Raw genomic sequence first — 55,522 nt, 5'->3', positions numbered from 1 at the left:
TGCAGCCCGAGCAGCAGGGCTTCGGCGTCGAATTCCGCCTGGCCCGACACCGCGGCCGCCAGCCCAGCGAAGCGCAGCAGGCGCTGGTCGGGGACCTGCTGGCGGCCTTTGCCTGAGCTTCACCTGCCCGCGGGATGGCTCGGCGCCCCACTACGCGCCTCACACGCCGCGCTGATCGCGACCGATTCGCCCGCTTAATCGGCACATCTGACGCTTTTCATCGCTAGACCGATTGGTCTACATATAGCGCCATGAACGCACACAATCTCAGCACCCGCGACAAACTGATCGCCGCCATGGCCGACACCCTGCAACGCAAGGGCCTGCATGGCGCCGGTCTCAACGAACTGCTGGCCCAGGCCCAGGCGCCCAAGGGCAGCCTCTACCACCACTTCCCCGGCGGCAAGAACGAGCTGGCGGTGGCGGCCATCGAGCATATCGGCCAGCGCATCGACGGTTTCTTCGCCCAGCTGTTCCGCGAGCACCCGGACCCGCTGCGGGCCATGCAGCGCTGGCTCGACAACACCCTGCAGCAACTGGAAGGCAGCCGCTTCGAGCGCGGTTGCCCGCTGGCCACCGTGGCCCTGGAAAGCGGCCCGGAGGATGTCGAGATCCGCGCCGCCCTGGCCGGTTGTTTCACCCGCCTGCGCCAGGCCCTGACGACCCAGTTGCAGGGCGTCGGCTTCAGCGCCGACAGCGCCGAGAGTTTCGCCAACCTGTTCATCTCTCTGTATGAGGGCGGCTTGCTGCAGGCCCGCGTGGCCGGCAGCAGCGAGCCTTTGCAACGCGCCAGTGCGGCGCTTTTCCAGCTACTGCGTGACTACCCGCGGGAGACCCGCCATGACCAGTGAAACCCCGAATATCCGCCGTGAAGAACTACAGCTCAGCGCCCACGACGGCTACCCGCTGCGCGCAACCCTGTACCACGCACCACAGCCACGCGCGCGCCTGCTGATCGGCGGCGCCACCGGCGTGCCGCAGGGTTTCTACCGGCGTTTCGCCGAGTACGCCGCGCAGCGCGGCTACAGCACCCTGAGCGTCGACTACCGCGGCATCGGCCAGTCCAAGCCGGAGCAATTGCGCGGCTTCGATATGCGCTACCTGGACTGGGCCACCCATGACCTGGCCGCCGCCCTCGACCACCTGCACGGCGACGACCTGCCCACCTACATGATTGGCCACTCCTTCGGCGGCCATGCCTTCGGCCTGCTGCCGGGGCATGAGCGGGTCGCCGGTTTCTACACCTTCGGCACCGGCGCCGGCTGGCATGGCTGGATGCCGCCACTAGAGCGCGCCCGCGTGCAGCTGATGTGGAACCTGGTCGGCCCGCTGATCGTCATGCGCAAGGGCTACCTGGCCTGGAGCAAGCTGGGTATGGGCGAAGACCTGCCGCTGGGCGTGTACCAGCAGTGGAAACGCTGGTGCCGCTACCCGCGCTATTTCTTCGACGACCCCGAGCAGGGCCATTTGGCCGCCCGGTTCGCCAGCGTGCGCACACCGATCGTCGCCGCCAACACCCTCGACGACCTGTGGGCGCCACCCAGCTCGCGCGACGCCTTCATGGCCGCCTACAGCGCCGCGCCCTACCAGGCCCGCACCATCGACTCCCGCGCCGAGGGCCTCGGCAACGTCGGCCACATGGGCTACTTCCGCGCCAGCAGCCAGACGCTGTGGGACGAGGCGCTGGACTGGTTCGAACAGCTGCACACCAATCGCCGCGCCGCCTGAACAGCCGCTCGATGCCGCTGCGGGCAGAACGCTGCCGCCGTCAGAACCCGGACTGACAAGCGGGCGGCGTTCGCTGACGCAGCTGCCCGGCCAGACGCTCGATGGCCTGCAGGGTCAGCTGGATTTCCTCGTGGATCAGCACCCGGTCGGGCACATCCTCCAGTTCCAGCTCATCCAGCGGTTCTTCGGCTTCCAGTTGATATCGCGGATCAAACGGGTTGAACCTGGCCATTGCGGTGTCCTCAGGGTTCGCCGGCAGCGACAGGCCGCCGGCACACTGTGCAGCAACAGGCAACTAAGGGATTCACTGTGTCCCCGGCCAGCATGCGACCCGGGGATGACTGTTGTTCGAGCGGTCGACCTTGCGCCGACTTTCGCTCAATTTCTGCGCAACGGCCACAGAGGTCAAGCCGCCGTTCGTCACCCCCGGACAGGCCGCCATAGAGCGGGCACCGGGCAGAATCGGACAGCCGCACTATAGTTCCAGCTCAGCCCTTTCTTGACCTATCCGGGAGTCAGCATGAGCAAAGTCCACCGCGTCGCCGTTCTCGTCGGCAGCCTGCGCAAGGCCTCGATCAACCGCAAACTGGCCATGGTCCTGATCGAACTGGCCCCGCCTTCGCTGCAGCTGAACATCGTCGAGATCGGCGACTTGCCGCTGTACAACGAGGACATCGACATCAGCCCCGCGCCGTTGCCCTACACCAGCTTCCGCCAGCAGGTGAAAAGCGCCGACGCCCTGCTGTTCGTCACCCCGGAATACAACCGCTCGGTGCCGGCGCCGATGAAGAACGCCATCGATGTCGGCTCGCGGCCCTACGGCCAGAGCGTGTTCAGCGGCAAGCCGGGGGCGGTGCTCAGCGCCTCGCCGGGGGCGGTCGGCGGCTTCGGCGCCAACCACCACCTGCGCCAGTCCCTGGTGTTCCTCGACGTGCCGGTGCTGCAGCAACCGGAAGCCTACTTGGGCGGCGCCGGCAGCTTCTTCGACGAGCAGGGCAAGCTCAATGACGGCGTGCGCGGCTTCCTGCAGAAGTTCATCGACGCCTATGCGCTGTGGGTGGAAAAGCACGTGCAGAGCTGATGCCAGCGCCCGCGCAGTCAGCGCTGGCGGCTGGGCCAGCGCGGCCCATAAGCGCCAGGGCTATGGCTTGCGCGCAGCAGCATCCACGGCGCCAGCACGGGCGCCGTGGATGCCGCAACAGGCGTTCAGCCGATCAGGATTTTTCCAGCATCGCCCGATGCGCACGCAGCTGCTCGATCATCTGCTCCATGTGCTTGATGCGCTGATCCACCTGCTCCACCGTGTCCAGCTGCATCATGCCCATGCCCTGCCCCATTCCCATGCCGGGCATGTTGCCGTGCATCGGGCAGCCACCCATCATCTGCATGCCGCTGCCCATGGCCTTCTGATGTTCCTGCATCAGTTTCTGCCGTTCCTCCGGGGTCTTGCCGGCCATCCAGCTCTGGTGCATCTGCTGCATTTCGTTCATGTGCTGCTGCCACTGCTGCTCCGTCGTGGCATCGTTCGCCGCATCCGTCGCGGCCCAGCTGCTGCCGGCAGCCAGCAGCACCAGCAGGCCGCCCAGTAGTGTCGATCTGTTCATCTGCACATCCTCTGCAAAGCAAGGTGGAACCATAACTCTAGACCCCTCGCCCAGAGTGCGGTTGATCTGCATCAACCAGCGGTCGGCTGCTACCAATCCGTGCGACCCTGGCCGCATACCCTCAGATGCGCATGCGACACTGCCCACACACAACGCTCGACAAGGAAGACCGATGGAACTGCGTTTCCGCATGGATGCTGCCGACCTGCAACAACTGACCGAGGACATCATTGCCAGCCGCCTGGCTCGCCATGAGCAGGTCTTCGAACGCCTGGCGCACTGGCAGGCACGCCTGCTGGCACCGCTGACCCTGAGCCTGATCGTGCTGCTGCTCGCCCTGCTGCCGCTGCTCCCGCATGGCCGCTATAGCGTGCCCAGCAGCATCGCCACGCTACTGGTGATCGGCCTGCTGCTCCTGCTATGGCGCCGCCTTGCCGTGCCCTGGCTGCGACGCGCGGTACAGGCCGGCCAGCCGCGCAGTGCGCGCATTCGCCAGCACAGTGCCGCGCGCCTGGAACGCAGCCTGCGCCGGCAACTGAGCAATAGTCTGACTCGGCTGCGCGGCCTGCATGTATGGACGCTCGACGAACAGGGCGTGCTGCTGAGCACGCCCGACGGCCAGCAACAGCACATCGCCTGGCACCAGCTCGAATGCGTCGCCGAAAGCGCCCATTTCTACCGCCTGGCCAGCCGTGCCCAGCAGCGCCTCGGGCTGGCCTACACCCTCAGCAAGCACAGCTGCGAGATGGATGCCGCCACCTACAAGGCCGGCCTGGCGCACCTGCTGGCCCGCTGCCGCAGTGCCACGCGCCAGCCATGAGCCTGCCTCCTCTCCCGGAGGAGCGGCTTCAGCCGCGATAGCCATGTCACAGGCGGCTCCGCGCTGCCCTGATCGCGGCTAAAGCCGCTCCTACGGATGCAAGAACCCACCCTACCCCAGCCCCCTCGCCTCAGCTGCCGATCACTCCGCCGTCGAGCTTGGTGATCAGCAGCGTGGTCGAGCGCGGGCGGGTCTTGCCGTCGCTGGCCGGGAAGCTGATGCCGGGGTGCTGGATATTCGCCCACATGGCCTTGCCATCCGGGCTCCAGGCCAGGCCGGTGACTTCGCAGCCGCGCGGGCCGACCAGGAAGCGGCGCACCTCGCGGGTGCTCGGGTCGGCGCAGAGCAGCTGGTTGCAGCCCATGGCCTGCATCGCCGGCTCGATGTCGTCGTAGTCGGTCTGGATCCACAGGCGCCCGGCGGCGTCGAAGGCCAGGCCGTCCGGCGAGGAGAACAGGTCGCCGTTGATGGTGCCGGTAAGGTTGACCGGCACCGGCTTGCCCTCTTTGTCCTTGCTACCGCGTGGCTCGCCGGCCAGCAGGAATAGCTCCCAGGTGAAGGCGGTGGCGGTCGGGTCGGCGTCCTGTTCGTTGAAGCGCAGCACCTGGCCGTGCAGGTTCTGCGGGCGCGGGTTGGCCTTGTCGGTGGGCTGCTTGGCGCCACGGCCGTCGTTGTTGGTCAGGGCCACGTAGACCTCGCGGGTCTTGGGGTGCACGGCGGCCCACTCGGGGCGGTCCATCGGCGTGGCGCCGGCACGGTCGGCGGCGGCGCGGGCGTTGAGCAACACCTCGGCCTGATCGGCGAAGCCGTTATCGACGGTCAGGCCATTCTGCCCATGCACCAGCGCCAGCCACTGGCCGCTGCCATCGGCGTCGAAGCGCGCGACGTACAGCGTGCCCTCGTCCAGCAGGTCGCGGTTGGCCTTGGGATTGGCCGTATCGTAGCGCCCGGTAGGGACGAACTTGTAGACGTACTCGCCCTTGGCGTCGTCGCCGGAGTAGAAGGCCATGCGCCCGTCCGCGCCCAGGCTGAGCGCCGCGCACTCACGACCGATGCGGCCGAAGGCGGTGCGCTTGATCGGCTGCGCCTTGGGGTCGAACGGATCGATCTCCACCACCCAGCCGAAGCGGTGCGGCTCGTTGACGTGGCCGCCGTGGGCCTGATCGGCATAAGGCGTGGCGTCGAAGCGCGGGTCGGCGGTTTCCCAGGCGTAGTTCTTGCTCGTGCCTTCCTTGGCCAAGCCGTAGCGCTTGTGCGAAATCCTGGCCTCGTAATCTTGTTTATCGCGGTTGATAAAGTAGTTGTGCCAGTTCTCCTCGCAGGTGAGGAAGGTGCCCCAGGGCGTGACGCCGGTGGCGCAGTTGTTGAGGGTGCCGAACACCTCCAGGCCGGTCGGATCGCTGGCGGTCTTCATCGCGTCGAGCCCGGCCAGCGGGCCGGCGATGCGCATCGGCGTGAGCATGCTGATGCGGCGGTTGTAGGGCGAATCCATGACCCGTTGCCAGTGGCCGTCGGCGCCCTTTTTCACTTCGATCACCGAGACGCCGTGGGCGGCCTGTTCCTTGCGCACCTCGGCCAGCGGGCGTGGTTTGGACTGGTCGATCTGCCCGGACGGGTGCAGCGGCGGGTTGACGTACTCGTGGTTCATCACCAGCAGGCCGCGGTCGGTTTCGCCGGGGAAGGCGAAGAAGTCCATGCCGTCGTGGTTGTCGCCGGCCTGCTTGAGCTGGGCCTGCCAGTCGTCGCTGGCGTCCGGGTTCCAGGCCGGCGCGCCGGCTTCCACCGGATCACCCCAAGAGAAAAACGGCACGGCGCGATAGCCCTCGGCCACCAGCACGCGGTCGAACTGCGGGTCGATCTGCACCGGCACGCCCTGGAAACCGAGCAGCGGGCTAGCGCCGGCCTTGCTGCAGGCGCTGATGCCGCCGGCGAAGAAGCCGAGAGCGGCAAGGCTCAGGCCACCCTTGAGCACGTTGCGCCGCGCCGGGTTGATCAGCTCGGCCAGCGGCGGGTTGGCGCTGGGGTTGATGGTGATGTCGTCGTGGGCTTCCAGGCTGGCGTGGAAGTGGCTGTGCTCGTGGCTCATCACGGGGGTCTCGATGGATGTGTGGGGGTTGTCCCGGATTGCATCCGGGCTACGGATCGTTGTTGCCTGCTGCCCTCTCCCCGGCCCTCTCCCATAAATGGGAGAGGGCGTGGTCCGAGAGCAGGTCGGGGTTTATTCGATGCGGTAGTGGAAGGTGTTCTTCACCCCTTCAACGGCCACCGCCTGGCCATCGACGATGCGTGGCTGGTAGCGGAAGCTTTTAGCGGCGGAAAGTGACGGGCGAATGAACAGCGGGTGGCAGTCGCCGACCACCTGCGGGTTCTCCACCCGGCCTTGCGGGTTGACCCGGTAGCTGACGGTGCAGTCACCCTGGATGCCCTTGTCCAGGGCGCGATCCGGGTAGTCCGGGGCGTCCTTGGCAATCGGCAGGTACTGGCGGCTGGCGGCCGCAGCGGCTTCGGCCTGGCGGGCACGTTCGGCGGCCTGGGCCTGCTGTTCGGCCAGGCGTTGCTGCTGGGCTTGCGCTTCGGCTTCGCGACGCTGCTGCTCCAGCCGTTGCTGCTCGATACGCTGCTGTTCCTGGCGCTGCTCATCGCGCTTGCGCTCCTCGACCCGCTTACGCGCCAGGGCGGCCTGCTCCAGCTCCAGCTTCTGCTGCTGCAGGCGCGGATCGGGCTTGGGCGCCTCAACCGGCTTGACCGGCTCCGGCGGCACCGGCGGCGCGACAACCACTTCGGGCTGCGGCGGCACGGGAGGGGCCGGCGGCGCCAGGCTGATCAGGCGGGTGGTCAGGGTGCGCACCTGGGGCGGCTCGGGCGGATCGCTCGGCCACTGGCTGAGCAGCAGGCCCAGCACCAGCGCATGCAGGCCGACCGCCACCACCGCTGCGCCGGCATTGCGCAGCCAGGCGCGGCTGGGCAGCGCCGGCAGGGCCAGGCTGGGCGCGGGCATCAGCGCGCTGCTCATTGCGGCGCCTCGGTGATCAGGCCGAGGTTGCTCACCCCGCCCTGCTGCAGCGCGGCCATGCCGGCCACCACCGTGGCGTAGTCGGCGCCGCCGTCGGCGCGGATATACACCTGGGTGTCGCCATGGGCGGCGATCAGCGCGCCGACCTTGCTGCGCATCTCGTCCAGATTCACCGCGCTGTCGGTCTGGTTCTGGACGTCCAGCTCGCTGCCGAGGTTCCAGTAGTAGCTGCCATCAACCTTCACCGAGAGGGTCAGCACCCGCTGCTGGCTATCGGTCGGCAGCGCCTCGGCGGCAACCTTGGGCAGCTCGACCTTGACCCCCTGGGTCAACATGGGTGCCGTGACCATAAAGATCACCAGCAGCACCAGCATCACGTCGATATACGGCACCACGTTCATCTCGGCCTTGGGGCCGTGCTTGTTCTGCGGCTTGCGCATGGGGCTCTCCTCAGGCGGCCTGGGCGATGCCCGGGGCAGCCTGCAGCTTGCGGTGCAGGCGTGCCTGCAGTTCGTTGCCGAAGGCATAGAAGCGCGTGCTGAGGGTGGCGACGCGGGCGGCGAAGCGGTTGTAGGCGATCACCGCGGGGATCGCCGCGAACAGGCCGATGGCGGTGGCGATCAGCGCTTCGGCGATGCCTGGGGCGACGGTGCTGAGGGTCGCCTGCTGTACCTGGGACAGGCCGATAAAGGAATTCATGATCCCCCACACGGTGCCGAACAGGCCGATATAGGGGCTGACCGAACCGACCGTAGCGAGGAACGGCAGACCCTTTTCCAGGCGTTCTTCCTGCTCGGCGATGGCCACCAGCAGGCTGCGCTCGACGCCATCGCTCACCGCCTCGCCGCTGATGCCGGGCTCGCGCTTGAGGTGGGCGAATTCGGTGTAGCCGGCGCGGAAGATCTGCTCCAGCGCGGCATCGCTGTCGGTGCTTTCGCCGCCTTCGCGGTACAGCGCGGCGAGGTCGCCCTGCTGGCGAAAGCGCTTCTGGAAATCCTTCAGCAGGCGTTCGCTGCGACCCAGCAGCAGGCTGCGCTGGATGATCAGGTACCAGCTGGCCAGCGAGGCGCCGAGCAGGATGAGCATGACCAGTTTGACTAGCAGGCTGGCGTCGCCGATCAGGCTCCAGACGGTCATCTGTTCGAGGGTGGGGTGCATGGTGGGGCTCCTTTATTTCTTCACTGGCCGGATGACCGGCCGATGGTTTCTCCCCTCTCCCCGACCCTCTCCCGCAAGCGGGAGAGGGGGAACGGCGGCGCGGAGTCTGGGGTTATTCGATTACGTGGCGGTTACCGGTTGATGACAGCGCTTTTTTGTAGGAGCCCGGGGAACGCCTAGTCCTTGCTGGCGATCCTGCGTACTCCGGATGGGCACTGATCGCCAGCAAGCTGGCTCCTACGGAGAGCGGCATCAATCCAGGCTCAGTGTTCGGGCGACGTCGCTCCAGGGCACCAGCTTGAAGTTCTGCGTCTGCTCGGGCATGCGCTTGCGGCCGTCCTGCACCACCAGCATGCCGTCGCTCCAGGGGCCGCCGAGGTTGGCCGAGGTCACTTCCAGGCCATCGGTCTCGGAAGCGCCGTCGATGCCCAGGGCGCCGTTGAGGCCGACGCGGAAGGCGCCCTTGAGCGCATAGGGCGGCTCGGCATCGAGCACCACGTAGCTGTCGTTGCCCTGGCTGGAGATCACCAGGTAGTCCTGCGCGCCGGCCTGGTACAGGCCGAGACCCTCGACATCGGCCTTGAGCACTTCGCCCACACTCATCACCGAAGTCAGCTCGGTCGGGCCGTCGGCGCGGGCATCGACTGCCCACACGCCGGCATCTTCCTCGCCGAGGAACAGGCGCTGACGCTGATCGTCGGCGACGCAGCCCTCGGGCTGGCTGTCCACCGAGAAACGGCGCACCAGCTCGCCCCTGATCTCACCGCTGGCGCCATCCAGGCGGTACTGCAGGAAGCTGCCGTCCTTGCCGTTGGCGAAGGCGTACAGTTCGCCGGACGCCGGCTGAAACAGGCAGATACCGTAGATTTCCTTGATCGGTGTGCGTATCTCGCCGGCCTCGCGCAGCGCGCCGCTGACCCGGTCGATGGCGAACAGGTGGATGCTGTCGTGATCACGGTTGCTGGCCACGGCCAGATCCACGGTCTCGCTGCCCAACCTGAATTCCGCGCGCACATCGACATTGTTCAGGCGGCCGACCGGCAGGTCCTGCAGCAGCTTGCCGTCCAGGTCGTAGGCCAGCAGGCCCTGCTTCTTGTTGGTGCCGAGCACGCGTGACAGCGCCGGCTGCTGCGGGTGCACCCAGATCGCCGGGTCATCGGCGGCGTCGCCGTGGCGGCCGACCGGCTCGCTCTGGCGCAGGGCCGGGATATGCGGCAGGACACGGGGCAGCTCGACGGCCGTCGGTTGCCAGTTCAGCTCGCCCTGGTAGAAGCGCCCGGCGCCGTCGTCCTGCACCAGCAACTGCACCCCCTGATCGGTGCTGCGCACGGCCAGGCGCTCCGGCTCTTCCAGGCCCTTCAACGGCAGGCTGGCAACCTGCTCCCAGGCTTCGCCCTGCTGCTGGTAGAGGTGCAGTTCGGCGGCGCCGGGGTCCAGCGCCAGCAGCCCGCCGGGCACGCTGACCATGGCCCCGGCGCTGTCCTTGAGGCTGCCGAACGGCGCGCGGATATCCACCGGTACGCGGCTGGCGTCGGCTTCCGGGTGGGCCGGGTAGGCCCACAGGCCGACGTTCTCCTCGTTGACGAACAACAGGTTGCCGGCATCGTCGGCCTGACAGTACTCGGCCTGCGGCGGCAGCGGCAGGCCGCGCACACGCTGGGCCTCGGCATTCAGCTGGTTGCCGGCGCCGACCAGCCACTGCTCGCCCTGGCCGTCTTCGCCGATCAGGAACAGGTAGAGGTTGGCCGCATCGTCGCGGTACAAACACAGGCCGCTGATGGCGTAGTCGCGCGCCGGCAGCAGCTGCGGGCGGCTCCATTGTTTGCCGGTGGTATCCAGGCTGACCAGGGCGGCCTGCTGGGTGGCGTTGTCCAGGCTGGCGACGATCAGTTGCTGGCCGGCGCTGCGGCTGTCCAGGCCGGAATAGGAACCGGGCAGGCGCGCCAGCTCGGCGCCGTCCTGATCGAGCAGGAGCAGGCCGTTGCGCTCGCTGGCGGCGATGCGCAGGTCGGCGCCACCACTCAGCTCGGCGGGAACGAAGCGCAGGTCTTCGGCCTTGATCTTGGCCGAGGCGCCCCAGGGGCTTAAGGCCAGGCTCGGGCTGGCGGCGGAAGCCAGCGGCGGCAGCCGGTCGCAACCGGCCAGGGCCAGGCTGGCGAGCAGCAGGGTACGGGTGAACAGCGGATTCATGCGGTGGGGTGTCCTTGGAGTCATGCGGGCAGGCACCGAGAAGGTCATAGGGTTCGGCCGACACGGTGCGAGACCTCGCGAGCTAGAGCCAGGCTAGGCGGAAGCGGCCGAGGGAGCGGAATTTACGAGTTGTAAATGAGCACCCCGAGGCCGGTTCCAACGACGCATGGCCGACGCGCAGCAGGTCGTTTCTATTCACAGGTTGGTGTAGGTCAGACCGAGCTTGTAAGTCGGGCCGTACTCTTCGTACTGGGCGTTGTAGCCGCGGCTGCCGGTGTAGACGTAGTAGCTCTCGTCGGTGAGGTTCTGCGCCTCGAATTTGAGCTGCAGGCCCTTGGTCAGGAAGTAGCCGGCGCTGAAGTCGACGAAGGTCTGGTCGTCCACATAAAGGTCGTGGGCCTGGTCGGTGATGCTCGTCACTTCGTAGAGGTATTCCGACTTGTAGTTGGCCGACAGGCGCAGGCTGAGCTTGTCGTCTTCCCAGCCGAGCATCAGGTTGCCGACCGTCTCGGACTGGTTGGGCAGGTCGATGTCGCGCTCGCGGAACGTGCCGCTGTCGGCGTCGAAACCGCTGATGCTGGCGTCGGAGCGGCTGAAGGTCGCGTTGGCGCCCAGCAGCAGGCCGTTCCAGGGTGCCGGCAGCCAGTCGAACTTCTGCGAGTAGGCCAGTTCCAGGCCGTACAGGTCGGCGCTGTCGCCGTTGGCGAAGGTGTTGGCCTCGTCGAAGTCGAGCCACTCGCCGGTGCCGGCCAGGTCACTGTTGTAGACGAAGTTGTCGATGTCCTTGTAGAACACGAAGGCCGAGACCACGCCGGCATGGCCCAGGTAGTGCTCGATGCCGAGGTCGAAGTTGCTCGACTCCAGCGGGTCAAGGGTCGGGTTGCCGAAGCTGGCCTCGTCGCCGTCGATGACGAAGCCCGGCGCCAGCTGGCCGAAGGTCGGCCGCACCACGCTGTTGGTCCAGGCGGCGCGCAGCTGGGTGTCCTTGTTCAGCTGGTAGCGCGCGTGCAGGCCAGGCAGCCAGTGGTGGTAGTCGTTGTCGGCCTCGATCGCCTGGTAGTCGCCGTCGCGGATGCCGGTGCCCTTGGCCTCGAACTCGGTGCCCTCGTAGCGCAGGCCGGCGATGATGCGCAGGTCGTCGATGTCGACGGTGTTCATCAGGTAGGCGGCGTCGATGTCTTCGCTCATGTCGAAGTCGTTGACCCGCGACTCTTCCTCGTTGAAGAACTCGTTGCGATCCAGACCGCCGAGCAGGCTTTCGATCGCGCCGGCGGACAGGCCCGGGCCGAAGTGGCCGAGACCGTAGTCGACCTCACCCTTGGTGAAGTTGGCCATGCTCAGCTGGTCGTCGCTCAGGCCGAAATCGTCGAAGTCCTCGTAGGTCCAGACGTCTGTGTCGTTGTCCTTGTCGCGGCGGCTGAGCTTGCCGCCGAACTTGGCCTGGGCGGCGTGGCCGGCCAGCTCGTAGTCGCGGGCCAGGTCGAGCTTGATGTTCTTCTCGGTGTCGGTGGTGTCTTCCTCGGCCCACTCCACCTCGTCGAGGCTGAAGTTGGCCGGGTCGGAGAATTCGCTGCCAATATTCAGGTGCGGCTTCTGGCTGTCGCTGAAGCCGACATCGGTGAAGTCGTCATTACCGGCGAAGGTGGCGCCGGCGATGTGCCCGGGCGTGTCCTCGCTGGACTGGCTGTAGCCGGCCTGGGCATTGATCGTCCACTGGCCCATCAGGCGCTCGCCGCCGAGCACATAGGACTGCACTTCCTGGGTTTCCTCGCGGTCCTTCAGCTCGCGCCAGCCTTCGGCATCGCCGCTCTCGCCCGGCAACTGGGCGTCGGCGAATTCGACGCCAGCGGCGTTGCGTGTCTCGGTGTCCTTGAAGCGGCTGTAGAGGGTGCGCAGGTAGTAGCTGCTGTAGTCGTCGGCCTGGTAGTCGAAGTTCAGACCCAGGCCGCTGCGCTCGCGGGTGATCTCGTAGTCGCGCTGCTCCAGCTCTTCCAGCCGGGCGCCATCCTCGAAGTCCCAGGCACCGCCGGTTTCCACGTTGTCCGAACCGAAGTCGCGCTCCTGCCAGCTCATGGCCGCGGCCACGCCGAAGTTGTCGGCGCCGTCGCCAAGGCTGAAGCGGTCGCTCACCGCGCCGGAAAACTTCGGGCTGGTCTCGCCGGTGTTGTCGTCGTAGCTGGCTTCGCTGCTGCCGGTATAGAACAGACCCTTGTGGTCGAAGGCCGAGAGGCTTTCCACCTCGATGCTGCCGCCCAGGGAGTTGGCGTCCATGTCCGGGGTCAGGGTCTTGACCACGGTCAGCGACTGCACCAGCTCGGCGGGCAGCACGTCGAGGGCCACCGCGCGGCGGTCGCTCTCCGGCGAAGGCACCAGGGTGCCGTTGATGCTCACGCTGTTGAGGTCCGGGCCGAGGCCACGCACGCTGACGAAACGGCCTTCGCCCTGGTCGCGCTCGACGCTCACGCCCGGCAGGCGCTGCAGCGCCTCGGCGGCGTTCTCGTCCGGCAGCTGGGCCACGCCGTCGGCGTGCACCACGCTTTCCACGCTGTCGGAGCGGCGCTGCTCCTTCAATGACAGGTCCATGCTGGCGGCCTGGCCGACCACATTGACGTGTTCCACGGCGGCCTCATCGGCGGCCCATACGGGCGTGGTGGCGATGGCCAGCGCCAGGGCGCTGATGTGAAACCCTGCCCGGCGGGCAGTAAGACGACGCTTGTGCATGCTGATCTCCCCAAGAAATCCGTTGCAGCCGGAACCACTGCCCGGCGACTTGGGGCGCAAGCTAGGAGCGCGGCATGACGGTTACGTGACAGCACAGCGCTGCAAGGCCCGAATCACGGGGGTTTGCCGGGGTTTGGCGGCGACTCTGGGCTGAAATGACCCATGCAGCGCGACGGGATCACGCGCCTCACCCTCTCCCTTGCCCTCTGCCATGAACGGGAAAGGGAGCAAAGCGCTCGCCCCGACACGCCGCCACGGCGGGGATACAGCTCTACGTCAGGACTGCCAGCGAACCCCTGGCGCCGGCCAACGGCGAAAACAGACCAGAAAAAGCCTGAGCCGATCCGACCTCCCCCGCTGCAACCATTCCGTCACATGGCTCTGTTCTGCTGGCCGCGACCACCGTTTCGCGGAGCCTGCGCGGCCATGCCTTCCCTGTTCAAACTGCACCGCCTGAAACTCGCCGGCCTGCTGCTGGCGGCCAACCTCGGCCTGCTCCTGCACCTGGCCGCCGGCGACCTCAAGCAGGCCAGCCAATGGGTGTGGCTGGATATCCTCGGCGAAGGCGGCTCGGCGCTGCTGTGCCTGGTCTGGCTCGGCCTGGTGCTGAAGAGCCGGCCGGCCGGGCGGGTGACCAACTTCCTCGCCCTCGGCCTGGGCCTGGTGTTCTTCTCCTGGTGGGTGGACGCGCTCGACGAGTTCATCCAGATCCCCGATGCGATCGGCTGGGACAACTGGCTGGAGTCGGCGCCGATGCCGCTCGGCCTGGTCCTGCTGACCTTCGGCCTGTACCACTGGCACCACGAGCAACTGGCGATCAGCGCGCAGATGGAGAAGCGCGAACGGCTGTTCCGCGAGCACCGCCTGTTCGACAAGCTCACCCCGCTGGGTGCCGCCGACTACCTGCGCCTGCAACTGGAACAGAGCCTGGCCCTGGCCCGTGACGAGCAGCAGGCGCTGTCGCTGGTGATCGTCGATCTGGATGACTTCAGCGCGATCAACCGCCTGTACGGCCACGCCGAGGGCGACCGCGTGCTGCAGGCGCTGACCCAGCTGCTGCTGCTCAACCTGCGCCGCCAGGACCTGCTCTGCCGCCTGGCCGGCGACCGTTTCGTGGTACTGCTGCCCAATACCGGCGAGCGCCAGGCACGCCAGCTGGCCGAGGAACTGCAAGCGGCGGTGGCGCACCTGGCGCACAAGACCGGCCAGCACGGCGAGCGCCTGCAGCTGCGCGCCAGCACCGCCTCGGTGATGGCCCTGCAGGACGACGCGCAGAGCCTGCTGCAACGGCTCAACCTGGCGCTGGCCAAGGCCAAGCAGCCGCCCTACGCCTGTAGTGCCTGAGACCGCGCCATGCCCCTGAAGACCGATTGGTACGAACGCGACAGCCGCTTCATCCCCGGCCACTGGCAGCCGGCGGTGCTGCTCGACCTGGCCCTGTCGCGCGGGATCGACAGCCACCGCCTACTGCGCGGCAGCGGGCTGTTCCACGAGGACATCCTCAGCGGCCAGGCACGTCTCAGCCCACAGCAGTTCCTCTGCCTGATCGACAACAGCCGGCGTCTGCTGGAGGCCGACGACAGCAGCTTCCTGTTTGGCCAGCGCCTGCTGCCCGGCCACTACGGCGCCGCCAGCCATGCCCTGCAGCAGGCGGCGAACCTGCAGCAGGCACTGGAGATCCTCGGCCGCCAGCGAGCCCTGCTCAGCCCACTGCTCAGCCCGCGCCTGCTGCTGGATGAACGCCACGCGCACATCTACTGGCTGGACAGCTGCGGCGCCGGCGCCCAGCAGCGCTTTCTGCTGGAGGCGAGCATGACCGCACTGGTCGGCATGAGCCGCTGGCTGGCCGGCGAGCGTCTGCCCTGGCGCGCCAGCTTCAGCCATGCGCAGCCGCGCTACGTCGAACAGTACTGGGTGCACCTGGGCGAGAACGTGCAGTTCGCCGCGCCGGTGGATGTGCTGAGCATTCCCCGTGAATACCTGCACCGGCCCTGGCCGGGCGCCTCGGCCATCGCCGGCCAGGTGGCGCAGCAGGACAGCGAACGCCAGCTGGCGGCGCTGGGCTTTCGCGCCAGCCTGCTCGACCGCCTGTATGGCCACCTGCTCGCGCATACCCGCGAGCCGCTGCAGCTGGAGGGCGTGGCCCAGGCCTTCGGCATGAGCCCCTCGACCCTCAAGCGCAAGCTGCAGAAACACGACAGCCACTTCCAGGAACAGCTCGACCTGGCGCGCAAGCACATGGCGCTGTACCTGTATCGGGTCAAGGGCTACAGCAACGAGGAAGTGGCCAGCTACCTGCAGTTCCACGACGCCACCAACTTCCGCCGCTCGTTCAAGCGCTGGACCGGCCTGGCGCCGAGCGCCCTGCGGCAGTTGCTGGAGGGGTTGGGCTAGGGCATGGAGAGAGCCAGGGCCCGCTGCGCGAGTACCGGCAGCCATGCAGCAACACGCATCAGTTGACGCTGTGCCAACAAAACCGGGACGCAGAAAAAGAAAAACCCCGCTGGTGCGGGGTTCTGCAGATTGGTTCCTGACTTCCCTGGTCGACTCGCCATCCTGGCAAGCAATCCTACGAATCCGTGTTGTTTTGCTGCGCTTCCTGCGCGTCGTCCTTGGTGGGCAGATTAAACAGCTGTTCGAATGGCCGCCAGCCGCGATTGCCGGCACGCCTTGTAAGCCAAGACGTACAAGGCCGCCCGGCAGGAAAGGGTTCACAAATTCGCCGCTCCCGCTATCATCGCGCGCCCAACCTTGTGCGCTGCGCGCCTGTGACCCTGCCGATGAAACCTCAACTGATCGCCGCCGCGGAAATCGACCGCCTGGAAACCTGGAGCAAGTACAACAGGGACATGTGCACCAGTTGCATGTCGACCTGCTGCACCATGCCGGTGGAAGTGCGCATCGTCGACCTGATCCGCATCGGCGTGGTCGACGAATTCGAGCGCGGCGAGCCGCCGAAGAACATCGCCAAGCGCCTGCAGAAGGAAGGGCTGATCGAGCGTTTCAACGCCAAGTCGGGGATCTTCACCCTGACCCGCATGAGCAACGGCGACTGCATGTACCTGGATCGCAAGACCCGCCTGTGCACCGTCTACGAACAGCGCCCGGACACCTGCCGCAACCACCCGCGCATCGGCCCGCGCCCCGGCTACTGCGCCTGGCGGCCGAAAACCCAGGGCTGAGCCGGCGCGGCAGATGGCGGAAAACCGCCAAAAACCGCCCCGTTCTTGGCGGATTGCCGCCACAAGAACGCTACCGCCCACAGAGCAACCGCTCTAGAACAAGCCTTTTCGCCAGCCCAGTGGCTGGCATCCGTGTTGCTAATAGCCTCCCCAGCAGCGTCACGCCGAACCCCGCAACCGTAGCCGACTACAGTTAGGGGGTGTTCCAAGATGCATTGCTGCGCTTGCTCCTAACAATCACAACAAAGGAATCACCCGCATGTTCAAGCAGACTGCCATGGCGCTCGCCTGCGCCCTGTCCCTCGGCATCGCCGGCCTGGCCCAGGCCGCCGAGCCGATCGTCATCAAGTTCTCCCACGTGGTCGCCGACAGCACGCCGAAAGGCCAGGGCGCGATCCTGTTCAAGAAGCTCGCCGAGGAGCGCCTGGCCGGTAAGGTCAAGGTCGAGGTCTATCCCAACTCCTCGCTGTTCGGCGACGGCAAGGAAATGGAAGCCCTGCTGCTCGGCGACGTGCAGATGATCGCCCCGTCGCTGGCCAAGTTCGAGCAGTACACCAAGCAGCTGCAGATCTTCGACCTGCCGTTCCTGTTCGACGACATGGCCGCGGTCGACCGCTTCCAGCACAGCGCCGAAGGCCAGAAGCTGCTGACCTCCATGGAAGGCAAGGGCATCACCGGCCTGAGCTACTGGCACAACGGCCTCAAGCAGCTGTCGGCCAACAAGCCGCTGCTGCTGCCCAAGGATGCCCGTGGCCTGAAGTTCCGCGTGCAGGCCTCCGCCGTGCTCGAGGAGCAGTTCAAGGCGGTGCGCGCCAACCCGCGCAAGATGAGCTTCGCCGAGGTCTACCAGGGCCTGCAGACCGGCGTGGTCAACGGTGCCGAGAACCCCTACTCGAACATCTACAGCCAGAAGATGCATGAGGTGCAGCCGTACATCACCGAGTCCAACCACGGCCTGCTCGACTACATGGTGATCACCAACACCCAGTTCTGGAACGGCCTGCCGGCAGACGTACGCACTGAGCTGAGCAGCATCATGGCCGAGGTCACCGTCGAGGTGAACAAGCAGGCCGATGCCCTCAACCAGGGTGACAAGCAGCGCATCCTCGACGCCAAGACCAGCGAGATCACCGTGCTCAACGCCGAGCAACGGGCCGCCTGGCGCGATGCCATGAAGCCGGTGTGGCAGAAGTTCGAAGGCGAGATCGGCACCGACCTGATCAAGGCCGCCGAAGCCGCCAACCAGGCGCAGTGACCCGTACCCCGCAGCCGCCCTTCCGGCGGCTGCGGCCTGCCGTTTCAGCCATCGGGAGATGCCATCCATGAACGCCCTGCGGCGCGTCTGGGATCACTTCGAGGAAGGCTTCATCGCCTTCCTGCTGGGGACCATGACGCTGGTGACCTTCGTCTACGTCATCCTCAACAACCTCTACACCCTGTTCTACAATCTGGCCGACCGCTGGCCGGCGGCCAGCGACCTGTTGTTCAGCATCGGCGACGCCATCCTCGCCGGCGCCCAGGCGATGACCTGGAGCAACGCGCTGACCAAGGCACTGTTTGCCTGGCTGATCTTCTTCGGCCTGTCCTACGGCGTACGCACGGCCGGGCATATCGGTGTCGATGCGCTGGTCAAGCTGGCCTCCAAACCCGTGCAGCGCATCATCGGGGTGATTGCCTGCCTGTGCTGCCTGGTCTACGCCGGGCTGCTCAGCGTGGCCAGCTTCGGCTGGATCCAGACCCTGTTCACCGCCGCCATCGGCGCCGAAGACCTCGGTCACTACGGCGTGATGCAGTGGCATATCGGCCTGATCGTGCCGGTCGGTTTCGCCCTGGTGTTCATTCGCTTCGCCGAAGTTCTGGTGCGCATCCTGCGCGGCCAGCAGACCGGCCTGGGCCTGGCCGACGAGGCCGCCGAAGCGGTGAAACTCACCGAGCACGAGGAGCACAAGCCATGACCGTCCTGTTCCTCTTTTTGCTGTTGTTCCTGCTGATGTTCATCGGCGTGCCGATCGCCATTTCCCTCGGCCTGGCCGGCTCGTTCACCATCATCCTGTTCAGCCAGGACTCGGTGCGCTCGCTGGCGATCAAGCTGTTCGAGACCAGCGAGCACTACACCCTGTTGGCCATTCCGTTCTTCCTCCTGGCCGGTGCGTTCATGACCACCGGCGGCGTGGCGCGCCGGCTGATCGACTTCGCCAACGCCTGCGTCGGCCACATCCGTGGCGGCCTGGCGATTGCCGCGGTACTGGCCTGCATGCTGTTCGCCGCGCTGTCCGGCTCGTCGCCGGCCACGGTGGCGGCGGTCGGCTCCATCGCCATCGCCGGCATGGTCCGCTCCGGCTACCCGCAGGCCTTCGGCGCCGGCATCGTGTGTAACGCCGGCACCCTGGGCATTCTGATTCCGCCGAGCATCGTCATGGTGGTGTACGCCGCCGCCACCGAGACCTCGGTGGGCAAGCTGTTCATGGCCGGCGTGATCCCGGGCGTGCTGCTCGGTATCGTGCTGATGGTGGCGATCTACATCGTCGCGGTGAAGAAGAACCTGCCGGCCCTGCCGCGGGCGACCTTCCGCGAGTGGCTGGATGCCGCACGCAAGGCGGTGTGGGGCCTGCTGCTGATGGTGATCATCCTCGGCGGCATCTACTCCGGCATGTTCACCCCCACCGAAGCCGCCGCCGTGGCCGCCATCTACTCGGCCTTCATCGCCCTGTTCGTGTACAAGGACATGCGCGTGCGCGAGGTGCCGAAGGTGTTGGTGGAGTCGGCCAAGCTGTCGATCATGCTGATGTTCATCATCGCCAACGCCATGCTGTTCGCCCATGTGCTGACCACCGAGCAGCTGCCGCAGCAGATCACCGCCTGGGTGATCGAGGCCGGCCTGACCCCGGTGATGTTCCTGCTGGTGGTGAACATCGTGCTGCTGATCGCCGGCGCCTTCATGGAGCCTTCGGCGATCATCCTGATCCTGGCGCCGATCCTGTTCCCGATTGCCATGAAGCTGGGCATCGACCCGATCCACCTGGGCATCATCATGGTGGTCAACCTGGAGATCGGCCTGGTCACCCCGCCGGTGGGGCTGAACCTGTTCGTCACCTCGGCGGTGACCGGCATGCCGCTGACCGCCACCATCCGCGCCGCCATGCCCTGGCTGATGCTGCTGCTGGCATTCCTGGTGCTGGTGACCTACGTGCCGTGGATCTCCCTGGCCCTGCCGACCTGGCTGGGCATGAGCTGACGCCCGGCCGCGCAAACCGACTGACGCAACTTTTGCCCGGCCCAGTGCCGGGCTTTTTTTACCTTCAGTTCTGCGCCAGGTCGGCCGGTTTCTTCGGCTTGATCAGGCTGAAGTCGATCAGGTTCTGCGGCTGCGCGGGGTTGCCGATCAGCAGCGGACGCGGCTTGAACGCGGCGCTGACCAGGCTCTTGCTGGCATCGAACTCGGCGTAACACAGCCCGACCAGGTCCGACCAGGTGTGGATGAAGTGCGCGCTGCTGTAGGGCCGCCCCAGCGTCCGGGCGAAATCGCGCGGCTGCTGGGCCTGCCAGCGCGGCGAGTTCCAGACGATGAAGGGGATGGTGTACATCGGGCTGGTCGGCGCCGCCTCGTTGCGCCCCAGCACCTCCGCCTTCGGCGCATCGAACACCGCCTCGCCGTGGTCGGCCAGGTACAGCAGCAGACCGTTCGGGTCGGTGGCGGCGAAGCGCTTGATCAGGCTGGCGACCACGTGGTCGTTGTAGCGCACCGCATTGTCGTAGCTGTTGTAGGTCGGCAGCTGGTCGTCGGTCACCGAGGCCGGCGCGCCGCTGCGGTCGGTGAAGTGCTCGAACTCTGGCGGATAGCGGTACTGGTAACTCATGTGGGCACCGAGCAGGTGGACCACGATGAACTTGCGCGGCGCCGCATCGGCCAGCACCTTGGCGAACGGCTCGAACACGTCGCCGTCGTACTGGCGGGCGTTCTGCTCGCGGTTGTTGTTCAGGTAGAACTGCTCGTCGGCCTGCTTGGAGAAGGTGGTGAGCATGGTGTTGCGCTTGGTGATGGTCTGCTGGTTGGTGATCCAGTAGGTCTTGTAGCCGGCCTGCTTCATCAGGCTGACCAGCGACGGCGTGCTCAGGTAGGCCTCGGGATTTTCCTGGTCGGCGAAGGTCAGCACCTGCTGCAGCGCCTCGATGGTGTAGGGGCGCGGGGTGACCACGTTGTCGAACACCTGCAGCTGGTCGCGCAGCTGGTCCAGTTCGGGGGTGGTCTGCCGCGGATAGCCGTACAGGCTCATGCGCTGGCGGTTGGTCGATTCGCCGATGACCAGCACCAGGGTGGCCGGCTGCCCGGCATGGACATCCTGCAGATTGCGCAGCGGCGCGATCTGCCTGCTGCCTTCCAGCAGGGCCTGCATGTTGGCCAGCTGCGCGCGGTACTGGCGATAGCCCACCACCAGCTGCCAGGGCGTGGCCGGCTCGATGCGCTCCTCGAAGTTTTCCAGGGCGGTCAGCGGGTTGTCATGCTTGCTGAACTGGCGGATCGCCGGGTAGCCGACCGAGGCGAACAGCACGGCCAGCGAGGCCAGCAGCGCCACCGGGCGGCTCAGGTAGACCGGGCGCACCTGGCGCCACAGCAGCCAGGCACCCAGGCCGTAGGCGAGGAACGCCGGCACCATCCACCAGGCGAAATACTGCGCCAGGTACTCGCTGCCTTCGCTCACGTTGGACTCGAACAGGATGAAGATGACGCTCTGCGAGAATTCCTGGCCGTAGATCAGGAAGTAGCCGAAGCCGGCCAGCGAGCACAGCCACAGCCCCCCGCCCAGTAGCGCAGCCAGCAGACGGGCGCGCGCGGGAAACAGCAGCAACGGCACCAGCCACAGGCCGCTGAGCAGGAACGCCTGGCGAAAACCGGCAAAGCCGGCGGTGCCGGTGAGCTGGATCAGCAGCTGAGTCACCCCGGAGAAGTACCAGAAGAACAGGAACATCCAGCCCAGGCCCGCCCAATCGATGCCTTTGCCGCGCCCAGCCATGCGTTCAACTGCCGCCATACCCCTGCCTCGTGCCAGTGCCGGACAGAAGAGTCCCGGACCTATCTGCCTACCCTGTCACGCGGGAAGTGAAAACTTCGTCAAATGGCGGCCAAGTGCCAGCCCTGCCGGCTAGGCCGCCAGCAGCCACCAGCCGCCGAGCAGCAGGCCGGCGCCGGCCAGGCGGCTCAGCCAGGGATCGCCCGGCAGCAGCTTCTCGGCCATGACATAGAGGGTCAGGCCGATGATCCAGTACAGGTTCATCACCCCGCCGGCAAACAGCAGGGCCATCAGCGCCCAGCAGCAGCCGAGGCAGTACAGGCCATGCCGTGTCCCCGCGCAGAGGCTGCCGCAGCCGCGCTGGCGGGCCTGGACGAGAAACTGCACCGGCGCCTGGCAGTGGTGCAGGCAGGCATGCTTGAGCGGACTGAACTGCCAGGCCCCGGCCACCAGCAGGATCACCCCGGCCAGCGGCCGGGACGTGTTGCCGAGCATGGCGGTGAGCAGGCCCTGGCGCATCAGCAGCCACTGCAGCAGCACCGCCAGCAGGCTGAAGCCGCCCCACGCCAGCAGGTAGCCGGCGACAAAGCCGGCGCAGCTGCCGAAGGGCTGGCGTCCCGGCTGGGCGCGCCGATTCAGCGCCGCCACCAGCAGCAGCACCGGCGCGGCACTGGGCAGCATCATCGCCAGCATCATGCTCCACCACATGGCCAGCATCAGCAGGGCATAGCCCCAGGACCAGGCCTGCGGCCGCGGGGCCAGGCCAAAGGCACTGGGCATGCGCGTCATGTCCCAGGCATCCATGCCCATGCCGGCGCCGCTCAGCACGTAGCCCCAGGCCAGCAGCAACAGCAGCCCCAGCGCCGCCAGCGCCAGCCAGCGGTCGCGCTTGAGCAGGGCCTCCAGGCTCATCGCGCCGGCGCGTGCACCACGCCGTCGCGCGAGTGCCATACCCGGTTGAACTGCCCGTAGCTGTCCTGCAGGTCCAGCTCGATGGCCGCACGGGCGCGGGTGTCGGCCCGGCCGATCTCGGCCAGCTCGAACTCGATCCCGGCGGGAATGTCGATGCGCACCCGGTGTTCCTCGCCGGTGGCCGGACTGAGGATCGGCCGACCGACGGACTCCAGCACCCCGGCAATGCTGACCCGGGCGCTGCGCGCCGCGATGTCCAGGCTGAAGTCGATGGGCAGGAACAGCGGCGCATGCACCTTCTCGCTCATGGCGTGGAACACCCACCAGTGGGTGGCCCCCGGACTGGTCTCGCCGCCCTGCAGCACCGTGCTCAGGGCCGCGCGCTGCGCGGCGTCGGCGCGCTCGTCGATGATCAGCTGCATCTCGCCGCGGCCCTCGAAGATCGGCCCCGGCCAGGCGTACAGGATGGCCGCCTGCAGGCCGGCCAGCTCGACCTCGGCGAAGTGCCCGCGCTCGACGCGCAACACCTCGAAACCGCGGCAGTGGCCCTGGCTGGGCAGGCCCTCGAACTGGCAGGGGCAGGCGTAGATGCAGTTGCAGCTGCCGAACTGCACGCCGTCGATATACCACTCAACAGGTTTCATGCCGACCTCCCGCGAACCGCCCCAGGCGGGCCGCTCGCATCTTTCAGCCTAGCCCCGCCGCACCGCACCGGAGTGCCGTCCGTCCCGCACGCGGCCTGCTCCTTGCACTTTCCCGCCGGCAATGAAAAAGCCATGTACCTGTTACGCATTGCTACGCCGCGCCGTTGTCTGGCTCAAGCGCCCGCGGTGGCTGCTCTGGCTGTTGGTGGGAGCGAATTCATTCGCGATCAGGGCCTACGCCGAGCTGCCTGTTTATCGCGGATAAATCCGCTCCCACTCAAGCTCGATGGCCTGTGCAACACGCTATTGGGACATAGCCAATGAAAACGCCCCCGCAGGCGGGGCCTGCGGGGGCGTCGGGTGCAGCTCAGCTAGAACTTACTTCTTGCTGTGACGCTTGCGGTCGGTTTCGCTGAGGAACTTCTTGCGCAGACGGATCGACTTCGGCGTGACTTCCACCAGTTCGTCGTCATCGATGAACTCCAGGGCCTGCTCAAGGGTGAACTTGATCGGCGGCACCAGGGCGATGACTTCATCCTTGCCGGAGGCACGCATGTTGTCGAGCTTCTTGCCCTTGGTGGGGTTGATCACCAGGTCGTTGTCGCGGCTGTGGATGCCCGCCAGCTGGCCTTCGTAGATGTCCTGGCCCGGCTCGAGGAACAGCTTGCCGCGGTCCTGCAGGGTTTCCAGGGAGTAGGTCAGCGCCTTGCCGGTGGCCATGGAGACCAGCACGCCGTTCTGGCGGTGGCCGACTTCACCGACCTTGATCGGGCCGTAGTGGCTGAAGGTCGAGGTCAGGATGCCGCTACCCGAGGTCATGGTCAGGAAGGAGTTACGGAAGCCGATCAGGCCGCGGGCCGGAATGGTGTATTCCAGGCGGATACGCCCCTTGCCGTCCGGGACCATGTTGGTCAGATCGCCCTTGCGCAGGCCCATCTGCTCCATCAGGGCACCCTGGTGGATTTCCTCGATATCGACGATGACGTTCTCGTACGGCTCTTGCTTCTCGCCGTTGACTTCCTTGATCACCACTTCCGGACGGCCGACGGCCATCTCGAAGCCTTCGCGACGCATGGTTTCGATCAGTACCGAGAGGTGCAGTTCGCCACGGCCGGAGACCTTGAACTTGTCGGCCGACTCACCTTCCTCGACGCGCAGGGCGACGTTGTGCAGCAGTTCCTTCTCCAGACGCTCCTTGATGTTGCGGCTGGTGACGAACTTGCCTTCCTTGCCGCAGAACGGCGAGTCGTTGACCTGGAAGGTCATGGACACGGTCGGCTCGTCCACCGACAGCGGCGGCAGGGCTTCGACGTTGTTCATGTCGCACAGGGTATCGGAGATGTACAGCTCGTCCATGCCGCTGACGCAGACGATGTCGCCGGCCTGGGCTTCGGCGACTTCGACGCGGTGCAGGCCGGAGTGACCCATGATCTTCAGGATGCGGCCCTGACGCTTCTTGCCGTCGGCACCGATGGCCACCACCGGGGTGTTGGTCTTGACCTTGCCGCGAGCGATGCGGCCGATGCCGATGACGCCGAGGAAGCTGTTGTAGTCCAACTGGGAGATCTGCATCTGGAACGGGCCGTCGACGTCGACTTTCGGCGCCGGCACGTGGTCAACGATGGCCTGGAACAGGGCATCCATGTGCTCGTCCATGTTCTCGTGGTCCAGACCGGCGATGCCGTTCAGGGCGCTGGCATAGACGATCGGGAAATCCAGCTGCTCTTCGGTGGCGCCGAGGTTGTCGAACAGGTCGAAGATCTGGTCGATGACCCAGTCCGGACGCGCGCCCGGGCGGTCGATCTTGTTCACCACCACGATCGGACGCAGGCCGGCCTTGAACGCCTTCTGGGTCACGAAACGGGTTTGCGGCATCGGGCCGTCCTGGGCGTCGACCACCAGCAGCACGGAGTCGACCATCGACATCACGCGCTCGACTTCACCGCCGAAGTCGGCGTGGCCGGGGGTGTCGACGATGTTGATATCGTAGCCGTTCCACTTCAGGGCGGTGTTCTTCGCCAGAATGGTGATGCCACGCTCTTTTTCCTGGTCGTTGGAGTCCATCACGCGCTCGGATTCCAGCTCTTTGCGGTCGAGGGTGCCGGACAGGCGCAGCAGTTTGTCTACCAGGGTGGTCTTGCCATGGTCGACGTGGGCGATGATGGCGATATTGCGGAGATTTTCGATCACAGTGTCGTCTCGATTAGGGATTCAGCGGCCGCGACTGATGGCGGCAATAAAGGTTCGGCAACGGCTTTAGCGCAACAGCCGGTCGGGAGGGCGGTGGCGGATACTGCCACCGAGCCAACCCGGCTGTTTATGCCGGACGATAAACGCGCACATTGGCATGCCCCTCGCTCAACAGATGGTGAGCATGCAGGCGGCTCATGACACCCTTATCGCAATACAGCAGGTACTGACGATTGGCATCCAGTTCCTTGAAGCGGTTGTTGATCGCGTAGAACGGCAGAGTCTGGACCTCGATGCCCGGCAACACCAGCGGCTCGTCTTCGGCGGCATCCGGATGGCGGATATCGAGGACGATCTGCCCGGGTAGCGCCTCGGCAACGATCTCCACCTGCAGGTCTTCGCCCAGCTGGTCGATCACCCGGTCGACGGTGATCCGTGTGGCGCGCTCCAGGGCACGCTCGAGGATGGCCATGTCGAAGTGGGTTTCTTCGTGTTCGATGCGCCCCGGCTTGGCCCGGGTGGTCGGGTTCACCGAGATCACCCCGCAGTACTCGGGCATGTGCTTGGCGAACTCGGCGGTGCCGATCTGCGTGGCGCAGTCGATGATGTCCTGCTTGTGGCTGGCGATCAGCGGGCGCAGCACCAGCATGTCGGTGGCCGAATCGATCACCGAGAGGTTGGGCAGGGTCTGGCTGGACACCTGGCTGATCGCCTCGCCGGTGACCAGGGCGTCGATGCGCAGTTCTTCGGCGATGCGGCTGGCGGCGCGCAGCATCATGCGCTTGAGGATCACGCCCATCTGGCTGTTGTCGACCTTGCCGAGGATCTCGCCGACCACTTCCTCGAACGGCACGCTAATAAAGAGCACGCGGTGCGAGCTGCCGTACTTCTGCCACAGGTAGTGCGCCACTTCCATCACGCCCAGCTCGTGGGCGCGGCCGCCGAGGTTGAAGAAGCAGAAGTGGGTCAGCAGGCCGCGACGCATCATCTGATAAGCAGCGACTGTGGAGTCGAAACCGCCGGACATCAGCACCAGGGTCTGCTCGATCGAGCCCAGCGGGTAGCCACCCAGGCCCTGGTGCTGGGCGTGGATGATCAGCAGGCGCTCGTAGCGCACCTCGAGGCGCACTTCGGCCTCGGGGTTCTTCAGGTCGATGCCGCTGGCGCCGCACTCGCGGCGCAGGCGGCTGCCGATGTGGCCGGCCAGATCCACCGAGGTGAAATCATGGGTATTGCCGGCACGCTTGCAGCGCACGGCGAAGCGCTTGCCGGGCAGCTGGGCGCCGAAATGCGCGCGGCACTTCTCGAAGGTGTCATCGAAATCGACGTAGGGATATTCGTGCACTTCGAGGAAGTGGGCGATGCCCGGGGTGTTGCGCAGGCGCTCGAACATCTGCGCCTGGATCTTCGGCTCGCACACCTGGCTGATCAGGTCGAGGTTGTCCCACTCGCCCTGCACCTCCAGCTCGGGGTCCAGATCACGCAGCACCGTGCGGATGTTCTTCGCCAGCTGGCGGATGAACTGCTTGCGCACCGGCCGGCTCTTGATGGTGATTTCCGCGAAGGGTTTGACGATGAGTTTCATGGGACAGCGCGTACGCCAGGCAGCCGAAAAAAGAAGGGCGCGGATTATAGCGGAAATTGCTCAAGCTTTAACCAGAAACAACTCGCCAGAATGCAAAAGACCTAAAATGGTGCGCCACGATAAAAACGAGCACCAAAAAGAAGCACTCGTCAGGGTGGAAAAACTGGCGCAAGCCGCGGAACGCCTGATTTTCAGGCGTGGCGCCCATTCCCGTGCACTGGCACACTAATTGCTCCCTTGTGAGGCAAGTCGCTCAGGCGGATTATCCCGCCCGGCTTCAACCATATTCGGGGGCGGCCCCATAACCCGCCTCTTTCCACCTGGAGGACAGCATGTCTAAGGCAATTCAACTGATCAAAGAACACGATGTGAAGTGGGTAGACCTGCGCTTCACTGACATTCGTGGCCAACAGCACCACATCACCATGCCGGCCCGCGACGCCCTGGACGAAGACTTCTTCGAACACGGCAAGATGTTCGACGGCTCCTCCCTGGCCGGCTGGAAAGGCATCGAAGCCTCCGACATGATCCTGCTGCCGGAAGACGACAGCGCCGTTCTCGACCCCTTCACCGAAGAGCCGACCCTGATCCTGGTCTGCGACGTGATCGAGCCGTCCACCATGCAGGGCTACGACCGCGACCCGCGCGCGATCGCCAAGCGTGCCGAAGAGTTCCTGAAAAGCACCGGCATCGGTGACACCGTATTCGTTGGCCCGGAGCCGGAGTTCTTCATCTTCGACCAGGTCAAGTTCAAGTCGGACATGTCCGGCTCGATGTTCAAGATCTTCTCCGAGCAGGCTGCCTGGAGCAGCGACGCTGACTTCGAAGGCGGCAACAAGGGCCACCGCGTAGCAGTCAAGGGCGGCTACCTGCCGACCCCGCCGTCCGACTACGACCACGAAATCCGCACCGCCATGTGCAACGCCCTGGAAGAAATGGGCCAGGTCGTCGAAGTGCACCACCACGAAGTGGCCACTGCCGGCCAGAACGAAATCGGCGTCAAGTTCAACACCCTGGTGAAGAAGGCCGACGAAGTTCAGACCCTGAAGTACTGCGTGCACAACGTGGCTGACGCCTACGGCAAGACCGCCACCTTCATGCCGAAGCCGCTGTACGGCGACAACGGTTCGGGCATGCACGTGCACATGTCCATCTCCAAGGATGGCAAGAACACCTTCGCTGGCGAAGGCTATGCCGGCCTGTCCGATACCGCCCTGTACTTCATCGGCGGCATCATCAAGCACGGCAAGGCGCTGAACGCCCTGACCAACCCGGCGACCAACTCCTACAAGCGTCTGGTCCCGGGCTTCGAAGCCCCGGTGATGCTGGCCTACTCGGCCCGCAACCGTTCCGCCTCGATCCGCATCCCGTACGTCGCCAGCCCGAAAGGCCGTCGCATCGAGGCGCGCTTCCCGGATCCGGCTGCCAACCCGTACCTGGCCTTCGCCGCCCTGCTGATGGCCGGTATCGACGGTATCCAGAACAAGATCCACCCCGGCGATGCGGCCGACAAGAACCTGTACGACCTGCCGCCGGAAGAGTCCAAGCTGATCCCGCAGGTGTGCGGCAGCCTGAAGGAAGCCCTGGAGGCCCTGGAAGCCGACCACGACTTCCTGCTCAAGGGCAACGTATTCAGCAAGGACTTCCTGGAAGCCTTCACCGAGCTGAAGAGCGAAGAGGAAATCAAGGTACGTACCTTCGTACACCCGCTGGAATACGACCTGTACTACAGCGTCTAAACCGGTAGCGTGATGAAAAGGCCTCCTTCGGGAGGCCTTTTTTTCGCCTAGCCGCCGCCCCTCGTCGCTGCAACGGACTTCTGCGCGACAACGCCCTTGCCGCCAGCCTCACCGCCACCGCTCCCCACCCGGTCTTTTCTTGCACCGCAACACGCTGCACGCGCCCCGCCCTTGCCAGCCAGGCCTACAGATGCAAGGCTTAGCGCCAGCTCACCCGGGAGTACACCGATGCGCCTGCTCACCGCCTGCCTGCTCTGCGCCCTGGCCCTGCCGGCCGCCGCGCAGATCTACAAATACACCGATGCCAACGGCAACACGGTGTTCACCAACCAGCCACCGGAAGGCCAGGCGGCGCAATCCGTCGAGCTGCCGCCAACCAACTCGGTACCAGCGCAAAAGCCCAGCGTCGTCGTCGAGACGCCCGAGCCTGCCGCCGCGCAGGCTGCCTACCAGGTACTGCAGCTCACCGACATCCCCACCGACGAAGCGCTGCGGGCCAACAACGGCACCTTCACCGTGGGCGTGGAGATCGAGCCGCGCCTGATCCCGGGGCACCGGCTGCGCCTGCTGCTGGATGGCAAACCCCATGGCCAGCCGAGCAATGTCACCCGCCTGCAGGTGAGCAACGCCGATCGCGGCGAGCACAGCCTGGCGGTCGAGGTACTCAGCGGCGACCAGGTCATCCAGCAGAGCGCCACCCTCACCTTCACCGTGCAACGGGTCAGCATCAACAGCCCGGCGCGGCCCAAGCCGACGCCCACCCCCAAGCCGGCCCCGTAACCCCGCCATTTCCCCGCGAGCAACCCGACGCTTATGTATCGCCCGCTGTTCTGTCTGCTTCTCTGCCTTACCGGCCTGCCCGCGCAGGCCGGCGTCTACACCTACATCGATGCCGACGGCAACCGGGTGTTCACCGACCAGCCGCCCTCCGAGCGTGCCGAGCGCATCGAGCTGGCGCCGTCCAACAGCATGAACGGCGTAGAGGTGACCCGCCCACCGGTATCGCTGACCCTGGAGGAGCCGAAGCCGCCGGCCTACCAGGTGCTACGCATCCTCATCCCCGAGCCGGACGCGACCATCATCGACCAGGCCGGCAACCTGATCGTCACCGCCACCAGCGAGCCCGGCCTGCTGCCGGAGCATAACTTCCGCCTGATCATGGACGGCCAGCCCGTCGGCCAGCCCGGCCGCAGCCCGGTCTTCCCGCTGGAGAACATCGATCGCGGCACCCACCAGCTGTCGGTGGAAATCCTCGACGCCGGCGGACGCATCATCGAGCGCACACCGAGCCAGCCGGTGCACATCAAGCGCATCTCCCTAGCGCAGAAGCGCCAGGCCAACCCGTGCAAGAAAGCCGACTACGGCGTGCGCCCGGAATGCCCGCTGAAAGACAAACCGGCAGAACCCAGAGACATCCCCCTGGTCCCCTTCATCTGATCCGGCGGATCAATGCACCAATATGACGCATTGATCTGCACCGATTTCTATACTCTCCCTGTTTTGGTTCATCCCGCGCGCCACACACTGCGCTGAAAGCAGCCAAAACCGCGCCACCAGCAGAAACCACGCAACTTTTCGGGGCTTTGGTTTGCTTCTTGCATTTTCCTGCCCATTGCCGGATGCCTGCCCATGACCCTGAACGACACACTGCTGCGCCTGCTGCTGGACAACCTGACCACCGCCACCATTCTGCTCAACGACGACCTGCGTCTTGAGTACATGAACCCGGCGGCGGAGATGCTCCTGGCCGTCAGTGGCCAGCGCAGCCACGGCCAGTTCATCAGCGAACTGTTCACCGAATCGGCGGAAGCGCTCAGCTCCCTGCGCCAGGCCGTCGAGCACGCGCACCCCTTCACCAAGCGCGAAGCCCTGCTCACCTCGCTGAGCGGCCAGACCATCACCGTGGACTACGCCGTCACGCCGATCCTCAACCGCGGCCAGACCCTGCTGCTGCTGGAAGTGCACCCGCGCGACCGCCTGCTGCGCATCACCAAGGAAGAGGCGCAGCTGTCCAAGCAGGAAACCACCAAGCTGCTCGTGCGCGGCCTGGCCCACGAGATCAAGAACCCGCTCGGCGGCATCCGCGGCGCCGCCCAGCTGCTGGCCCGCGAACTGCCGGAAGAAAGCCTGCGGGATTACACCAACGTGATCATCGAGGAGGCCGACCGCCTGCGTAACCTGGTCGACCGCATGCTCGGCTCGAACAAGCTGCCGAGCCTCGCCATGACCAATATCCACGAGGTGCTGGAGCGGGTCAGCAGCCTGATCGAGGCCGAATGCCAGGGCAGCATCACCCTGGTGCGCGACTACGACCCGAGCATCCCCGATGTGCTGATCGACCGCGAGCAGATGATCCAGGCCGTGCTCAATATCGTGCGCAACGCCATGCAGGCGCTGGCCGGGCAGAGCGACCTGCGCCTGGGCCGCATCAGCCTGCGCACCCGCACCCTGCGCCAGTTCACCATCGGCCACACCCGCCACCGCCTGGTGGTCAAGGTGGAGATCATCGACAACGGCCCGGGCATTCCCGCCGAGCTGCAGGAAACCATCTTCTATCCCATGGTCAGCGGCCGTCCGGACGGTACCGGGCTGGGCCTGGCCATTACCCAGAACATCATCAGTCAGCACCAGGGGCTGATCGAGTGCGAGAGCCACCCCGGCCATACCGTGTTCTCGATCTTCCTGCCCCTGGAACAAGGAGCCTGTTAGTCATGAGCCGCAGTGAAACCGTCTGGATTGTCGATGACGACCGTTCCATCCGCTGGGTGCTGGAGAAGGCCCTGCAGCAGGAAGGCATGACCACCCAGAGTTTCGACAGCGCCGACGGCGTGCTCAGCCGTCTCGCCCGCCAGCAGCCGGACGTGATCATCTCCGACATCCGCATGCCGGGCGCCAGCGGCCTGGAATTGCTGGCGCGCATTCGCGACCTGCACCCGCGCCTGCCGGTGATCATCATGACCGCGCACTCCGACCTGGACAGCGCCGTGGCCTCCTACCAGGGCGGCGCCTTCGAGTACCTGCCCAAGCCGTTCGACGTCGACGAGGCGGTGTCCCTGGTCAAGCGCGCCAACCAGCACGCCCAGGAGCAGCAGGGCCTGGCCGTACCGATCGAGCAGGCCGCCACCCCGGAAATCATCGGCGAAGCGCCGGCCATGCAGGAGGTGTTCCGCGCGATTGGCCGTTTGAGTCACTCCAATATCACCGTGCTGATCAACGGCGAGTCGGGCACCGGCAAGGAACTGGTCGCCCACGCCCTGCACCGCCACAGCCCGCGCGCCGCCTCGCCGTTCATCGCGCTGAACATGGCGGCGATTCCCAAGGACCTGATGGAATCCGAGCTGTTCGGCCACGAGAAAGGCGCCTTCACCGGCGCGGCCAACCAGCGCCGCGGCCGCTTCGAGCAGGCCGACGGCGGCACCCTGTTCCTCGACGAGATCGGCGACATGCCGGCCGATACGCAAACGCGGTTGCTGCGCGTACTGGCCGACGGCGAGTTCTACCGGGTCGGCGGGCATACCCCGGTCAAGGTCGACGTGCGCATCATCGCCGCCACCCACCAGAACCTGGAAACCCTGGTGCAGGCCGGCAAGTTCCGCGAAGACCTGTTCCACCGCCTCAACGTGATCCGCATCCACATCCCGCGCCTGTCGGATCGCCGCGAGGACATCCCCACCCTGGCCCGCCACTTCCTCGCCCGCGCCGCCCAGGAGCTGGCCGTGGAGCCCAAGCTGCTGAAGAACGAGACCGAGGACTACCTCAAGCACCTGCCCTGGCCGGGCAACGTGCGTCAGCTGGAGAACACCTGCCGCTGGATCACCGTGATGGCTTCCGGGCGCGAAGTGCACGTCGACGACCTGCCGCCGGAGCTGCTCACCCAGCCCCAGGAAAGCGCCCCGGCGACCAACTGGGAACAGGCCCTGCGCCAGTGGGCCGACCAGTCCCTGGCCCGCGGCCAGTCGAGCCTGCTCGATAGCGCCGTGCCGGCGTTCGAACGGATCATGATCGAGACCGCGCTCAAGCACACCGCCGGCCGCCGCCGCGATGCCGCCGTGCTGCTGGGCTGGGGGCGCAACACCCTGACCCGCAAGATCAAGGAACTGGGCATGAAGGTCGACGGCGGCGATGACGACGACGGCGACGAATAAGCCGCACGCTCGGTAGCACCCTGAAAACGGGCCCGATCGGGCCCGTTTTTCATGGGCGCCACACAATGCCGATCTGGCGGAGCTTCGCGGCTAAAGCCGCTCCTACGGGCTTCGCCTGGGGCGACCACGAGACCTGCCGCAGGAGCCGCTTCAGCCCAATCGGGCCAGTGCGCCAGAGCAATGCACTCGCCTCGCCCCGGTGCACAGCCGCGGTTCACTCGCGGCCCCGCCAGCGCCCGCAGCGAACCGCCGGGAAGCGCTGCAACCCAGTATTCACAAGGCCTGCGGCCGTCGTAATAAAACTGGCACACAGCCTGCATAGACTCTAGCAATCCCAGTTTCGGGGACCTTGGTACAGGCAGGCCGGGGATTCCCCTCTTTTACCAGCCCAACACAAAGGCCACCCTCGCGGGTGGCCTTTGTGCTTTCCGGCGCCTCACTTGGCCGGCGGCGCCAGCGGCACCTCGATCCGCAGCAGCCAGTGCTCGCCGGCCGCCTCCAGGCGCTCGCGCACCTCGAGGCGCTCGCCCAGGCCGACCAGCAGCACCTGCACATCCGCGCCACGGTTCTCGACCCGCCAGGACAGGCTGCGCCCGTGCGCCTGGACGCGGCCGCGCTGCGCCGCGCCGGCCAGCTGCGCGCCCGGCAGGCGCAGGCTCACCGCGCCGCTTTCCTCGCTGCGCCGGTAAGGCAACGGGCGATCCAGCAGGATCTGCAGCACCAGGCCGCGGCCGTCATGCTGCGGCCGCACCTCGAGGACCCGCGCGGCGACCACGGCCTGCACGGTTGGCCTGACGCTGGCCAGGTTGGGCACGCCCTTGACCACACGGCCGATCATCAGCCCCACCAGCAGGCCCATGAGGATCACCGCGGCCAGCCAGAGCGAGCCGCGACGCAGGCGCTCGACGTGCGCCTGGCGCGCGGCCGCGGCCTCCTCCAGCGCCTGGGCCTGCAGCTGCCGGCGCTGTTCGGCGGACAGCTCGTGCGCCTCGGTCTTCTCTCGCGTAACGTCCTCCAACTGCGCCCCCTTGCAAGTCTGCCGCCCCCGCGCTCAACGGCACGCGGTGGCACACTGTAGAATGTCGGCCTCCGCCCTGCCCGAGCCCGCCCCATGTTCCATGTCGTTCTGTTCCAGCCCGAGATCCCGCCGAACACCGGCAACATCATCCGCCTGTGCGCCAACACCGGCTGCCAGCTACACCTGATCGAGCCCCTGGGTTTTGAACTGGACGACAAGCGCCTGCGCCGCGCCGGTCTGGATTATCACGAATACGCGACCTTGAAGCGCCACCAATCCTTGAGCGACTGCATCGCAGAGACCCAGTGCGACAGGGTATTGGCATTCACCACAAAAGCCAGCCACAGCTACGCGCAAATGCAGTTCCGCCGCGGCGACCTGCTGCTGTTCGGCCCGGAAAGCCGCGGCCTGCCCAGCGAGATCCTCGAACAGATCCCCGACCAGCAGCGCCTGCGCATGCCGATGCGCCCGGAGTGCCGCAGCCTCAACCTGTCCAATGCGGTGGCCGTGGTGGTCTACGAGGCCTGGCGGCAGAACGATTTCGCCATGCAGTAGGAGTGCGCTCTGCTCGCGAACCCAGGCCAGGCAAAAGCTTCGCGAGCAGAGCTCGCTCCTATCAGGTAAATCCAGGCAGAAAAAAAGCGCCCCGCGGGGCGCTTTTTTCATCACCGCCAGCCTCAGGCCTGGGCGGTCGCCTCGCCGGCGGACTGCATGCGCTGCAGTTCCTGGGCGTAGAGGGCGTCGAAGTTCACCGGGGCCAGCATCAGCGCCGGGAAGGAACCACGCACCACCAGGCTGTCCAGGGTCTCGCGGGCGTAGGGGAACAGCAGGTTCGGGCAGAAGGCGCCGAGGGTGTGGCTCATGGACGCGGCGTCCAGGCCCTTGATCAGGAAGATCCCGGCCTGCTGCACTTCGGCGATGAAGGCGGTCTCTTCGCCGGTCTTCACGGTCACCGAGAGGGTCAGCACCACTTCGTGGAAGTCGCCGTCCAGGGTCTTCTGGCGGGTGTTCAGGTCCAGCGCGACGCTCGGCGCCCACTCCTGGCGGAAGATCTCCGGGCTCTTCGGCGCTTCGAAGGACAGGTCCTTCACATAGATGCGCTGCAGGGAGAACTGAGGCCCTTGCTCGGCTTGGGCGGCACCGTTGTTTGCTTGTTCAGTCATGACGAAGTCTTCTTATTACGGGTTTCTGAAAGGGTTCAGGCCTGCAGCAGCGCATCCAGCTTGCCGGCGCGCTCCAGGGCATAAAGGTCGTCGCAGCCACCGACATGGGTGCTGCCGATCCAGATCTGCGGTACCGAGGTGCGCCCGGCCTTGCGCGTCATCTCGGCGCGCGCTTCGGGCTTGCCGTCGACGCTGATGTCGTGGAAGGCCACACCCTTGCTGCTCAGCAGTTGCTTGGCGCGGACGCAGTAGGGGCACCAGGCGCTGGAGTAAACCACAATCTCGGGCATGTCACTTGACCACGGGCAAGTTGTCGCCACGCCAGGTGGCGATGCCGCCGCCCAGTTTGGCCGCGGTGAAGCCGGCCTTCTGCAGATCGCGGGCAACGCTGCCGGCGTGCTGGCCCATGGCATCGACCACGATGATGGTCTTGGCCTTGTGCTTGTCCAGTTCGGCCATGCGGCCAGCGAGCTTGTCGAAGGGGATGTTCAGGGCGCCGACGATGTGGCCGCTGGCGAAATCCTTGTTGTTGCGCACGTCCAGCACCAGGCCCTGCTCGCCGTTGACCAGGCTGGTCAGCTCACGGCTGGACAGGCTCTTGCCGCCCTTGCGCAGCTCGGTGACGATCAGCAGCACCAGCAGGAAGGCGAAGCATGCGGTCAGTACATAGTGGTTAGTGGCAAATTCAATCAGGTGGGCCAACATCGCGGAGTTCCAGGGCGTTAAAATGCCGGCCAGTATACACAGCCACACTGGTCGGCCAAGCCCCGCCCGGCGGTGACGGCGCGGGCCGTTGACCGTAGAATGTGCGACCTTTTTCGACCCATGCACAGCGAGCCAGCTTTTATGAGCGCCACGCCCAAACCCCTGGTCCTGATCATCCTCGACGGCTTCGGCCACAGCGACAATCCCGAGTACAACGCCATCCACGCGGCCCACACGCCGGTCTACGACCGCCTGCGCGCCACCCAACCGCATGGCCTGATCTCCGGCTCGGGCATGGATGTCGGCCTGCCGGACGGGCAGATGGGCAACTCCGAGGTCGGCCACATGAACCTCGGCGCCGGCCGCGTGGTGTACCAGGACTTCACCCGGGTGACCAAAGCGATCCGCGACGGCGAGTTCTTCGACAATGCCGCCATCACCGGCGCCGTGGACAAGGCAGTAAGCGCCGGCAAGGCCGTGCATATCCTCGGCCTGCTCTCCGATGGCGGCGTGCACAGCCACCAGGACCACCTGGTGGCCATGGCCGAACTGGCCGCCCGCCGCGGCGCCGAGAAGATCTACCTGCACGCCTTCCTCGACGGCCGCGACACCCCGCCGAAGAGCGCCCAGCCGTCCATCGAGCTGCTCGACGCCACTTTCGCCAAGCTGGGCAAGGGCCGCATCGCCAGCCTCACCGGGCGCTACTTCGCCATGGACCGCGACAACCGCTGGGACCGCGTCGAGCAGGCCTACCACCTGATCGTCGAAGGCCGCGGCCAGTTCAACGCCGCCAGCGCCGTGCAAGGCCTGGCCGCCGCCTACGAGCGCGGCGAGAGCGACGAATTCGTCAAGGCCACCACCATCGGCACCCCGGTGAAAGTCGAAGACGGCGATGCCGTGGTGTTCATGAACTTCCGCGCCGACCGCGCCCGCGAGCTGACCCGCGCCTTCGTCGAGCCCGACTTCAAGGAGTTCGAGCGCACCCGCGTGCCGCAACTGGCCGGCTTCGTCATGCTCACCCAGTACGCGGCGAGCATCCCGGCGCCCAGCGCCTATGCGCCTGCACCGCTGACCAACGTGCTCGGCGAATACCTGGCGAAAAATGGCAAGACCCAGCTGCGCATCGCCGAGACCGAGAAGTACGCCCACGTCACCTTCTTCTTCTCCGGCGGCCGCGAAGAGCCGTTCGCCGGCGAGGAGCGCATCCTGATTCCGTCGCCCAACGTCGCCACCTACGACCTGCAGCCGCAGATGAGCGCCCCGGAAGTCACCGACCGCATCGTCGACGCCATCGAGAACCAGCGGTATGACGTGATCATCGTCAACTACGCCAACGGCGACATGGTCGGCCACACCGGCGTGTTCTCTGCCGCCGTGGCCGCGGTGGAATGCCTGGACAGCTGCGTCGGGCGCATCGTCGCCGCGCTGGACAAGGTCGGTGGCGAAGCGCTGATCACCGCCGACCACGGCAACGTCGAGCAGATGGAAGACGAGTGCACCGGCCAGGCGCACACCGCGCACACCTGCGAGCCGGTGCCGTTCATCTATGTCGGCAAGCGCCCGGCGACCATCCGTGAAGGCGGCGTGCTGGCCGACGTGGCGCCGACCCTGCTGACCCTGATGGGGATGCCGATCCCGGCGGAAATGACCGGTACCAGCATCATCAGCCTGAAATAAAGCGCCCTGCGTCGCGAAACGCCTGCCGGCTCTCGTCGGCGGGCGTTTTTTTTGCGCGGCGCGACGGGCATACTAGGCCGACTCCCCGCTCCAGGTGCTGCACAGCCCATGTTTCGCGCCCTCGCCCTGATAGTCCTGACCAGCCTGCTCGTCCCGGCCGCCTTCGCCGACGAGAAAGCCGACGCCCAGAAACAGCTGGAAGCCGCGCGCGCCGATGTCGCCGAGCTGAAGAAGCTGCTCGAACAGCTGCAGAAAGAAAAATCCGGCGTGCAGAAGGACCTCAAGCGTACCGAAAGCGAGATGGGTCAGCTGGAGAAGCAGGTCAAGGGCCTGCAGCAGGAGATGAACAAGAGCGAGCAGGAGTTGCAGCGCCTCGACCAGGAGAAAAAAAAACTCCAGCAATCGCGCCTTGAACAGCAACGCCTGATCGGCATCCAGGCCCGTGCGGCCTACCAGGGCGGCCAGCAGGAGCCGCTGCGCCTGCTGCTCAACCAGCAGCAGCCGGAAAAGTTCTCGCGCACCCTCACCTACTACGACTACCTCGGCCAGGCGCGCCTGGAGCAGCTGGCCGCGTTCAACGAAACCCTGCGCCAGTTGGCCAACATCGAAAGCGACATCGCCAGCCAGCAGGCCCAGCTGGGCGAGCAGAAAAGCGCCCTGGACAGCCGCCGCGAGCAGCTCGCCGAAGCGCGCAAGGAGCGCCAGCAGGCCCTGGCCAAGCTGAACAAGCAGTACAGCGCCGGCGACCACAAGCTCAAGGCACGCCAGCAGGAACAGGCCGAACTGACCCGCGTGCTCAAGACCATCGAGGCAACCCTCGCCCGCCAGGCCCGCGAGGCGGCAGAAGCACAGCGCCTGGCCCTGCTCGAACAGCAGCAGGCACGCCAGCCGAACAGCCAGCCGCTGGCCCTCGGCCCGGCGGTGAGCAACAGCGGCGCCAGCTATGGCGGCCCCTTCGCCAAGGCCAAGGGCAAGCTGCCGTGGCCGGTCAACGGCCGGGTGGTGGCGCGCTACGGCACGCCGCGCGGCGGCGATGCCCGCACCAAGTGGGATGGCGTGCTGATCGGTGCCAGCGCCGGCAGCCAGGTGCATGCCGTGCATGGCGGGCGGGTGGTGTTCGCCGACTGGTTGCGCGGCGCCGGGCTTCTGGTCATCCTCGATCACGGCAACGGCTACCTGAGCCTGTACGGCCACAACCAGAGCCTGCTCAAGGAAGCCGGCGACATCGTCAAGGCCGGCGAATCGATCGCCACCGTCGGCACCAGCGGCGGGCAGGACACGCCCGCCCTGTATTTCGCCATTCGCCAGCAGGGTCGCCCGAGCGATCCCGCACAGTGGTGCCGCGGCTGACCGCCCGAGAGCGCCGCCCGCAATTATTCCTGGGAGTTCACATGTCGCATTTCCACCGCCTCACCCCTCTCGCCCTGGCCCTCGGCCTGCTGGCGGGCAGCCCTGCCCTGCAGGCCGCGCCCGAGCCGGTGGCGGCCCCGGTGGAAAACGCCAAGGCGCCCTTGCCGCTGGATGAACTGCGCACCTTCGCCGAGGTGATGGACCGCATCAAGTCGGCCTATGTCGAGCCGGTGGACGACAAGACCCTGCTGGAAAACGCCATCAAGGGCATGCTCAGCAACCTCGACCCGCACTCCGCCTACCTGGAGCCGGAAGCCTTCGCCGAACTGCAGGAAAGCACCAGCGGCGAATTCGGCGGCCTGGGCATCGAAGTCGGCGTGGAAGACAGCTTCCTCAAGGTGGTCACGCCGATCGACGACACCCCGGCCTCGCGCGCCGGCATCCAGCCCGGCGACCTGATCTTCAAGATCGACGGCCAGCCGACCAAGGGCCTGTCGCTGATGGAAGCGGTGGACAAGATGCGCGGCAAGGCCGGCAGCAAGATCGTTCTGACCCTGGTGCGCGAAGGCGGCCAGCCGTTCGATGTGGAGCTGACCCGCGCGGTGATCAAGGTCAAGAGCGTGAAGAGCCAGCTGCTCGAAGACGGCTACGGCCTGCTGCGCATCACCCAGTTCCAGATCAACACCGGCGAGGAAGTCGGCAAGGCCCTGGCCAAGCTGCGCAAGGACAACGGCGGCAAGCTGCGCGGCCTGGTCCTCGACCTGCGCAACAACCCCGGCGGCGTGCTGCAGGCGGCGGTGGAGGTCACCGACCACTTCCTCAAGAAGGGCCTGATCGTCTACACCGAGGGCCGGATCGCCAACTCCGAGCTGCGCTTCAACGCCGACCCGGCCGACGCCAGCGAAGGCGTGCCGCTGGTGGTGCTGATCAACGGCGGCAGCGCCTCGGCCTCGGAGATCGTCGCCGGCGCCCTGCAGGATCACAAGCGCGGCGTGCTGATGGGCACCGACAGCTTCGGCAAAGGCTCGGTGCAGACCGTGCTGCCGCTGAACAACGACCGTGCCCTGAAGCTCACCACCGCCCTCTACTACACGCCCAAAGGTCGCTCGATCCAGGCCCAGGGCATAGTCCCGGACATCGAGGTGGCGCGCGCCAAGCTGACCCGCGAGCAGGACAACGAGAGCATCAAGGAAGCCGACCTGCAGGGCCACCTGGGCAACGGCAACGGCGGCGCGGACAAGCCCAGCAGCAAGAAGAGCGAGAAGCCGGCACGCCCGCAGGACGACGACTACCAGCTGAGCCAGGCGCTCAACCTGCTGAAGGGACTGAGCGTGACCCGCGGCGACTGACGCCCTCGGATCTCTTGATCGTCGGCCATGCTGCGTTGAAATGGCGCTCGGACTGCTCATTTACAGCTCGTAAACTCCGCGTCCTCGCCCAATTTCGCCTTGCCTGGCTCTAGCTCAAAAGACCCTAAACAGGCTCTGCGCCGCAGCCACAAAAAACCCGGGCAAGCCCGGGTTTTTCCTGTCCGCCAGAATTACTCCACGTAGCTCTGGAAGATCTTGTCCACCGTGCCATCGGCGCGCATCTGGTCGAGGGCCTTCTGCAGACGCTCGACCACCTCGTCCGGGGTTTCCGGATTGAGGGCCAGGTACAGCTCGGCACTGTCGAAGCGCAGCACGGTCTTCAGCCCGCTGACGCCCTCCAGCTTGGCCAGGTAACGGCCGGCGGGGTCGCCGGTGGCCCACAGGTCGATCTGCCCGTTCATCAGCTTGGCCACGTTCTCCTGGTCGCGCAGCGAGCTGAGCGGCTCCAGGCCCTGTTTGCGCAGGTGCTCGTCGATGGCGTCGCCCTTGTAGGCGCCGATGCGGTACTGCCTGGCCTGTTCCAGGCTGAGCAGGCTGATCGGGCTGTCGGCCTTGACCAGCATCACCCAGTCGTCCGGGCCGATCGGGCCGACCCATTTGAACAGCTTTTCCCGCTCCGGCAGCTTGGCCGCCACGAACACGCCATGGCCGGGCAGTTCCAGGGCCATCTTGTAGATGCGCGCCCAGGGGAAACGCAGCGTCATGTGGTACTGGATGCCGGCCTTCTTGAACATCTCGCCGACCACCTTCACGGCGATGCCGTCGAGATTTTCCTCGCGGGCGTAATTCTTGCCGTTGGTCGCCATGTTGTAGGGCGGGAAGTTCTCGGTCAGCAGCACGACCGTGTAGTCGGCCGGCACTTCGGCACGGGCCAGGGCGGAAAACAGCAGGCCCAGGCCCAGCACCGCCATCGTCAGACGCTTCAACAACATATCCATTTCCTTGACAGTCAAAAGAGGCGGGCGGCGCACCAGCGGCCCTCCAGCACCTCGGCAGGCGTGAGCGCAGGCCGCCGCCGGGGCGGCGCAGGTTAGCATGATGTTCACCCCGCACCAGTGCGGACAGTCACGCCAGCGGCCGGCGGCGCGACGACTCAGAGGTAGTTGTTGGTGAGCTGCTCGACGACGCCTTCGCTGCGCAGCTCGTCGAGGGCCTTCTGCAGGCGCTCGACCACTTCGTCCGGGGTCTCCTTGTTCAGCGCCAGGTACAGCTCGGCGCTGTTGAAGCGCAGCACCACCTGCAGCCCGCTGACCCCTTCCTGGCGCGCCAGATAGCGGCCGACCGGATCGGTGGTCGCCCACAGGTCGATCTGCCCGCCCATCAGCTTGGCCACGTTCTCCTGGTCGCGCAGCGAGTTGATCGGCTTGAGCTTCTGGCTTTCCAGGTGCTGGCTGACCGCATCGTTCTTGTAGGCGCCGATCTTGTAGCGGGCCGCCTCCTTCAGGCTGGCCACCTTGATGTCGCTGCCCGGCGGCGCCAGCAGCACCCACTCGCTCTTGGCCAGCGGGCCGACCCACTTGAACAGCGGCTTGCGCTCCTCGGTGTAGGTGGTGGAGAACAGGCCGTAGTTGGCCTTGTCCAGGGTCAGGCGGTAGATGCGGTCCCAGGGGAAACGCAGGCTCAGGCTGTAGTTGATCCCGGCACGCTTGAACACTTCACGCGTCAGGTCGGCGCTGATGCCATCGATATTGTCGTCGCGGGCAAAGTTCTTCTCGTCCACCGACATGTTGAACGGCGGGAAGTTCTCGGTCAGCAGGATGACCTTGTAGTCCGGGTCCAGCTCGGCGTGTGCGCCACCGGCCAGCAGCAGACCGACAAGCAGCAGGGCTTTTTGCAGGGATTTCAGCATGCAGTACAGCTCCAGAGTTAGGGAGGAAGATTGGCGCAGCCTGACAGTGGACAGCCGGCGAGCAGCCATAGTCACCTTGTGACCTGCGAGTTTTAACCCACTGCGACAGAACGCGATAGCGCCACGCCGCATGCAACTGCAGCAGATCGATCGACGGCCCGCCTGGCGGCCGCGCGCCACGCCAAGGCAGGCAAGAAGCGAACCAGACGGGGCAATCGGCGCCATGAAAAACGCCCGCGGGCAGCGGGCGTCGGGTCGAGCGCGGCAGGCGGCTCAGCGCACCACGATACCGCGGCTGGCCAGGTAGGCCTTGGCCTCCGGCACGCTGTACTCGCCGAAGTGGAAGATGCTCGCCGCCAGCACCGCATCGGCCTTGCCTTCGAGGATGCCGGCGGCCAGGTGTTCGAGGTTGCCGACGCCACCGGAAGCGATCACCGGGATGCCCACGGTCTCGCTGATGGCGCGGGTCACGCCGAGGTCGTAGCCGCTCTTCACGCCGTCCTGATCCATGCTGGTCAGGAGGATTTCGCCGGCGCCGAGTTCTTCCATCCTCGAAGCCCACAGCACGGCATCCAGGCCGGTCGGCTTGCGCCCGCCGTGGGTGAAGATTTCCCAGCGCGGGGTTTCGCCCGGCAGCGAGACCTTCTTGGCGTCGATGGCGACCACGATGCACTGCGAACCGAAACGCTGTGCGGCCTCGCCGACGAACTCCGGGTTGAACACCGCGGCGGTGTTGATCGAGACCTTGTCTGCACCGGCATTGAGCAGGTTGCGGATGTCCTGCACGGTGCGCACGCCGCCACCCACCGTCAGCGGGATGAACACCTGGCTGGCCATGCGTTCCACCGTGTGCAGGGTGGTGTCGCGGCCGTCGACGCTGGCGGTGATGTCGAGGAAGGTGATCTCGTCGGCACCCTGCTCGTCGTAGCGGCGGGCGATCTCCACCGGGTCGCCGGCGTCGCGGATGTTCTCGAACTTGACGCCCTTGACCACGCGGCCGTTGTCCACGTCGAGGCAGGGGATGATGCGTTTGGCCAGTGCCATGGCGACTTCTCTCGTAGGGTGCGCCGTGCGCACCGGTAACCCGTCAGCGGTGCGCGCGGCCTAGGTGGCCCCGCGCGCCCTACCCCAACTCTTTAGCCCTTGAAGCTGTCGCAGAAGGCTTGCGCCTCGGCCACATCCAGGGTGCCTTCGTAGATCGCCCGGCCGGTGATGGCGCCGATGATGCCCGGCGCACGGGCCAGCAGCAGCTTCTCGATATCGCCGAGGTTGTGGATGCCGCCGGAGGCGATCACCGGGATCTTGCTGGCCGCGGCCAGGGCCGCGGTGGCCTCGACGTTGCAGCCCTGCATCATGCCGTCTTTGGCAATGTCGGTATAAACGATGGCGGACACGCCGTCGGCCTCGAAGCGCCTGGCCAGGTCGGTGGCCTGCACGCTGGACACCTCGGCCCAGCCGTCGGTGGCGACGAAGCCGTCCTTGGCGTCCAGCCCGACTATGACCTTGCCCGGGAAGGCCTTGCACGCCTCGGCGACGAATTCCGGCTGTTTGACCGCCTTGGTACCGATGATCACGTAGCTGACCCCGGCCTTGACGTAGTGCTCGATGGTTTCCAGCGAGCGGATGCCGCCGCCGATCTGGATCGGCAGGTGCGGGTAGCGCTTGGCGATGGCGGTGACCACCTCGCCATTGACCGGCTGGCCTTCGAAGGCACCGTTGAGGTCGACCAGGTGCAGGCGGCGGCAACCGCCCTCGACCCACTTGGCGGCCATGCTCACCGGGTCGTCGGAAAACACCGTGGAGTCTTCCATGCGGCCCTGGCGCAGACGCACGCAGGCGCCGTCCTTGAGATCGATAGCGGGGATAATCAGCATCGGTTGAACCTGCTCAAGTCTTTAGAATCGGTGAAAGGTCAGCTCTTCTCGAGCGCCCACAAGTCGCTTTCGATACTGGCGAAGCGGTCGGACAGCACCGCCTGCACATCGGCAATCGCCTTGTTGTAGTAGTGCGGGGCAATGTCGCGGCTGAACAGATCCAGCACTTCCTGCACCTCGAACGAGCCCAGCTGCAGCTCGAAGCGCTCCTCGAGGAAGCGCTTGAGGCTGTGCCGCGCGGCCTGTTCCTGGGCAGCGTCCAGAGCCAGGAGCGGCGCCTTCTTGCCCCGGCTCATTACCAGCGGCCATCCCAGCCGACGAAGTTCTGCAGCAGCTGCAGGCCGTGGGTGTGGCTCTTCTCCGGGTGGAACTGCACGGCGAACTTCGAGCCTTCGGCCAGCGCCGCGGCGAAGTCCTTGCCGTAGTGACCGCGGCCGACCACCTGGGCCGGGTTGCCGGCCTCGATGTAGTAGCTGTGCACGAAGTAGAAGCGGCCCTTGTCGGGGATCTCGTGCCACAGCGGGTGCTCGACCACCTGCTCGACCTCGTTCCAGCCCATGTGCGGCACCTTCAGGTGCTCGCCATCCTCGTGCAGGTCCTTGCCGAAGAAGCGCACCTGGCCGGGGAACAGGCCGATGCAGTCGACCCCGCCGTTCTCCTCGCTGCGTTCCAGCAATGCCTGCATGCCGACGCAGATGCCGAGGAACGGGCGGTCGGCGCTGACCTCGCGCACCAGCTCGTCGAAGCCAAGGCGCTTGATCTCGGCCATGCAGTCGCGGATCGCGCCGACGCCGGGGAACACCACCCGGTCGGCCTCGCGGATCACCTGGGCGTCGCTGGTCACCAGCACCTTGCCGGCGCCGACGTGCTCCAGGGCCTTGGCCACCGAGTGCAGGTTGCCCATGCCGTAATCAATCACAGCTACCGTCTGCACTTACAGGCACCCTTTGGTCGACGGCATCTGCCCGGCCATGCGCGGGTCCAGCTCGACGGCCATGCGCAGGGCGCGGCCGAAGGCCTTGAACACCGTCTCGATCTGGTGGTGGGTGTTGGTCCCGCGCAGGTTGTCGATATGCAGCGATACCAGTGCATGATTGACGAAGCCCTGGAAGAACTCCTGGAACAGGTCGACGTCGAAGCCGCCGACCACCGCGCGGGTGAACGGCACGTGCATCTGCAGGCCCGGACGGCCGGAGAAGTCGATCACCACGCGCGACAGCGCCTCGTCCAGCGGCACATAGGAATGGCCGTAGCGGGTCATGCCCTTCTTGTCGCCGAGGGCCTTGGCGAAGGCCTGGCCGAGGGTGATGCCGACGTCTTCCACGGTGTGGTGGTCGTCGATATGCAGATCGCCCTTGCACTGGATGTCCAGGTCGATCAGCCCGTGGCGGGCGATCTGATCGAGCATGTGCTCGAGGAACGGCACGCCAATATCGAACTTGGCCTTGCCGGTGCCATCCAGGTTGATCGAGACCTTGATCTGGGTCTCCAGGGTGTTGCGCTCGACGGATGCCGTACGTTCGGCCATCACCAGCTCCCGAAAATGCTTGCGGAAAAGGCGGCCATTATAGGCGGCGCGGGGCTTGGGCGGCTACCGCAACGGCCCAAAGGCGGTTGCGCATGTTGGCCCTGGCTGTTTTCGCCTGGGCTATCGGCGCCTTACACTGCGCCACCCGCCAGCGAGGAAGCCGCGATGCCCGTGTTTGTCGAGATCGTCACCCGTCCATCGACCCAGGACCACATCGACCTGACCAAGGTCTACGCCGACGCCCCGGACTGGCTGCTGGCGCCCTACGCCAGCGCCGATGCACTGATCGCCGGCGGTATCGGCGAGGGCCGGCTGATCGCCGGACGCTTCAACGACCGCCTGCTCGGCGCCGCCCTGCTGAGCCGCGACGCCGACTGCTGGCGCCTGTCGCACCTGTGCGTGCGCAAGGTCACGCGCAAGCGCGGCGTGGCCCGGCGCCTCCTCGACGAAGCCCAGCGCATGGCCCGCGAGGCCGGCCAGCCGCTGCGCCTGGCCGCGCCGAAAGACCATCTGGAAAGCCAGGCCCTGGCCGCCCGCAGCGGCCTGCCGCTGGACAGCCTGTAACCGGCGCAAGCACCGGATGCGCCGCGCGCACCGGACAACCCCTAGGAAAAGGCCGCCACCCGCGGCCGCGCTGCCAGCCACAACAGCCAGAGCAGGCTGGCCGCGCACAGCCCGGCCAGCAGCAGGCCGAGCAACCACTGTGCCGGCACCAGCCACAACCCCCAGCCCAGCGCCAGACCCGCCATGCCCAGCAGGCGCACCGCCTCCAGCGCCCAGACCCGGCGCCGGCCCTCGAACAACAGACCAAGGCTGACGCAGCCGCCGAGGATCGCCAGCACCAGCAGCCAGGGCTCCCACACGGCGGCGCGCTTGACGCTGGCGAGGAAGCACAGGGCCATGGCGTTGATCGCCACGAACTGCAGCACGGCATACCACTGCAGGCTGCGCGGGTAGGCCCGCTCGAACTTGTCCGCGCCCATCTTCGGCCAAGGCATTGCCTGCACATCCGCCGGGCGCCAGCCGGTGGGCATCCACCACAGGCGCAGCTTGTCCCACCAGGAGCGGGTCGCGCGCGCGTCGGCCCACAGCAGACGCCACCAGGAGAACTGCAGGCGGATCGGGTCGAAGGTGCGCACCGGCGTGGTCACCCCGTAGCGCACCGGCTCGCGCTCGTCGGCGAAGGTACCGAACAGGCGGTCCCAGACGATGAACACGCCGCCGTGGTTCTTGTCGATGTAGCAGTCGTTCTGCCCGTGGTGCACCCGGTGGTTGCTCGGCGTGACCATAAACCATTCGAGGAACCCCAAGCGGCCGATATGCTGGCTGTGGATCCAGAACTGGTAGACCAGCTGCGCGCCGAGCAGAACCAGGAACAACGGCAGCGGAATCCCCAGCAACGCCAGCGGCAGGTAGAACGGCCAGTCGAAGGCGGTCTGGAAGGCGCCCTTGCGCAGCGCGGTGGACAGGTTGAAGTCCTCGCTGGAATGGTGCGGCTGGTGCGCGCCCCACAGCAGGTTGTAGCGGTGCAGGCTGCGGTGCGCCCAGTAGAAGCAGAAGTCCACGGCGACGAAACCGAGCAGCCAGGTCCAGGGCGAACCCGCATCCGGCTCCAGCAGCCGCGCATGCTCGTACAGCCAGGCGTAGGGAATGATCAGCAACAGCCGCAGCGGCCCTTCCAGCAAGACGCGCAGCACCGCGGTGTTGATGCTGGTGACGGCATCCGCCAGACGATAGGTGTGGCGCCCGCTATGGCGCTCGTAGGCCAGTTCCAGCAGGATCAGGGCGATATACAGCGGCACGGCCATCACGGCGACATTCATGGGCGCCTCCCGGTTCTTGTTATGCTGCCAGCCTAACCCCGCAGGTTGCTCGGCAACACCGCCCGAGCCGCCAATTCCAGCCACCGCTCACGCCAGCCAGCATGCACAGCATCGACACCCTGATCATCGGCGCCGGCGCCCTCGGCCTGGCCTGCGCCGCCCGCCTGGCCCGCCCCGGGCAGAGCCTGCTGCTCGTCGAGGCCGAGCCGCTGATCGGCAGCCATGGCTCCAGCCGCAATTCCGAGGTGATCCACGCCGGCCTGTACTACCCGCCCGGCTCGCTCAAGGCCGACTTGTGCCGCGAAGGCCGCGAGCGCCTGTATGCCTGGTGCGCCGCTCAGGGCGTGGCGCACCGGCGGATCGGTAAGCTGCTGGTGGCGGTGGATGAGGCGGAGATCGCCCAGCTGGAGAAACTCCAGGCCAATGCCGCGGCCTGCGGCGTCGGCGACCTGCGTCCACTCGACCGCGCCGCGCTGCAACGCCTGGAGCCGGCGGTGCGCGCGGTCGCCGGCCTGCTGTCGCCGAGCAGCGGAATCATCGACAGCCACGCCTACCTGCACTCCCTGCTGGTCGCCGCCGAAGCCCGTGGCGCGCAACTGGTGCTGCGCACCCGCATCGAACGTCTGCAGCCCGATGCAGCTGGTTGGCTGGCCGAAGGCGTCAGCGCCGGCGAACCGTTCCAGCTGCGCGCCCAGCGGGTGGTCAATGCCGGCGGTCTGTTCGCCCAGCAGCTGGCCGCGCAGACCGCCGGGCTGCAGGGCATCCCCGCCCTGCACCTGTGCCAGGGCCGCTACTTCAGCTACAGCGGGCGCAGCCCGTTCCAGCACCTGGTCTACCCGATGCCGGAAGCCAACACCGCCGGCCTCGGCGTACACGCCACGCTCGACCTCGCCGGCCAACTGCGCTTCGGCCCGGACGTGCACTACCTGGACGCGCTGGACTACCGCGTCGACGCGCAGCTGCGCGCGCCCTTCGCCACGGCGATCCGCCGCTACTTTCCGAGCCTCGATCCCAGCCGCCTGCAGCCCGGCTACAGCGGCGTGCGGCCCAAGCTCAGCGGCGCCGGGGAACCGCCCGCCGACTTCGTTATCCAAACTCCTGCCGCCCACGGCCTGCCCGGCCTGGTCAACCTGTTCGGGATCGAATCGCCGGGGCTCACCGCCAGCCTGGCGATCGCCGAGAAGGTCGCCGCGGCCCTCTAAGAACCTGTTTCCGATCTTCTGGACTAGAGCCAGACAAGGCAAAAACAGCCGAGGAAGCGGAGTTTACGAGTTGTAAATGAGCATTCCGAGGCTGTTTTTAACGCCGCATGGCCGACGACCAGGAGATCGTAAACAAGTTCTAAGCCGGCGCTATACTCGGCGCCCATAAAAGTCATCAAAACAAGGACGCGTCCATGAAATCTATCGGCAAAATCCTGGGCCTGGTCTTCCTCGGACTGCTGCTGATCGTCGTCGGCCTCGGCTTCGCCCTGACCCACCTGTTCGACCCCAACGACTACAAGGACGAGATCCAGCAACTGGCCCGCGACAAGGCCAACCTCGAACTCAAGCTCAATGGCGATATCGGCTGGAGCCTGTTCCCCTGGCTCGGCCTGGAACTAACCGACGCCACCCTGGCCAGCGCCGCCACCCCGGACCAGCCGTTCGCCGACCTGCGCCTGCTCGGCCTGTCCGTGCGCGTGCTGCCGCTGCTGCGCAAGGAAGTGCAGATGAGCGACATCCGCGTCGACGGCCTCAACCTGACCCTGCAGCGCGACGCCAAGGGCCGCGGCAACTGGGAAGACGTCGGCAAGCCGGCCCAGGCCGCCAGCGCCGCGAACGCACCGGCCGACGCCAGCACTGCACCCGCCAGCAGCGAACCGGCACCGGCAGATGGCGCCGACAGCCAGCCGATCAAGCTGGATATCGACAGCCTGACGGTGAGCAATTCGCGCATCGACTACCGCGACCAGCGCAGCGGCCGCCAGCTCAGCGCCGAAGGCATCGAGCTGAGCAGCGGGGCGATCCGCGAAGGCGCCAACATCCCACTCAAGCTGAGCGCCTTCCTCGCCAGCAACCAGCCGCTGCTGCGCGCCAAGACCGAGTTGCAGACCCAGCTGCGCTTCGATCGCGCCCTCAAGCGCTACCAGCTGGAAGACTTCAAGCTGGCCGGCGAAGTTTCCGGCGAACCGCTCAAGGGCAAGACCCTGACCTTCGCCACCCAGGGCCAGCTGCTGCTCGACCAGGCCGCCCAGGTCGCCGAGTGGAACAGCCTCAAGCTCAGCGCCAACCAGCTGCGCGCCATCGGCGAACTGAAGCTGCGCGACCTGGACAAGACCGCACAACTGCAGGGCGGCCTGTCCATCGCCAAGTTCAACCTGCGCGAATTCCTCGGCGGCGTTGGCGTCGAGCTGCCGGCCATGCGCGACGGCAACAGCCTGCAGCAGTTCGAGCTGTCCACCCGCCTGGCCGGCACGCCGAGCAGCCTCAGCCTCAACGAGCTCAGCCTGCAGCTGGACGCCAGCAGCTTCAGCGGCAACCTGGCCATCAGCGACTTCGCCAAGCAGGCCCTGCGCCTGCAGCTCAAGGGCGACAAGCTCGACCTCGACCGCTACCTGCCGCCCAAGGACCCGGACGCCAGCGCCGGCGCCGCACGCAAGAGCGAGATCAAGGGCGCGGTAGCCGCCGCCGGCAAGAACGGCAGCACGCCGCTGCCGAGCGCGCCGACCCAGCAGGCCTGGAGCAGCACGCCGATCCTGCCGCTGGAATCGCTGCGCAAGCTCGATGTCCAGGCCGAGCTCGGCCTCGGCTTGCTGACCCTGAACCAGCTGCCGATCGAAGACGCCCACCTCAAGGCCAGCGCCCAGGCCGGCGTACTCAAGCTGCAGGCCCTGCGCGGCGACCTCCATGGCGGCAACTTCAGCGCCCAGGCCCAGCTCGACGTGCGCCCGGACGTGCCGCTGCTCACCGCGCAGAAACAGCTGAACCATATCCCGCTGGAAAAACTCATCGAGAGCCAGGGCGAGAAGGCGCCCGTCAAGGGCTTGCTCGACCTGAGCGCCGACATCCGCACCCAGGGCAACAGCCAGAAAGCCTGGATCGACGCGCTGAACGGCACGGCCAGCTTCAGCCTGAGCCAGGGCGTGCTGGTCGAGGCCAACCTGGAACAGCAGCTGTGCCAGGGCATCGCCACCCTCAACCGCAAGTCGCTGTCCAGCGAGCCGCGCGGCAAGGACACGCCCTTCGAGGAACTCGACGGCAACCTGACCCTGCGCAACGGCGTGGCCAGCAACCCGGACCTCAAGGCGCGCATCCCCGGCCTGACGGTCAACGGCAAGGGTGATGTCGACCTGCGCGTCCTCGGCCTGGACTACCGCATCGGCATCGTCATCGAAGGCGACAAGGGCGCCATGCCCGACCCGGCCTGCCAGGTCAACGAACGCTATGCCGGCATCGAGTGGCCGCTGCGCTGCCGCGGCCCGCTGGAGCTGGGCGCCAAGGCCTGCCGCCTGGACCAGGACGGCCTGGGCAAGGTCGCCGCCAAGCTGGCCGGGGCCAGGCTCGAGGAGAAGATCGAAGAGAAGCTCGGTGACAAGGTCAGCCCGGAACTCAAGGACGCCCTCAAGGGCCTGTTCAACCGATGACTCCCGCGCAGTTCAACGGCGCCGTGCTGACCTGGTATGACCAGCACGGACGCAAGGACCTGCCCTGGCAGCAGGCCATCAACCCGTACCGGGTGTGGGTCTCGGAAATCATGCTGCAGCAGACCCAGGTCAGCACCGTGCTCGGCTACTTCGACCGCTTCATGCACGCCCTGCCCACCGTGCAAGCCCTGGCCGAGGCCCCGGAAGACGAAGTGCTGCACCTGTGGACCGGTCTCGGCTACTACAGCCGAGCGCGCAACCTGCAGAAGACCGCGCAGATCGTCATGACCGAACACGGCGGCGAATTCCCCCGCGACGTCGAGGCGCTCACCGCCCTGCCCGGCATCGGCCGCTCCACCGCCGGCGCCATCGCCAGCCTGAGCATGGGCCTGCGCGCGCCGATCCTCGACGGCAACGTCAAGCGCGTGCTGGCCCGCTACGTCGCCCAGGAGGGCTATCCGGGCGAACCGAAGGTGGCCAGGCAGCTGTGGGAGGTGGCCGAGCGCCTGCTGCCCGAGGAGCGGGTCAACCACTACACCCAGGCGATGATGGACCTGGGCGCCACGCTCTGTACCCGGAGCAAACCGAGCTGCCTGCTCTGCCCGCTGCAGAGCGGCTGCCAGGCGCACCTGCTGGGCCTGGAAATCCGCTACCCGGTGGCCAAGCCGCGCAAGGAACTGCCGCGCAAGCGCACCCTGATGCCGCTGCTGGCCAACCGCGACGGCGCCATCCTGCTCTATCGCCGCCCATCCAGCGGCCTGTGGGGCGGCCTGTGGAGCCTGCCCGAACTGGACGACCTGGCCGGCCTCGAAGCGCTGGCCAGCCAGCACGCCCTGCAACTGGGCAATCGCCACGAACTGGCCGGGCTGACCCATACTTTCAGCCACTTCCAGCTGGCCATCGAGCCCTGGCTGGTCCGGGTCGAGGCCGCCAGCCCCGGCGTGGCCGAGGGCGACTGGCTCTGGTATAACCTCGCCACCCCGCCGCGCCTGGGCCTGGCCGCCCCGGTGAAGAAGCTCCTCAAGCGAGCCGCGCAAGAACTGAATGCAGGAGAAGAGTCATGAGTCGCACCGTCCACTGCCGCAAGCACAAGCAAGACCTCCCGGGCCTCGAGCGCCCGCCCTACCCGGGCCCGAAAGGCGAGGACATCTTCAACAACGTGTCCAAGCAGGCCTGGGACGAATGGCAGAAACACCAGACCATGCTGATCAACGAACGCCGCCTGAACATGATGAATGCCGAGGACCGCAAATTCCTCCAGACCGAGATGGACAAGTTCCTCTCCGGCGAGGAATACGCCCAGGCCGAAGGCTACGTGCCGCCGAGCGCATAAGCCCGTGGGCAGGTGCGGGAAACCCCTCCCGCACCTGCCTGACAATCGTAAGCGCCCGTCTTTGCTGAAATTTTTTTCTTTCCTCGCTTGACACCGCAGCCGCAAATCCGTTTAATTGCGCCCCGTTGCCCAGGTAGCTCAGTCGGTAGAGCAGGGGATTGAAAATCCCCGTGTCGGCGGTTCGATTCCGTCCCTGGGCACCACCTTTCGTTCTCAGGTGGTGTCTACACAACCTGAAAACCATAAAGAACCGGCCATAGAGCCGGTTTTTTATTGCCCGCGATTTGCCCCCGCGGCATCGTGACTGTCGCGCCCGGGCCTTCACCCCGCCAATCGCCTCCATTACACTGCGCGCCGCACCGCCGCCGGGACAAAAAACCGACCGCAACAGCCCAAAGCCCGATCCACGCGTCGGGCTTTTTGTTTGGGCGCGACACACAACTGTAACGATGCGACAACCTGTCGCTGACCCTGCCAACAGCGTCCGCTGGCGGCTTGGCGCTGCCGTTGGCGCTATGCTAGGTTCACCCCCACGCTAGGATGGCGGCCGGCAGCCGGAGTGCATCCGCAACCAAGAGGACATCCCATGGCCGAGGCCACGCCAGCGCTGGAAATTCGTAACCTGCACAAACGCTACGGCGATCTCGAAGTGCTCAAGGGCATCTCCTTGACCGCGCGCGACGGTGATGTGATCTCCATTCTCGGCTCGTCCGGCTCGGGCAAGTCGACCTTCCTGCGCTGCATCAACCTGCTGGAAAACCCGCACCAGGGGCAGATCCTGGTGGCCGGCGAAGAACTCAAGCTGAAGGCCGCGAAGAACGGCGACCTGGTCGCCGCCGACAACCGCCAGATCAATCGCCTGCGCAGCGAGATCGGCTTCGTCTTCCAGAATTTCAACCTGTGGCCGCACATGAGCGTGCTCGACAACATCATCGAGGCGCCGCGCCGCGTGCTCGGCAAGAGCCGGGCGGAAGCCACCGAAATTGCCGAAGCACTGCTGGCCAAGGTCGGCATCGCCGACAAGCGCCACGCCTACCCCAACCAGCTTTCCGGTGGCCAGCAACAGCGCGCCGCCATCGCACGCACCCTGGCCATGCAGCCTAAAGTGATACTGTTCGACGAGCCGACTTCGGCCCTCGACCCAGAAATGGTACAGGAAGTGCTTAATGTGATCCGCGCGCTTGCCGATGAGGGGCGCACGATGCTGCTGGTTACCCACGAGATGAACTTCGCTCGCCAGGTATCCAGTGAAGTGGTGTTCCTCCACCAGGGCCTGGTGGAAGAACAGGGTTCGCCCGAGCAAGTATTTGACAACCCGCAGTCGGCACGCTGTAAACAATTCATGTCCAGCAATCGCTAACGGAGCAATACGCATGCAGAACTATAAGAAGATCCTGTTTGCCGCAGTCGCCACTCTGGCGTTCGGCAGCAGCGCAATCGCAGCGGACAAACTGAAAATCGGTACCGAAGGCGCCTACCCGCCCTTCAACCTGATCGACGCCAGCGGCAAGGTCGGCGGCTTCGACGTGGAAATCGCCCAGGCGCTGTGCGCCAAGATGGCCGCCGAGTGCGAAGTGGTCACCTCCGACTGGGACGGCATCATCCCGGCCCTCAACGCGAAGAAGTTCGACTTCCTCGCCGCGTCGATGTCGATCACCGAAGAGCGCAAGCAGGCGGTCGACTTCACCGATGCCTACTACACCAACAAGCTGCAGTTCATCGCGCCGAAAAGCGCCGACTTCAAGACCGACAAGGCCAGCCTGAAAGGCAAGGTGATCGGTGCCCAGCGCGCCACCCTCGCCGGCACCTGGCTGGAAGACAACCTGGACGGCGTGGTCGAGATCAAGCTGTACGACACCCAGGAAAACGCCTACCTCGACCTGTCCTCGGGCCGCCTCGATGGCGTGCTGGCCGACAAGTTCGTCAACTGGGAATGGCTGAAGAGCGATGCCGGCAAGGACTTCGACTTCAAGGGCGAGCCGGTATTCGACAACGACAAGATCGGCATCGCCGTGCGCAAGGGCGACCCGCTGCGCGAGAAGCTCAATGCTGCGCTGAAGGCCATCGTCGAAGACGGTACCTACAAGCAGATCAACGACAAGTACTTCCCTTTCAGCATCTATTGATGCCGCCTGACCGTCGCCGCCCAGCCGGGCGGCGGCCGTCCCTTGCAGTAGCCCTCAGATGACTCTCGACCTCCACGGATTCGGCCCGGCCCTGTTTGCCGGCGCGCTGATGACCATCCAGTTGGCGCTCTGCGCGCTGGCCCTGGGCCTCGTGCTCGGCCTGCTCGGCGCCCTGGCCAAGACTTCGCCGTACAAGCCGCTGCAGTGGCTGGGCGGCAGCTACTCGACCATAGTGCGCGGCGTCCCCGAACTGCTCTGGGTGCTGCTGATCTATTTCGGCACGGTCAACCTGATGCGCAGCATCGGCGAGGCCCTGGGCAACCCCGAGCTGGCGCTCAACGCCTTCGCCGCCGGCACCATCGCCCTCGGCCTGTGCTTCGGCGCCTATGCCACCGAAGTGTTCCGCGGCGCCATCCTGGCCATCCCCAAGGGCCACCGCGAAGCCGGCCAGGCCCTCGGCCTGTCAGGCTCGCGCATCCTCTGGCGGGTGATCCTGCCGCAGATGTGGCGCATCGCCCTGCCGGGCCTGGGCAACCTGTTCATGATCCTGATGAAGGACACCGCGCTGGTCTCGGTGATCGGCCTGGAAGAAATCATGCGCCGCTCGCAGATCGCCGTGACCGCCAGCAAGGAGCCCTTCACCTTCTTCCTGGTCGCCGCCTTCATCTACCTGAGCCTGACCATCCTCGCCATGATCGGCATGCACTTCCTCGAGAAGCGTGCCAGCCGCGGCTTTGTGCGGAGAGCATGATGAACTGGGAAATCATCTTCAAATACCTGCCCAAGCTGCTCGAAGGCGCCGCCCTGACCGTCGAGCTGGTGGCCATCGCAGTGGTCGCCGGGCTGATCCTCGCCCTGCCCCTGGGCATCGCCCGCGCCTCGCGCCACTGGTACGTGCGCGCCCTGCCCTATGGCTACATCTTCTTCTTCCGCGGCACACCGCTGCTGGTGCAGCTGTTCCTGGTCTACTACGGCCTGGCGCAGTTCGACATCGTGCGTCACGGGCCGCTCTGGCCGATCCTGCGTGACCCGTACTGGTGCGCGATCATCACCATGACCATGCACACCGCCGCCTATATCGCCGAGATCCTGCGCGGCGCGATCCAGGCCGTGCCACCGGGCGAGGTCGAGGCGGCGCGTGCCCTGGGCATGTCGCGGGCGCAGACCATGCTCTACATCATCCTGCCGCGCGCCGCGCGCATCGGCCTGCCGGCCTACAGCAACGAAGTGATCCTGATGCTCAAGGCCAGCGCCCTGGCCAGCACCGTGACCCTGCTCGAACTGACCGGCATGGCGCGCACGCTCAATGCCCGCACCTACGTCGACATCGAGTTCTTCTTCGCCGCCGGCGTGCTCTACCTGGCCATCGCCTACATCATGGTGCGCGCCTTCAAGCTGCTGGAGCGCTGGCTGCGCGTGGACGCCTGCCAGGGCCGCTAAC

Annotated in this window: 55 protein-coding genes and 1 tRNA gene (1 of these 56 cut by a window edge); 31 read left to right on the top strand and 25 right to left on the bottom strand. The window is 66.3% G+C overall.

The annotated features are described in order from the left end of the window. From F3I16_RS03915 to F3I16_RS03905, 3 genes are all read left to right on the top strand, one after another. A protein-coding gene (locus F3I16_RS03915; RefSeq protein WP_160492418.1) for a LysR family transcriptional regulator crosses the window boundary here: on the top strand, positions 1-116 show its final stretch. The gene continues 778 nt to the left of window position 1, outside the view; 116 of the gene's 894 nt are visible here — the last part of the coding sequence; the start codon falls outside the window, past its left edge; its stop codon occupies positions 114-116. A gap of 135 nt (positions 117-251) precedes the next feature. Then, positions 252-851 carry a TetR/AcrR family transcriptional regulator gene (locus F3I16_RS03910; RefSeq protein ID WP_218573098.1) on the top strand — a complete coding sequence of 200 codons (600 nt, stop codon included), beginning with the start codon at positions 252-254 and terminating at the stop codon, positions 849-851. Next, the gene (locus tag F3I16_RS03905) at positions 841-1,728 is read left to right on the top strand and encodes an alpha/beta fold hydrolase (protein ID WP_160492417.1); all 888 of its coding nucleotides are present in this window, start codon (positions 841-843) and stop codon (positions 1,726-1,728) included. The genes F3I16_RS03910 and F3I16_RS03905 overlap by 11 nt, the downstream gene beginning before the upstream one ends. Positions 1,729-1,768: 40 nt before the next feature. Here the strand turns inward: F3I16_RS03905 and F3I16_RS03900 are convergent, their stop codons facing one another. Then, positions 1,769-1,960 carry a hypothetical protein gene (locus F3I16_RS03900; protein WP_160492416.1) on the bottom strand — a complete coding sequence of 64 codons (192 nt, stop codon included), beginning with the start codon at positions 1,958-1,960 and terminating at the stop codon, positions 1,769-1,771. 288 nt (positions 1,961-2,248) lie between these two features. On the opposite strand from F3I16_RS03900, the gene F3I16_RS03895 reads away from it, so the two are divergent. Next, entirely contained in the window at positions 2,249-2,809 is a 561-nt protein-coding gene (locus F3I16_RS03895) for an NADPH-dependent FMN reductase (RefSeq protein ID WP_160492415.1), read from the top strand. A 133-nt stretch (positions 2,810-2,942) separates the two neighbouring features. Here the strand turns inward: F3I16_RS03895 and F3I16_RS03890 are convergent, their stop codons facing one another. Next, positions 2,943-3,332 (bottom strand): hypothetical protein, encoded by a 390-nt coding sequence (locus F3I16_RS03890; RefSeq protein WP_160492414.1) that lies wholly within the window; start codon positions 3,330-3,332, stop codon positions 2,943-2,945. Between the two features lie 172 nt (positions 3,333-3,504). Here F3I16_RS03890 and F3I16_RS03885 point away from each other — a divergent pair, with 172 nt between their 5' ends. Beyond that, a complete protein-coding gene (locus F3I16_RS03885; RefSeq protein ID WP_160492413.1) occupies positions 3,505-4,152 on the top strand; it encodes a hypothetical protein in 648 nt (215 codons plus the stop codon). A 130-nt stretch (positions 4,153-4,282) separates the two neighbouring features. Here the strand turns inward: F3I16_RS03885 and F3I16_RS03880 are convergent, their stop codons facing one another. The 6 genes from F3I16_RS03880 to F3I16_RS03855 all read right to left on the bottom strand — a co-directional run bounded on the left by F3I16_RS03880 (position 4,283) and on the right by F3I16_RS03855 (position 13,234). Beyond that, positions 4,283-6,238, bottom strand: a complete 1,956-nt coding sequence (locus F3I16_RS03880) for a PhoX family phosphatase (RefSeq protein WP_160492412.1) — start codon at positions 6,236-6,238, stop codon at positions 4,283-4,285. Positions 6,239-6,370: 132 nt separating this feature from the next. Then, positions 6,371-7,165 (bottom strand): energy transducer TonB, encoded by a 795-nt coding sequence (locus tag F3I16_RS03875; RefSeq protein ID WP_160492411.1) that lies wholly within the window; start codon positions 7,163-7,165, stop codon positions 6,371-6,373. Beyond that, positions 7,162-7,605 carry a protein TolR gene (gene tolR / locus F3I16_RS03870; protein WP_160492410.1) on the bottom strand — a complete coding sequence of 148 codons (444 nt, stop codon included), beginning with the start codon at positions 7,603-7,605 and terminating at the stop codon, positions 7,162-7,164. Before tolR ends, F3I16_RS03875 begins: the two co-directional genes overlap by 4 nt. Before the next feature lie 10 nt (positions 7,606-7,615). After that, positions 7,616-8,323, bottom strand: a complete 708-nt coding sequence (tolQ, locus tag F3I16_RS03865; RefSeq protein WP_160492409.1) for a protein TolQ — start codon at positions 8,321-8,323, stop codon at positions 7,616-7,618. A gap of 252 nt (positions 8,324-8,575) precedes the next feature. Next, the gene (locus F3I16_RS03860; RefSeq protein ID WP_160492408.1) at positions 8,576-10,513 is read right to left on the bottom strand and encodes a phytase; all 1,938 of its coding nucleotides are present in this window, start codon (positions 10,511-10,513) and stop codon (positions 8,576-8,578) included. 195 nt (positions 10,514-10,708) lie between these two features. Continuing rightward, a complete protein-coding gene (locus F3I16_RS03855; protein WP_160492407.1) occupies positions 10,709-13,234 on the bottom strand; it encodes a TonB-dependent receptor in 2,526 nt (841 codons plus the stop codon). Positions 13,235-13,660: 426 nt separating this feature from the next. Here F3I16_RS03855 and F3I16_RS03850 point away from each other — a divergent pair, with 426 nt between their 5' ends. The 6 genes from F3I16_RS03850 to dctM all read left to right on the top strand — a co-directional run bounded on the left by F3I16_RS03850 (position 13,661) and on the right by dctM (position 19,651). Next, entirely contained in the window at positions 13,661-14,578 is a 918-nt protein-coding gene (locus F3I16_RS03850; protein WP_160492406.1) for a GGDEF domain-containing protein, read from the top strand. A 9-nt stretch (positions 14,579-14,587) separates the two neighbouring features. Next, positions 14,588-15,628: an AraC family transcriptional regulator ligand-binding domain-containing protein gene (locus F3I16_RS03845; protein WP_160492405.1), complete on the top strand. Its 1,041-nt coding sequence runs from the start codon at positions 14,588-14,590 to the stop codon at positions 15,626-15,628. Positions 15,629-16,014: 386 nt separating this feature from the next. Further along, positions 16,015-16,416 carry a YkgJ family cysteine cluster protein gene (locus tag F3I16_RS03840; protein ID WP_160492404.1) on the top strand — a complete coding sequence of 134 codons (402 nt, stop codon included), beginning with the start codon at positions 16,015-16,017 and terminating at the stop codon, positions 16,414-16,416. Positions 16,417-16,675: 259 nt separating this feature from the next. Continuing rightward, positions 16,676-17,671 (top strand): C4-dicarboxylate TRAP substrate-binding protein DctP, encoded by a 996-nt coding sequence (gene dctP / locus F3I16_RS03835; protein WP_160492403.1) that lies wholly within the window; start codon positions 16,676-16,678, stop codon positions 17,669-17,671. A gap of 67 nt (positions 17,672-17,738) precedes the next feature. Further along, on the top strand, positions 17,739-18,371 hold the full coding sequence (locus F3I16_RS03830) for a TRAP transporter small permease (RefSeq protein WP_160492402.1): 633 nt from the start codon (positions 17,739-17,741) through the stop codon (positions 18,369-18,371). Further along, a complete protein-coding gene (gene dctM / locus F3I16_RS03825) occupies positions 18,368-19,651 on the top strand; it encodes a C4-dicarboxylate TRAP transporter large permease protein DctM (RefSeq protein ID WP_160492401.1) in 1,284 nt (427 codons plus the stop codon). The genes F3I16_RS03830 and dctM overlap by 4 nt, the downstream gene beginning before the upstream one ends. Positions 19,652-19,715: 64 nt before the next feature. On the opposite strand, the gene cptA is transcribed toward dctM, so the two are convergent. The 5 genes from cptA to thiI form a co-directional block, all read right to left on the bottom strand. Next, on the bottom strand, positions 19,716-21,446 hold the full coding sequence (gene cptA / locus F3I16_RS03820; protein WP_160492400.1) for a phosphoethanolamine transferase CptA: 1,731 nt from the start codon (positions 21,444-21,446) through the stop codon (positions 19,716-19,718). A gap of 111 nt (positions 21,447-21,557) precedes the next feature. Continuing rightward, the gene (locus F3I16_RS03815; RefSeq protein ID WP_160492399.1) at positions 21,558-22,337 is read right to left on the bottom strand and encodes a DUF2182 domain-containing protein; all 780 of its coding nucleotides are present in this window, start codon (positions 22,335-22,337) and stop codon (positions 21,558-21,560) included. Continuing rightward, on the bottom strand, positions 22,334-22,981 hold the full coding sequence (locus tag F3I16_RS03810) for a DUF1326 domain-containing protein (RefSeq protein WP_160492398.1): 648 nt from the start codon (positions 22,979-22,981) through the stop codon (positions 22,334-22,336). The genes F3I16_RS03815 and F3I16_RS03810 overlap by 4 nt, the downstream gene beginning before the upstream one ends. A 378-nt stretch (positions 22,982-23,359) precedes the next feature. Further along, entirely contained in the window at positions 23,360-25,171 is a 1,812-nt protein-coding gene (typA, locus tag F3I16_RS03805; RefSeq protein ID WP_160492397.1) for a translational GTPase TypA, read from the bottom strand. Between the two features lie 127 nt (positions 25,172-25,298). Continuing rightward, positions 25,299-26,756, bottom strand: coding sequence for a tRNA uracil 4-sulfurtransferase ThiI (thiI, locus tag F3I16_RS03800; protein WP_160492396.1), 1,458 nt, complete (start codon positions 26,754-26,756; stop codon positions 25,299-25,301). On the opposite strand from thiI, the gene F3I16_RS03795 reads away from it, so the two are divergent. The 6 genes from F3I16_RS03795 (at position 26,755) to ntrC (ending at position 32,640) form a co-directional block, all read left to right on the top strand. After that, positions 26,755-26,985: a hypothetical protein gene (locus tag F3I16_RS03795; protein ID WP_160492395.1), complete on the top strand. Its 231-nt coding sequence runs from the start codon at positions 26,755-26,757 to the stop codon at positions 26,983-26,985. The genes thiI and F3I16_RS03795 overlap by 2 nt on opposite strands. A gap of 103 nt (positions 26,986-27,088) precedes the next feature. After that, positions 27,089-28,495: a type I glutamate--ammonia ligase gene (gene glnA, locus F3I16_RS03790; protein WP_160488334.1), complete on the top strand. Its 1,407-nt coding sequence runs from the start codon at positions 27,089-27,091 to the stop codon at positions 28,493-28,495. A 228-nt stretch (positions 28,496-28,723) separates the two neighbouring features. Further along, on the top strand, positions 28,724-29,275 hold the full coding sequence (locus tag F3I16_RS03785) for a DUF4124 domain-containing protein (protein WP_160492394.1): 552 nt from the start codon (positions 28,724-28,726) through the stop codon (positions 29,273-29,275). Between the two features lie 33 nt (positions 29,276-29,308). Then, the gene (locus F3I16_RS03780) at positions 29,309-29,932 is read left to right on the top strand and encodes a DUF4124 domain-containing protein (RefSeq protein ID WP_160492393.1); all 624 of its coding nucleotides are present in this window, start codon (positions 29,309-29,311) and stop codon (positions 29,930-29,932) included. A gap of 192 nt (positions 29,933-30,124) precedes the next feature. Continuing rightward, positions 30,125-31,204, top strand: a complete 1,080-nt coding sequence (glnL, locus tag F3I16_RS03775) for a nitrogen regulation protein NR(II) (protein ID WP_160492392.1) — start codon at positions 30,125-30,127, stop codon at positions 31,202-31,204. A 2-nt stretch (positions 31,205-31,206) separates the two neighbouring features. Further along, positions 31,207-32,640 (top strand): nitrogen regulation protein NR(I), encoded by a 1,434-nt coding sequence (gene ntrC, locus F3I16_RS03770; RefSeq protein ID WP_160492391.1) that lies wholly within the window; start codon positions 31,207-31,209, stop codon positions 32,638-32,640. Between the two features lie 436 nt (positions 32,641-33,076). Here ntrC and F3I16_RS03765 read toward each other — a convergent pair whose 3' ends face one another. Further along, positions 33,077-33,658 (bottom strand): hypothetical protein, encoded by a 582-nt coding sequence (locus F3I16_RS03765; protein ID WP_160492390.1) that lies wholly within the window; start codon positions 33,656-33,658, stop codon positions 33,077-33,079. A 93-nt stretch (positions 33,659-33,751) separates the two neighbouring features. Here F3I16_RS03765 and trmL point away from each other — a divergent pair, with 93 nt between their 5' ends. After that, positions 33,752-34,213 carry a tRNA (uridine(34)/cytosine(34)/5-carboxymethylaminomethyluridine(34)-2'-O)-methyltransferase TrmL gene (gene trmL / locus F3I16_RS03760; RefSeq protein ID WP_160492389.1) on the top strand — a complete coding sequence of 154 codons (462 nt, stop codon included), beginning with the start codon at positions 33,752-33,754 and terminating at the stop codon, positions 34,211-34,213. 122 nt (positions 34,214-34,335) lie between these two features. On the opposite strand, the gene secB is transcribed toward trmL, so the two are convergent. From secB to F3I16_RS03745, 3 genes are read right to left on the bottom strand one after another with little or no spacing between them, the layout of a single operon-like run. After that, positions 34,336-34,821 (bottom strand): protein-export chaperone SecB, encoded by a 486-nt coding sequence (gene secB / locus F3I16_RS03755; protein WP_160080171.1) that lies wholly within the window; start codon positions 34,819-34,821, stop codon positions 34,336-34,338. A gap of 35 nt (positions 34,822-34,856) precedes the next feature. Further along, positions 34,857-35,111 (bottom strand): glutaredoxin 3, encoded by a 255-nt coding sequence (grxC, locus tag F3I16_RS03750; RefSeq protein ID WP_160080169.1) that lies wholly within the window; start codon positions 35,109-35,111, stop codon positions 34,857-34,859. Position 35,112: 1 nt separating this feature from the next. Beyond that, complete coding sequence (locus tag F3I16_RS03745; RefSeq protein WP_160492388.1) at positions 35,113-35,526, bottom strand: rhodanese-like domain-containing protein; 414 nt, start codon at positions 35,524-35,526, stop codon at positions 35,113-35,115. 141 nt (positions 35,527-35,667) lie between these two features. Here F3I16_RS03745 and gpmI point away from each other — a divergent pair, with 141 nt between their 5' ends. From gpmI to F3I16_RS03730, 3 genes are all read left to right on the top strand, one after another. Next, a complete protein-coding gene (gpmI, locus tag F3I16_RS03740; protein ID WP_160492387.1) occupies positions 35,668-37,203 on the top strand; it encodes a 2,3-bisphosphoglycerate-independent phosphoglycerate mutase in 1,536 nt (511 codons plus the stop codon). Positions 37,204-37,311: 108 nt separating this feature from the next. Then, positions 37,312-38,553, top strand: a complete 1,242-nt coding sequence (locus tag F3I16_RS03735; RefSeq protein ID WP_160492386.1) for a murein hydrolase activator EnvC — start codon at positions 37,312-37,314, stop codon at positions 38,551-38,553. Between the two features lie 41 nt (positions 38,554-38,594). Continuing rightward, positions 38,595-39,902 carry a S41 family peptidase gene (locus F3I16_RS03730; RefSeq protein ID WP_160492385.1) on the top strand — a complete coding sequence of 436 codons (1,308 nt, stop codon included), beginning with the start codon at positions 38,595-38,597 and terminating at the stop codon, positions 39,900-39,902. Between the two features lie 191 nt (positions 39,903-40,093). On the opposite strand, the gene F3I16_RS03725 is transcribed toward F3I16_RS03730, so the two are convergent. From F3I16_RS03725 to hisB, 7 genes are all read right to left on the bottom strand, one after another. Further along, a complete protein-coding gene (locus tag F3I16_RS03725) occupies positions 40,094-40,852 on the bottom strand; it encodes an ABC transporter substrate-binding protein (protein ID WP_160492909.1) in 759 nt (252 codons plus the stop codon). A gap of 164 nt (positions 40,853-41,016) precedes the next feature. Then, positions 41,017-41,772, bottom strand: coding sequence for an ABC transporter substrate-binding protein (locus F3I16_RS03720; protein WP_160492384.1), 756 nt, complete (start codon positions 41,770-41,772; stop codon positions 41,017-41,019). Positions 41,773-42,045: 273 nt separating this feature from the next. Beyond that, positions 42,046-42,816, bottom strand: a complete 771-nt coding sequence (gene hisF, locus F3I16_RS03715; RefSeq protein WP_160492383.1) for an imidazole glycerol phosphate synthase subunit HisF — start codon at positions 42,814-42,816, stop codon at positions 42,046-42,048. A gap of 92 nt (positions 42,817-42,908) precedes the next feature. Continuing rightward, positions 42,909-43,646 carry a 1-(5-phosphoribosyl)-5-[(5-phosphoribosylamino)methylideneamino]imidazole-4-carboxamide isomerase gene (gene hisA, locus F3I16_RS03710; RefSeq protein ID WP_160492382.1) on the bottom strand — a complete coding sequence of 246 codons (738 nt, stop codon included), beginning with the start codon at positions 43,644-43,646 and terminating at the stop codon, positions 42,909-42,911. A gap of 38 nt (positions 43,647-43,684) precedes the next feature. Continuing rightward, positions 43,685-43,942: a DUF2164 domain-containing protein gene (locus tag F3I16_RS03705; RefSeq protein WP_160492381.1), complete on the bottom strand. Its 258-nt coding sequence runs from the start codon at positions 43,940-43,942 to the stop codon at positions 43,685-43,687. Beyond that, a complete protein-coding gene (hisH, locus tag F3I16_RS03700) occupies positions 43,942-44,580 on the bottom strand; it encodes an imidazole glycerol phosphate synthase subunit HisH (RefSeq protein WP_160492380.1) in 639 nt (212 codons plus the stop codon). Before hisH ends, F3I16_RS03705 begins: the two co-directional genes overlap by 1 nt. Next, the gene (gene hisB / locus F3I16_RS03695; protein WP_160080151.1) at positions 44,581-45,174 is read right to left on the bottom strand and encodes an imidazoleglycerol-phosphate dehydratase HisB; all 594 of its coding nucleotides are present in this window, start codon (positions 45,172-45,174) and stop codon (positions 44,581-44,583) included. A gap of 165 nt (positions 45,175-45,339) precedes the next feature. Between hisB and F3I16_RS03690 the strand changes: the two genes are divergently transcribed. Beyond that, a complete protein-coding gene (locus F3I16_RS03690; protein WP_160492379.1) occupies positions 45,340-45,738 on the top strand; it encodes an acetyl-CoA sensor PanZ family protein in 399 nt (132 codons plus the stop codon). Positions 45,739-45,779: 41 nt separating this feature from the next. Here the strand turns inward: F3I16_RS03690 and F3I16_RS03685 are convergent, their stop codons facing one another. Next, positions 45,780-46,997, bottom strand: coding sequence for a sterol desaturase family protein (locus tag F3I16_RS03685; RefSeq protein ID WP_160492378.1), 1,218 nt, complete (start codon positions 46,995-46,997; stop codon positions 45,780-45,782). Between the two features lie 101 nt (positions 46,998-47,098). Between F3I16_RS03685 and F3I16_RS03680 the strand changes: the two genes are divergently transcribed. From F3I16_RS03680 to F3I16_RS03640, 9 genes are all read left to right on the top strand, one after another. Continuing rightward, the gene (locus F3I16_RS03680; RefSeq protein WP_160492377.1) at positions 47,099-48,199 is read left to right on the top strand and encodes an NAD(P)/FAD-dependent oxidoreductase; all 1,101 of its coding nucleotides are present in this window, start codon (positions 47,099-47,101) and stop codon (positions 48,197-48,199) included. Between the two features lie 194 nt (positions 48,200-48,393). Continuing rightward, positions 48,394-50,622, top strand: coding sequence for an AsmA family protein (locus tag F3I16_RS03675; protein WP_160492376.1), 2,229 nt, complete (start codon positions 48,394-48,396; stop codon positions 50,620-50,622). Beyond that, a complete protein-coding gene (gene mutY, locus F3I16_RS03670) occupies positions 50,619-51,686 on the top strand; it encodes an A/G-specific adenine glycosylase (RefSeq protein WP_160492375.1) in 1,068 nt (355 codons plus the stop codon). The genes F3I16_RS03675 and mutY overlap by 4 nt, the downstream gene beginning before the upstream one ends. Continuing rightward, positions 51,683-51,955 carry an oxidative damage protection protein gene (locus F3I16_RS03665; protein WP_160080139.1) on the top strand — a complete coding sequence of 91 codons (273 nt, stop codon included), beginning with the start codon at positions 51,683-51,685 and terminating at the stop codon, positions 51,953-51,955. Before mutY ends, F3I16_RS03665 begins: the two co-directional genes overlap by 4 nt. 127 nt (positions 51,956-52,082) lie before the next feature. Next, positions 52,083-52,158, top strand: a tRNA-Phe gene (locus F3I16_RS03660). Positions 52,159-52,541: 383 nt separating this feature from the next. Next, a complete protein-coding gene (locus F3I16_RS03655; RefSeq protein ID WP_160492374.1) occupies positions 52,542-53,315 on the top strand; it encodes an ABC transporter ATP-binding protein in 774 nt (257 codons plus the stop codon). A 13-nt stretch (positions 53,316-53,328) separates the two neighbouring features. Next, a complete protein-coding gene (locus tag F3I16_RS03650; protein ID WP_160492373.1) occupies positions 53,329-54,081 on the top strand; it encodes an ABC transporter substrate-binding protein in 753 nt (250 codons plus the stop codon). Between the two features lie 58 nt (positions 54,082-54,139). After that, positions 54,140-54,832, top strand: a complete 693-nt coding sequence (locus tag F3I16_RS03645; protein ID WP_160492372.1) for an ABC transporter permease — start codon at positions 54,140-54,142, stop codon at positions 54,830-54,832. Next, positions 54,832-55,521: an ABC transporter permease gene (locus tag F3I16_RS03640; protein WP_160492371.1), complete on the top strand. Its 690-nt coding sequence runs from the start codon at positions 54,832-54,834 to the stop codon at positions 55,519-55,521. Before F3I16_RS03645 ends, F3I16_RS03640 begins: the two co-directional genes overlap by 1 nt. Position 55,522 lies beyond the last annotated feature (1 nt).

The sequence above is a fragment of the Pseudomonas sp. L-22-4S-12 genome (assembly GCF_009799935.1).
In the GTDB taxonomy this organism is placed as follows: Bacteria; Pseudomonadota; Gammaproteobacteria; order Pseudomonadales; family Pseudomonadaceae; genus Aquipseudomonas.
Note: the sequence above shows the minus strand (reverse complement) of the source record. Positions and strands in the feature narration are given on the sequence as shown.

Coding starts and splice junctions, on each gene's coding strand:
- F3I16_RS03910 (WP_218573098.1), top strand. CDS start 252: ATGAACGCACACAATCTCAGCACCCGCGACAAACTGATCGCCGCCATG.
- F3I16_RS03905 (WP_160492417.1), top strand. CDS start 841: ATGACCAGTGAAACCCCGAATATCCGCCGTGAAGAACTACAGCTCAGC.
- F3I16_RS03900 (WP_160492416.1), bottom strand. CDS start 1,960: ATGGCCAGGTTCAACCCGTTTGATCCGCGATATCAACTGGAAGCCGAA.
- F3I16_RS03895 (WP_160492415.1), top strand. CDS start 2,249: ATGAGCAAAGTCCACCGCGTCGCCGTTCTCGTCGGCAGCCTGCGCAAG.
- F3I16_RS03890 (WP_160492414.1), bottom strand. CDS start 3,332: ATGAACAGATCGACACTACTGGGCGGCCTGCTGGTGCTGCTGGCTGCC.
- F3I16_RS03885 (WP_160492413.1), top strand. CDS start 3,505: ATGGAACTGCGTTTCCGCATGGATGCTGCCGACCTGCAACAACTGACC.
- F3I16_RS03880 (WP_160492412.1), bottom strand. CDS start 6,238: ATGAGCCACGAGCACAGCCACTTCCACGCCAGCCTGGAAGCCCACGAC.
- F3I16_RS03875 (WP_160492411.1), bottom strand. CDS start 7,165: ATGAGCAGCGCGCTGATGCCCGCGCCCAGCCTGGCCCTGCCGGCGCTG.
- tolR (WP_160492410.1), bottom strand. CDS start 7,605: ATGCGCAAGCCGCAGAACAAGCACGGCCCCAAGGCCGAGATGAACGTG.
- tolQ (WP_160492409.1), bottom strand. CDS start 8,323: ATGCACCCCACCCTCGAACAGATGACCGTCTGGAGCCTGATCGGCGAC.
- F3I16_RS03860 (WP_160492408.1), bottom strand. CDS start 10,513: ATGAATCCGCTGTTCACCCGTACCCTGCTGCTCGCCAGCCTGGCCCTG.
- F3I16_RS03855 (WP_160492407.1), bottom strand. CDS start 13,234: ATGCACAAGCGTCGTCTTACTGCCCGCCGGGCAGGGTTTCACATCAGC.
- F3I16_RS03850 (WP_160492406.1), top strand. CDS start 13,661: ATGCCTTCCCTGTTCAAACTGCACCGCCTGAAACTCGCCGGCCTGCTG.
- F3I16_RS03845 (WP_160492405.1), top strand. CDS start 14,588: ATGCCCCTGAAGACCGATTGGTACGAACGCGACAGCCGCTTCATCCCC.
- F3I16_RS03840 (WP_160492404.1), top strand. CDS start 16,015: ATGAAACCTCAACTGATCGCCGCCGCGGAAATCGACCGCCTGGAAACC.
- dctP (WP_160492403.1), top strand. CDS start 16,676: ATGTTCAAGCAGACTGCCATGGCGCTCGCCTGCGCCCTGTCCCTCGGC.
- F3I16_RS03830 (WP_160492402.1), top strand. CDS start 17,739: ATGAACGCCCTGCGGCGCGTCTGGGATCACTTCGAGGAAGGCTTCATC.
- dctM (WP_160492401.1), top strand. CDS start 18,368: ATGACCGTCCTGTTCCTCTTTTTGCTGTTGTTCCTGCTGATGTTCATC.
- cptA (WP_160492400.1), bottom strand. CDS start 21,446: ATGGCGGCAGTTGAACGCATGGCTGGGCGCGGCAAAGGCATCGATTGG.
- F3I16_RS03815 (WP_160492399.1), bottom strand. CDS start 22,337: ATGAGCCTGGAGGCCCTGCTCAAGCGCGACCGCTGGCTGGCGCTGGCG.
- F3I16_RS03810 (WP_160492398.1), bottom strand. CDS start 22,981: ATGAAACCTGTTGAGTGGTATATCGACGGCGTGCAGTTCGGCAGCTGC.
- F3I16_RS03795 (WP_160492395.1), top strand. CDS start 26,755: ATGGGACAGCGCGTACGCCAGGCAGCCGAAAAAAGAAGGGCGCGGATT.
- thiI (WP_160492396.1), bottom strand. CDS start 26,756: ATGAAACTCATCGTCAAACCCTTCGCGGAAATCACCATCAAGAGCCGG.
- glnA (WP_160488334.1), top strand. CDS start 27,089: ATGTCTAAGGCAATTCAACTGATCAAAGAACACGATGTGAAGTGGGTA.
- F3I16_RS03785 (WP_160492394.1), top strand. CDS start 28,724: ATGCGCCTGCTCACCGCCTGCCTGCTCTGCGCCCTGGCCCTGCCGGCC.
- F3I16_RS03780 (WP_160492393.1), top strand. CDS start 29,309: ATGTATCGCCCGCTGTTCTGTCTGCTTCTCTGCCTTACCGGCCTGCCC.
- glnL (WP_160492392.1), top strand. CDS start 30,125: ATGACCCTGAACGACACACTGCTGCGCCTGCTGCTGGACAACCTGACC.
- ntrC (WP_160492391.1), top strand. CDS start 31,207: ATGAGCCGCAGTGAAACCGTCTGGATTGTCGATGACGACCGTTCCATC.
- trmL (WP_160492389.1), top strand. CDS start 33,752: ATGTTCCATGTCGTTCTGTTCCAGCCCGAGATCCCGCCGAACACCGGC.
- secB (WP_160080171.1), bottom strand. CDS start 34,821: ATGACTGAACAAGCAAACAACGGTGCCGCCCAAGCCGAGCAAGGGCCT.
- grxC (WP_160080169.1), bottom strand. CDS start 35,111: ATGCCCGAGATTGTGGTTTACTCCAGCGCCTGGTGCCCCTACTGCGTC.
- F3I16_RS03745 (WP_160492388.1), bottom strand. CDS start 35,526: ATGTTGGCCCACCTGATTGAATTTGCCACTAACCACTATGTACTGACC.
- gpmI (WP_160492387.1), top strand. CDS start 35,668: ATGAGCGCCACGCCCAAACCCCTGGTCCTGATCATCCTCGACGGCTTC.
- F3I16_RS03735 (WP_160492386.1), top strand. CDS start 37,312: ATGTTTCGCGCCCTCGCCCTGATAGTCCTGACCAGCCTGCTCGTCCCG.
- F3I16_RS03730 (WP_160492385.1), top strand. CDS start 38,595: ATGTCGCATTTCCACCGCCTCACCCCTCTCGCCCTGGCCCTCGGCCTG.
- F3I16_RS03720 (WP_160492384.1), bottom strand. CDS start 41,772: ATGCTGAAATCCCTGCAAAAAGCCCTGCTGCTTGTCGGTCTGCTGCTG.
- hisF (WP_160492383.1), bottom strand. CDS start 42,816: ATGGCACTGGCCAAACGCATCATCCCCTGCCTCGACGTGGACAACGGC.
- hisA (WP_160492382.1), bottom strand. CDS start 43,646: ATGCTGATTATCCCCGCTATCGATCTCAAGGACGGCGCCTGCGTGCGT.
- F3I16_RS03705 (WP_160492381.1), bottom strand. CDS start 43,942: ATGAGCCGGGGCAAGAAGGCGCCGCTCCTGGCTCTGGACGCTGCCCAG.
- hisB (WP_160080151.1), bottom strand. CDS start 45,174: ATGGCCGAACGTACGGCATCCGTCGAGCGCAACACCCTGGAGACCCAG.
- F3I16_RS03690 (WP_160492379.1), top strand. CDS start 45,340: ATGCCCGTGTTTGTCGAGATCGTCACCCGTCCATCGACCCAGGACCAC.
- F3I16_RS03685 (WP_160492378.1), bottom strand. CDS start 46,997: ATGAATGTCGCCGTGATGGCCGTGCCGCTGTATATCGCCCTGATCCTG.
- F3I16_RS03680 (WP_160492377.1), top strand. CDS start 47,099: ATGCACAGCATCGACACCCTGATCATCGGCGCCGGCGCCCTCGGCCTG.
- F3I16_RS03675 (WP_160492376.1), top strand. CDS start 48,394: ATGAAATCTATCGGCAAAATCCTGGGCCTGGTCTTCCTCGGACTGCTG.
- mutY (WP_160492375.1), top strand. CDS start 50,619: ATGACTCCCGCGCAGTTCAACGGCGCCGTGCTGACCTGGTATGACCAG.
- F3I16_RS03665 (WP_160080139.1), top strand. CDS start 51,683: ATGAGTCGCACCGTCCACTGCCGCAAGCACAAGCAAGACCTCCCGGGC.
- F3I16_RS03655 (WP_160492374.1), top strand. CDS start 52,542: ATGGCCGAGGCCACGCCAGCGCTGGAAATTCGTAACCTGCACAAACGC.
- F3I16_RS03650 (WP_160492373.1), top strand. CDS start 53,329: ATGCAGAACTATAAGAAGATCCTGTTTGCCGCAGTCGCCACTCTGGCG.
- F3I16_RS03645 (WP_160492372.1), top strand. CDS start 54,140: ATGACTCTCGACCTCCACGGATTCGGCCCGGCCCTGTTTGCCGGCGCG.
- F3I16_RS03640 (WP_160492371.1), top strand. CDS start 54,832: ATGAACTGGGAAATCATCTTCAAATACCTGCCCAAGCTGCTCGAAGGC.